This window comes from Streptomyces sp. NPDC023527 (assembly GCF_055560115.1).
The window spans coordinates 1-57,671 of sequence record NZ_JBVHJJ010000004.1; the positions used below are offsets into that span (position 1 = coordinate 1).

46 protein-coding genes and 1 rRNA gene (1 of these 47 running past the window's edge) are annotated in these 57,671 nt (G+C 70.9%); 14 read left to right on the plus strand and 33 right to left on the minus strand.

All coding sequences use genetic code 11. The annotated features are described in order from the left end of the window. The 4 genes from ACZ303_RS09175 to thyX all read right to left on the minus strand — a co-directional run. Positions 1–190 (minus strand): 16S ribosomal RNA (locus ACZ303_RS09175); the annotation flags it as partial. Between the two features lie 551 nt (positions 191–741). Beyond that, the gene (locus ACZ303_RS09180) at positions 742–2,427 is read right to left on the minus strand and encodes a ribonuclease J (RefSeq protein WP_467336719.1); all 1,686 of its coding nucleotides are present in this window, start codon (positions 2,425–2,427) and stop codon (positions 742–744) included. Between the two features lie 166 nt (positions 2,428–2,593). Then, positions 2,594–3,493, minus strand: a complete 900-nt coding sequence (dapA, locus tag ACZ303_RS09185; protein WP_467336721.1) for a 4-hydroxy-tetrahydrodipicolinate synthase — start codon at positions 3,491–3,493, stop codon at positions 2,594–2,596. 200 nt (positions 3,494–3,693) lie between these two features. Further along, positions 3,694–4,434, minus strand: a complete 741-nt coding sequence (gene thyX / locus ACZ303_RS09190; RefSeq protein WP_467336723.1) for an FAD-dependent thymidylate synthase — start codon at positions 4,432–4,434, stop codon at positions 3,694–3,696. A gap of 208 nt (positions 4,435–4,642) precedes the next feature. Here thyX and ACZ303_RS09195 point away from each other — a divergent pair, with 208 nt between their 5' ends. Next, positions 4,643–4,885: a hypothetical protein gene (locus ACZ303_RS09195; RefSeq protein WP_467336725.1), complete on the plus strand. Its 243-nt coding sequence runs from the start codon at positions 4,643–4,645 to the stop codon at positions 4,883–4,885. 94 nt (positions 4,886–4,979) lie between these two features. Next, positions 4,980–5,552, plus strand: coding sequence for a hypothetical protein (locus ACZ303_RS09200; protein ID WP_467336727.1), 573 nt, complete (start codon positions 4,980–4,982; stop codon positions 5,550–5,552). Between the two features lie 71 nt (positions 5,553–5,623). Here ACZ303_RS09200 and ACZ303_RS09205 read toward each other — a convergent pair whose 3' ends face one another. The 6 genes from ACZ303_RS09205 to eccD all read right to left on the minus strand — a co-directional run bounded on the left by ACZ303_RS09205 (position 5,624) and on the right by eccD (position 12,677). Further along, the gene (locus tag ACZ303_RS09205; protein WP_467336729.1) at positions 5,624–6,085 is read right to left on the minus strand and encodes a hypothetical protein; all 462 of its coding nucleotides are present in this window, start codon (positions 6,083–6,085) and stop codon (positions 5,624–5,626) included. Positions 6,086–6,087: 2 nt separating this feature from the next. Beyond that, on the minus strand, positions 6,088–6,840 hold the full coding sequence (gene dapB, locus ACZ303_RS09210; RefSeq protein ID WP_467336731.1) for a 4-hydroxy-tetrahydrodipicolinate reductase: 753 nt from the start codon (positions 6,838–6,840) through the stop codon (positions 6,088–6,090). Positions 6,841–6,887: 47 nt separating this feature from the next. Further along, positions 6,888–8,267 (minus strand): M16 family metallopeptidase, encoded by a 1,380-nt coding sequence (locus ACZ303_RS09215; protein WP_467336733.1) that lies wholly within the window; start codon positions 8,265–8,267, stop codon positions 6,888–6,890. Continuing rightward, a complete protein-coding gene (locus ACZ303_RS09220; RefSeq protein WP_467337433.1) occupies positions 8,264–10,489 on the minus strand; it encodes a polyribonucleotide nucleotidyltransferase in 2,226 nt (741 codons plus the stop codon). Before ACZ303_RS09220 ends, ACZ303_RS09215 begins: the two co-directional genes overlap by 4 nt. A gap of 256 nt (positions 10,490–10,745) precedes the next feature. Beyond that, positions 10,746–11,033, minus strand: a complete 288-nt coding sequence (gene rpsO / locus ACZ303_RS09225) for a 30S ribosomal protein S15 (protein ID WP_045934183.1) — start codon at positions 11,031–11,033, stop codon at positions 10,746–10,748. A 195-nt stretch (positions 11,034–11,228) separates the two neighbouring features. Beyond that, positions 11,229–12,677, minus strand: coding sequence for a type VII secretion integral membrane protein EccD (eccD, locus tag ACZ303_RS09230; protein ID WP_467336735.1), 1,449 nt, complete (start codon positions 12,675–12,677; stop codon positions 11,229–11,231). A 184-nt stretch (positions 12,678–12,861) separates the two neighbouring features. Between eccD and eccCa the strand changes: the two genes are divergently transcribed. The 4 genes from eccCa to ACZ303_RS09250 all read left to right on the plus strand — a co-directional run bounded on the left by eccCa (position 12,862) and on the right by ACZ303_RS09250 (position 20,854). Further along, positions 12,862–16,809, plus strand: a complete 3,948-nt coding sequence (eccCa, locus tag ACZ303_RS09235; protein WP_467336737.1) for a type VII secretion protein EccCa — start codon at positions 12,862–12,864, stop codon at positions 16,807–16,809. A gap of 122 nt (positions 16,810–16,931) precedes the next feature. Beyond that, the gene (locus ACZ303_RS09240) at positions 16,932–17,447 is read left to right on the plus strand and encodes a hypothetical protein (protein WP_467336739.1); all 516 of its coding nucleotides are present in this window, start codon (positions 16,932–16,934) and stop codon (positions 17,445–17,447) included. A gap of 53 nt (positions 17,448–17,500) precedes the next feature. After that, on the plus strand, positions 17,501–19,678 hold the full coding sequence (locus ACZ303_RS09245; RefSeq protein ID WP_467336741.1) for a hypothetical protein: 2,178 nt from the start codon (positions 17,501–17,503) through the stop codon (positions 19,676–19,678). Positions 19,679–19,732: 54 nt separating this feature from the next. Continuing rightward, complete coding sequence (locus ACZ303_RS09250; RefSeq protein WP_467336743.1) at positions 19,733–20,854, plus strand: hypothetical protein; 1,122 nt, start codon at positions 19,733–19,735, stop codon at positions 20,852–20,854. Positions 20,855–20,871: 17 nt separating this feature from the next. Here the strand turns inward: ACZ303_RS09250 and ACZ303_RS09255 are convergent, their stop codons facing one another. Together ACZ303_RS09255 and ACZ303_RS09260 are read right to left on the minus strand one after the other, a co-directional pair. Further along, complete coding sequence (locus ACZ303_RS09255) at positions 20,872–21,069, minus strand: DUF397 domain-containing protein (protein ID WP_467336745.1); 198 nt, start codon at positions 21,067–21,069, stop codon at positions 20,872–20,874. Between the two features lie 10 nt (positions 21,070–21,079). Beyond that, the gene (locus ACZ303_RS09260) at positions 21,080–21,934 is read right to left on the minus strand and encodes a helix-turn-helix domain-containing protein (RefSeq protein WP_467336747.1); all 855 of its coding nucleotides are present in this window, start codon (positions 21,932–21,934) and stop codon (positions 21,080–21,082) included. 269 nt (positions 21,935–22,203) lie between these two features. On the opposite strand from ACZ303_RS09260, the gene ACZ303_RS09265 reads away from it, so the two are divergent. Together ACZ303_RS09265 and ACZ303_RS09270 are read left to right on the plus strand one after the other, a co-directional pair. Next, a complete protein-coding gene (locus ACZ303_RS09265) occupies positions 22,204–22,692 on the plus strand; it encodes an ATP-binding protein (RefSeq protein WP_467336748.1) in 489 nt (162 codons plus the stop codon). Between the two features lie 146 nt (positions 22,693–22,838). Further along, positions 22,839–23,066, plus strand: a complete 228-nt coding sequence (locus ACZ303_RS09270) for a DUF397 domain-containing protein (RefSeq protein ID WP_467336750.1) — start codon at positions 22,839–22,841, stop codon at positions 23,064–23,066. A gap of 74 nt (positions 23,067–23,140) precedes the next feature. Here the strand turns inward: ACZ303_RS09270 and ACZ303_RS09275 are convergent, their stop codons facing one another. The 6 genes from ACZ303_RS09275 to eccB all read right to left on the minus strand — a co-directional run bounded on the left by ACZ303_RS09275 (position 23,141) and on the right by eccB (position 30,545). Then, the gene (locus ACZ303_RS09275; RefSeq protein WP_467336752.1) at positions 23,141–23,449 is read right to left on the minus strand and encodes a WXG100 family type VII secretion target; all 309 of its coding nucleotides are present in this window, start codon (positions 23,447–23,449) and stop codon (positions 23,141–23,143) included. Positions 23,450–23,530: 81 nt separating this feature from the next. Next, a complete protein-coding gene (locus ACZ303_RS09280; protein ID WP_467336754.1) occupies positions 23,531–23,908 on the minus strand; it encodes a WXG100 family type VII secretion target in 378 nt (125 codons plus the stop codon). A gap of 104 nt (positions 23,909–24,012) precedes the next feature. Further along, positions 24,013–25,275, minus strand: a complete 1,263-nt coding sequence (mycP, locus tag ACZ303_RS09285; protein ID WP_467336756.1) for a type VII secretion-associated serine protease mycosin — start codon at positions 25,273–25,275, stop codon at positions 24,013–24,015. A 1,540-nt stretch (positions 25,276–26,815) separates the two neighbouring features. Continuing rightward, positions 26,816–27,292 (minus strand): hypothetical protein, encoded by a 477-nt coding sequence (locus tag ACZ303_RS09290; protein WP_467336758.1) that lies wholly within the window; start codon positions 27,290–27,292, stop codon positions 26,816–26,818. A 107-nt stretch (positions 27,293–27,399) separates the two neighbouring features. Beyond that, entirely contained in the window at positions 27,400–28,950 is a 1,551-nt protein-coding gene (gene mycP / locus ACZ303_RS09295) for a type VII secretion-associated serine protease mycosin (RefSeq protein ID WP_467336760.1), read from the minus strand. An 8-nt stretch (positions 28,951–28,958) separates the two neighbouring features. Beyond that, positions 28,959–30,545: a type VII secretion protein EccB gene (gene eccB, locus ACZ303_RS09300; RefSeq protein WP_467336762.1), complete on the minus strand. Its 1,587-nt coding sequence runs from the start codon at positions 30,543–30,545 to the stop codon at positions 28,959–28,961. A 182-nt stretch (positions 30,546–30,727) separates the two neighbouring features. On the opposite strand from eccB, the gene eccE reads away from it, so the two are divergent. The 3 genes from eccE to ACZ303_RS09315 all read left to right on the plus strand — a co-directional run bounded on the left by eccE (position 30,728) and on the right by ACZ303_RS09315 (position 36,888). After that, a complete protein-coding gene (gene eccE / locus ACZ303_RS09305; RefSeq protein ID WP_467336764.1) occupies positions 30,728–32,008 on the plus strand; it encodes a type VII secretion protein EccE in 1,281 nt (426 codons plus the stop codon). Further along, on the plus strand, positions 32,008–32,742 hold the full coding sequence (locus ACZ303_RS09310; RefSeq protein WP_467336766.1) for a hypothetical protein: 735 nt from the start codon (positions 32,008–32,010) through the stop codon (positions 32,740–32,742). Before eccE ends, ACZ303_RS09310 begins: the two co-directional genes overlap by 1 nt. A gap of 633 nt (positions 32,743–33,375) precedes the next feature. Beyond that, positions 33,376–36,888 (plus strand): SCO5717 family growth-regulating ATPase, encoded by a 3,513-nt coding sequence (locus ACZ303_RS09315; protein ID WP_467336768.1) that lies wholly within the window; start codon positions 33,376–33,378, stop codon positions 36,886–36,888. Between the two features lie 63 nt (positions 36,889–36,951). Here ACZ303_RS09315 and ACZ303_RS09320 read toward each other — a convergent pair whose 3' ends face one another. The 9 genes from ACZ303_RS09320 to rimP form a co-directional block, all read right to left on the minus strand. Further along, positions 36,952–37,917, minus strand: coding sequence for a bifunctional riboflavin kinase/FAD synthetase (locus ACZ303_RS09320; protein ID WP_467336770.1), 966 nt, complete (start codon positions 37,915–37,917; stop codon positions 36,952–36,954). Between the two features lie 51 nt (positions 37,918–37,968). Continuing rightward, the gene (locus ACZ303_RS09325; protein ID WP_467336772.1) at positions 37,969–41,907 is read right to left on the minus strand and encodes a serine protease; all 3,939 of its coding nucleotides are present in this window, start codon (positions 41,905–41,907) and stop codon (positions 37,969–37,971) included. A gap of 295 nt (positions 41,908–42,202) precedes the next feature. Beyond that, complete coding sequence (gene truB, locus ACZ303_RS09330; RefSeq protein ID WP_467336774.1) at positions 42,203–43,108, minus strand: tRNA pseudouridine(55) synthase TruB; 906 nt, start codon at positions 43,106–43,108, stop codon at positions 42,203–42,205. Continuing rightward, positions 43,105–43,554 (minus strand): 30S ribosome-binding factor RbfA, encoded by a 450-nt coding sequence (gene rbfA / locus ACZ303_RS09335; RefSeq protein ID WP_467336776.1) that lies wholly within the window; start codon positions 43,552–43,554, stop codon positions 43,105–43,107. The genes truB and rbfA overlap by 4 nt, the downstream gene beginning before the upstream one ends. Before the next feature lie 31 nt (positions 43,555–43,585). Next, positions 43,586–43,879: a DUF503 domain-containing protein gene (locus ACZ303_RS09340; protein WP_467336778.1), complete on the minus strand. Its 294-nt coding sequence runs from the start codon at positions 43,877–43,879 to the stop codon at positions 43,586–43,588. Positions 43,880–44,011: 132 nt separating this feature from the next. Beyond that, positions 44,012–47,095 (minus strand): translation initiation factor IF-2, encoded by a 3,084-nt coding sequence (gene infB, locus ACZ303_RS09345; protein WP_467336780.1) that lies wholly within the window; start codon positions 47,093–47,095, stop codon positions 44,012–44,014. A gap of 173 nt (positions 47,096–47,268) precedes the next feature. Continuing rightward, the gene (locus ACZ303_RS09350; RefSeq protein ID WP_467336781.1) at positions 47,269–47,547 is read right to left on the minus strand and encodes a YlxR family protein; all 279 of its coding nucleotides are present in this window, start codon (positions 47,545–47,547) and stop codon (positions 47,269–47,271) included. Between the two features lie 153 nt (positions 47,548–47,700). Further along, positions 47,701–48,687: a transcription termination factor NusA gene (gene nusA / locus ACZ303_RS09355; RefSeq protein ID WP_467336783.1), complete on the minus strand. Its 987-nt coding sequence runs from the start codon at positions 48,685–48,687 to the stop codon at positions 47,701–47,703. Between the two features lie 2 nt (positions 48,688–48,689). Next, entirely contained in the window at positions 48,690–49,223 is a 534-nt protein-coding gene (gene rimP / locus ACZ303_RS09360; RefSeq protein ID WP_467336785.1) for a ribosome maturation factor RimP, read from the minus strand. 170 nt (positions 49,224–49,393) lie between these two features. Between rimP and ACZ303_RS09365 the strand changes: the two genes are divergently transcribed. From ACZ303_RS09365 to ACZ303_RS09375, 3 genes are read left to right on the plus strand one after another with little or no spacing between them, the layout of a single operon-like run. Beyond that, positions 49,394–49,909: a hypothetical protein gene (locus tag ACZ303_RS09365; protein WP_467336787.1), complete on the plus strand. Its 516-nt coding sequence runs from the start codon at positions 49,394–49,396 to the stop codon at positions 49,907–49,909. Continuing rightward, the gene (locus tag ACZ303_RS09370; RefSeq protein WP_467336789.1) at positions 49,906–50,397 is read left to right on the plus strand and encodes a ferritin-like domain-containing protein; all 492 of its coding nucleotides are present in this window, start codon (positions 49,906–49,908) and stop codon (positions 50,395–50,397) included. The genes ACZ303_RS09365 and ACZ303_RS09370 overlap by 4 nt, the downstream gene beginning before the upstream one ends. 29 nt (positions 50,398–50,426) lie before the next feature. Then, entirely contained in the window at positions 50,427–51,365 is a 939-nt protein-coding gene (locus tag ACZ303_RS09375) for an aminoglycoside phosphotransferase family protein (protein WP_467336791.1), read from the plus strand. 88 nt (positions 51,366–51,453) lie between these two features. Here the strand turns inward: ACZ303_RS09375 and ACZ303_RS09380 are convergent, their stop codons facing one another. The 6 genes from ACZ303_RS09380 to dxr all read right to left on the minus strand — a co-directional run. After that, a complete protein-coding gene (locus tag ACZ303_RS09380) occupies positions 51,454–53,151 on the minus strand; it encodes a proline--tRNA ligase (RefSeq protein WP_467336793.1) in 1,698 nt (565 codons plus the stop codon). Between the two features lie 102 nt (positions 53,152–53,253). Beyond that, complete coding sequence (locus ACZ303_RS09385; RefSeq protein WP_467336795.1) at positions 53,254–53,787, minus strand: GNAT family N-acetyltransferase; 534 nt, start codon at positions 53,785–53,787, stop codon at positions 53,254–53,256. A 40-nt stretch (positions 53,788–53,827) separates the two neighbouring features. Further along, positions 53,828–54,673 carry a GNAT family N-acetyltransferase gene (locus ACZ303_RS09390; RefSeq protein WP_467336797.1) on the minus strand — a complete coding sequence of 282 codons (846 nt, stop codon included), beginning with the start codon at positions 54,671–54,673 and terminating at the stop codon, positions 53,828–53,830. Between the two features lie 162 nt (positions 54,674–54,835). Continuing rightward, positions 54,836–55,993 carry a flavodoxin-dependent (E)-4-hydroxy-3-methylbut-2-enyl-diphosphate synthase gene (ispG, locus tag ACZ303_RS09395; protein ID WP_467336799.1) on the minus strand — a complete coding sequence of 386 codons (1,158 nt, stop codon included), beginning with the start codon at positions 55,991–55,993 and terminating at the stop codon, positions 54,836–54,838. Positions 55,994–56,134: 141 nt separating this feature from the next. Next, on the minus strand, positions 56,135–57,436 hold the full coding sequence (locus ACZ303_RS09400) for a M50 family metallopeptidase (RefSeq protein ID WP_467336801.1): 1,302 nt from the start codon (positions 57,434–57,436) through the stop codon (positions 56,135–56,137). Beyond that, positions 57,433–57,671, minus strand: the final stretch of a protein-coding gene (gene dxr / locus ACZ303_RS09405; protein ID WP_467336803.1) for a 1-deoxy-D-xylulose-5-phosphate reductoisomerase. It continues 1,033 nt past the right edge of the window; only the last 239 of its 1,272 coding nucleotides appear in the window; the start codon falls outside the window, past its right edge; the stop codon is at positions 57,433–57,435. The genes ACZ303_RS09400 and dxr overlap by 4 nt, the downstream gene beginning before the upstream one ends.

Sequence of the window (57,671 nt, forward strand, 5' to 3'; positions counted from 1 at the left end):
CCATGCGGAGGAAGGTATTATCCGGTATTAGACCCCGTTTCCAGGGCTTGTCCCAGAGTGCAGGGCAGATTGCCCACGTGTTACTCACCCGTTCGCCACTAATCCACCCCGAAGGGCTTCATCGTTCGACTTGCATGTGTTAAGCACGCCGCCAGCGTTCGTCCTGAGCCAGGATCAAACTCTCCGTGAATGTTTACCCGTAATCGGGTGTGACACTCGCGTTGAGCGGCACAACCAGGCGGAATAAGCCCGGTCGTGCACAGCGTCCTCGCTGTGTAATTGCCTGCCCACCCCGCAAAGAGGTGACCAGGACTTTCAAAGGAACCGCGTCCCGACCAGAAGGCCGGAGACGGGGTATTTTATAGTCTGGCGTTGACTTTTGGCACGCTGTTGAGTTCTCAAGGAACGGACGCTTCCTTTGGTCCCGTTTCCGGGCCCTCCGGGCGCTTCCCTTCGGTATTTCGTGTTTCCAACCTTACCAGATCCGTTTTCCGTTCCGTTCCCGGTTCGGATTTCATCTCCGGCCCCCTGTTGGAGCGGGGTTTGCCTTCTTGCTTTCGCTTTCCGGCTTCACCGACTTTATCAGATCTCTCCGAGTCGATTTCCCCACCGCCTTCGGAACGACCCTTCACGCTCTAGGCGTTCCGGGGTTCCCCTCGCGGTGGAGCCGTAAACCTACTGGACGGCCGCGCCCGGATGCAAATCGGCACCGGGACGGCCGTCCGTTCGGCTGATGTGGCGTCAGACCTCGACGACCACAGGCAGGATCATCGGGCGCCGGCGGTAGGTGTCGGACACCCACTTGCCCATGATCCGGCGGACGAGCTGCTGGATCTGGTGGGGCTCCAGCACGCCGTCGGAGGCGGACTTGGTGAGGGCGTCCTCGATCTTCGGAACGACCGCGGTGAACGTGGAGTCCTCGATACCCGAGCCGCGCGCGTGGATCTGCGGGCCGCCCATGATCTTGCCGGTCGCGCTGTCGACGACGAGGAAGACCGAGATGATGCCCTCGTCACCGAGGATGCGACGGTCCTTGAGCGAGGTCTCGGTGACGTCGCCGACCGAGAGGCCGTCCACGTACACATACCCGGCCTGGACCTTGCCGACGATCTTCGCGGCGCCGTCCACCAGGTCCACCACGACGCCGTCCTCGGCGATCACGATGTGGTTCTTGGGGACGCCCGTCAGCGCGCCGAGCTCCGCGTTCGCCCGCAGGTGGCGCCACTCGCCGTGGACCGGCATGAGGTTGCGGGGCTTGCAGATGTTGTAGAAGTACAGCAGCTCGCCCGCCGAGGCGTGGCCCGAGACGTGGACCTTGGCGTTGCCCTTGTGGACGACATTGGCGCCCCACCGGGTGAGGCCGTTGATCACGCGGTAGACCGCGTTCTCGTTGCCCGGGATGAGGGACGAGGCCAGGATGACCGTGTCGCCCTGGACGATCCGGATCTGGTGATCGCGGTTGGCCATGCGGGACAGCGCGGCCATCGGCTCGCCCTGCGAGCCCGTGCACACCAGCACGACCTCGTCCGGCGGCAGGTCGTCGAGGGTCTTGACGTCGACGACGAGGCCGGCCGGGACCCGCAGGTAGCCAAGGTCACGGGCGATGCCCATGTTGCGGACCATCGAGCGGCCGACGAAGGCGACCCGCCGGCCGTACTCGTGCGCGGCGTCCAGGATCTGCTGGATGCGGTGCACGTGGCTGGCGAAGCTGGCCACGATGATGCGGTTCTGGGCGTTCGCGAAGACCGTGCGCAGGACGTTCGAGATGTCGCGCTCGGGCGGTACGAAGCCGGGGACCTCGGCGTTCGTGGAGTCCGAGAGCAGCAGGTCGATGCCCTCCTCGCCGAGCCGCGCGAAGGCGGGCAGGTCGGTGAGGCGGCGGTCCAGCGGGAGCTGGTCCATCTTGAAGTCGCCGGTGTGCACGGCCATGCCGGCCGGGGTGCGGATGGCGACCGCGAGGGCGTCCGGGATGGAGTGGTTGACCGCGACGAACTCGCAGTCGAAGGGGCCGATGCGCTCGCGGTGACCCTCGACGACCTCGAGGGTGTACGGGCGGATGCGGTGCTCCTGGAGCTTGGCCTCGATGAGCGCGAGGGTCAGCTTGGAGCCGATCAGCGGGATGTCCGGCTTCTCGCGGAGCAGGTAGGGCACGCCACCGATGTGGTCCTCGTGGCCGTGCGTGAGCACGATGCCCTCGATGTCGTCGAGGCGGTCCCGGATGGACGTGAAGTCCGGCAGGATCAGGTCGACTCCGGGCTGCTCCTCCTCGGGGAAGAGCACTCCGCAGTCGACGATCAGCAGGCGGCCGCCGTACTCGAAGACGGTCATGTTGCGGCCGATCTCGCCGAGACCACCGAGGGGCGTGACGCGCAGGCCGCCCTCGGGGAGCTTCGGCGGGGGACCGAGTTCAGGGTGCGGGTGACTCAAAAGACTCTCCTCACCACGCACGCCACATGTCCTCCTGGGACACATGGCGCGCGTGACATTCGTGCACTTGCAGTTGTTTTCGGCTGTTCAGTTGTGAAGCCTTGTTCAGTTGTGAAGTCTGTGGCGGGCTGCCGTGGCGTTGCTGTGCGCCGGGTGTGCCCTCTGGTTAAAGCTCTACCCCACCGGCGGAAAGATCGCGCTTGAGCTGCTCGGTCTCCTCCGGGGAGAGCTCGACGAGCGGCAGGCGCAGCGGACCGGCGGGCAGACCCTTGAGGGCCAGGGCGGCCTTGGTGGTGATGACGCCCTGGGTGCGGAACATACCGGTGAAGACCGGGAGCAGCTGCTGGTGGATCTCGGTGGCCTTGGCGACGTCACCGGCGAGGTGAGCGCCCAGCAGGGCACGCAGCTCGGGGGCGACGAGGTGGCCGACGACGGAGACGAAGCCGATGGCGCCGACGGACAGCAGCGGCAGGTTGAGCATGTCGTCGCCGGAGTACCAGGCGAGGCGCGAGCGGGCGATGGCCCAGCTGGCGCGGCCCAGGTCGCCCTTGGCGTCCTTGTTGGCGACGATCCGGGGGTGTTCGGCCAGCCGGACGATCGTCTCGGTGTTGATCGGGACGCCGCTGCGGCCGGGGATGTCGTAGAGCATCACCGGCAGGCCCGTGGCGTCGGCGATCGCGGTGAAGTGCCGGAGGAGACCCTCCTGCGGCGGCTTGTTGTAGTACGGGGTCACGGCGAGGAGGCCGTGGGCGCCCGCCTTCTCGGCGGCGCGGGCGAGCTCGACGCTGTGCCGCGTGTCGTTGGTGCCGGCTCCGGCGACGACGTGGGCGCGGTCTCCGACCGCCTCGACCACGGCCCGTACGAGCTGGGCTTTCTCCGCATCGCTGGTGGTGGGCGACTCGCCGGTGGTGCCGTTGACGACAAGGCCGTCGTTGCCGGAGTCCACCAGGTGGGTGGCGAGCCGCTGTGCGCCGTCGAGGTCAAGGGCGCCTTCGGCGGTGAAGGGCGTGACCATGGCGGTCAGGACCCGCCCGAAGGGCGTCTGCGGTGTGGAGGTCGGAGCCATAAGGGCCACGCTACTCGTTGCTCACCGTGAGGTGCTCCCTCGGGGAGTGCCAAAGGGATCCCGGCACTGCCTGCTCGGGGGTTCAAGCAGTGCCGGGTCCGTTTGTTCAGACTAGATGAAAGTCGGGAAAAGCCGCAATACGGACACCTTGCCTACCGGTGCGTACGCCGCACATCCGCACTTCCCCGACCATCCGGGCGTCAGGGGGCGACGCGGCCGTTCTTGTTGAAGGCCGCGTAGGTGAGCGGCATGAGCTTGGCCCACTCCGCCTCCATCTTCTCGCCGACCATCTCGATCTCGCGCTGCGGGAAGGAGGGGACGGTCGCCTGCTCGTGCTGGGTGCGCAGGCCGAGGAAGTGCATCAGCGAGCGGGCGTTGCACGTGGCGTACATGGAGGAGAACAGACCGACCGGCAGCACCGAGCGGGCGACCTCACGGGCGACGCCGGCGGCCAGCATCTCCTGATACGCCTCGTACGCCTGGCGGTAGGAGTCCTCCATGGCGCGGGTGGTCAGCTCGTGCTGCGCCTCGGTGCCCTCGACGAAGACGTACTTGCCGGGGCGGCCCTCCTGGACCAGCTTGCGGTCCTGCCCGGGGACGTAGAAGACCGGCTGGAGCTCGCGGTAGCGGCCGGACTCCTCGTTGTACGACCAGCCCACGCGGTGGCGCATGAACTCGCGGAAGACGAGGATCGGGGCGCTGATGAAGAAGGTCATCGAGTTGTGCTCGAAGGGGCTGCCGTGGCGGTCGCGCATCAGGTAATTGATGAGCCCCTTGGACCGCTCGGGGTCCTTGGTGATCTCTTCCAGGGACTGCTCGCCGGCGGTGGAGACGCGGGCCGCCCACAGCACGTCGGAGTCGGCCGCGCTGTGCTTGACCAGCTCGACGGTCACATCGCCACGGAACGTGGGCTTGGCGGTCTCGGTGGGGCTGTCGGTCACCGGCGGGGTCCTTCCATTCGCATTGCTCGGGCGGCGCCCAGCCTACGGGCCACCACTGACAGCGGACGCGTGACGGAGCGGGGCTCGCGGGGGAGCCGGGGCGCCGGTTGAGATTTTTCACAGAAGTCACCGAAAACGGGCACCTAAGTCGCCGTTCGCACGTCCTTATGTGTGACACCACACTTCGAGGTTCCTAGGAGAGCCCTTCATGTTCCGCCGGCGAGAGCCCGTGCCGTTCGCCTTCGTCGCCGAAGCCGAGCGTTACCGCAGCAACGTCACGCCGCCGCCCCGAGATCGCGCCACCCGCTCGCAGATGGCTTCGCGCGCGCTCGTGGGGCTGACGGTCACAGCGGGGCTGGTCGGGGCGCTGCTGTTCGGCATGCCGTCGATGCAGAGCGGTGCGCAGAACACCCACCACGCCCAGCAGTCGGAAGCCAAGGACGGCCGCTGACCGGCCGCCCGACGCGCCGCTGACCAGCGGCGGCGACCCCGGCCCGGCCACCCTGACGTGGCCGGGCCTTTTGCCTATCGTTTAGCCTCGCCCAATGCCCCTGCCCTTTCTGACAGCCGACCGTGGCGCCGCCGCTCCCGCGCCCGCGAAAGCCCCGGTCGCGAACCCGGTCGAGCCCCTGCCCTACGACGACCAGGCACGCTGGCGGCGTCCGTACCGGCCCGGCCCCTGGCGGGTCGCCGGCGCGTCCCTGGTGCTGCTGCTCGCCTCGTACGTGCTCTTCTCCGCGCTGATCATCGCCCTGGCCGGCTCGCTGCCGGGTGCCGGGACCTGTGCGGTCCTGGCCGGCCTGATGATCACGGCCGCGGTGCGCCTGGTGCGCGTGGGCGTGTGGCTGAGCCCGCAGGGGCTGCGGCAGATCCGGCTGCTGTCGAGCACCGTCGTGCCGTGGCAGGACGTCGCGGGCGTACGGACGGTCCAGCAGCCCGTGCGATGGCTCGGGCTGCCGCGCACGGTGCAGGGGCAGGCGCTGGTCGTCGGCCGGGTGCGGGGCGACGCGCTGCCCGCGGTGGTCACCGACCACAACGCCGACTTCCTGGCCCGTCCCGAGGGCTTCGGCGCCGCGGTCGACGCGGTCGAGGCCCGGATCGCCGAGTACCGGGGCTGAGCGCACGGCGAAGGCCCCCGCGCCCTTGAGGGGGTGCGGGGGCCTTCGCGTGAGCCGGGACCGTACGACCGCTAGACGGCGTCGGCCCGTACCGGCTTGTCGTCGTGCAGGGCGATGGCCCGCTGCATGGCCTTGCGGGCCCGCGGGGTGTCACGGGCGTCGTGGTAGGCGACGGCGAGCCGGAACCATGTGCGCCAGTCGCCCGGTGCGTCCTCCGTCTCGGCCTGACGGCGGGCGAAGACCTCGTCCGCGGAGTCGCGGTCGATGCGGCCACCGGGCGTCCGGACGAGCTCGTCGACGGGCAGGCCGCCCTCGGTGTCCAGTTCCCGCGCGAGGCGGTCGGCGTCCCGGGCGAACTTCGTCGTCTGGTAGAGGAACCAGGCGCCGATGAACGGCAGGACGAGGACCGCCACGCCGAAGGCGACGGTGAGGGCCGTGCCCTGCTCGATGAGCATGATGCCGCGGCTGCCGACCAGGACGAAGTAGACGACCAGGACGGCGGCCAGGGCGAAATAGACGATCTTCGCGCGCATGGTCAGCCCAGATCCAGGAAGTGTTCCAGGCCGAACGTCAGCCCCGGCGTGTCCACCACGCGCCGCGCGCCCAGCAGGATGCCGGGCATGAAGCAGCTGTGGTGCAGCGAGTCGTGCCGGATGGTGAGCGTCTCACCGGTGTCGCCGAAGAGGACCTCCTGGTGGGCCAGGAGGCCGCGCAGCCGCACCGCGTGCACCGGCACCCCGTCGACGTCCGCGCCCCGCGCGCCCTCCAGGCCGTGCGTGGTCGGGTCCTCCTGGCGGGGCAGCCCCGCCGCCTCCCGCGCCGACGCGATGAGCTGCGCGGTGCGGGTGGCGGTGCCGGAGGGGGCGTCGGCCTTGCCGCGGTGGTGCAGCTCGACGACCTCGACGGACTCGAAGAACCGGGCCGCCTGCTGGGCGAAGGCCATGGTCAGGACCGCGCCGATGGAGAAGTTCGGGGCGATGAGCACACCCGTCGAGGGCGACGCGTCGAGCCAGGAGTTCAGCTTCGCGAGGCGGTCCTCGGTCCAGCCGGTGGTGCCGACCACGCCGTGGATGCCGTTGGCGACGCAGAACTCGAGGTTGTCCATCACCGAGTCCGGGTGCGTCAGCTCGACCGCGACCTGGGCTCCCGCCCCGGTCAGCGCGTCCAGTTTGTCGCCCCGGCCCAGCGCGGCCACCAGTTCCATGTCGTCGGCGGCCTCCACGGCTCGTACGGCCTCGGAGCCGATCCGGCCGTGGGCGCCGATGACCGCCACGCGCAGCTTGCTCATCCTTGGTGCTTCCTTCTCTCGGGCCCGGCCTGTGATCGGCCGGGCTCTCAGGCCACGACGTCGTGGAGCTTGGCCGCCTGCTTGTCCTTCAGCGGGCCGATGACGGACAGCGAAGGACGCTGTCCCAGTACATCGCGGGCCACCTCGCGGACCTCGTCCGGGGTGACGGCCGAGATGCGCGCCAGCATGTCGTCGACCGACATCTGATCGCCCCAGCACAGCTCGCTCTTGCCGATGCGGTTCATCAGCGCGCCCGTGTCCTCCAGGCCCAGGACCGTGGAGCCGGAGAGCTGCCCGACGGCGCGGGTGATCTCCTCGTCCGTCAGCCCGTCCGACGCGACCTTGTGCAGCTCGTCGCGGCAGATCTTGAGCACGTCCTGGACCTGGCTCGGGCGGCAGCCGGCGTAGACGCCGAAGAGGCCGCAGTCGGCGAAGCCCGAGGTGTAGGAGTAGACCGAATAGGCCAGTCCGCGCTTCTCCCGCACCTCCTGGAAGAGCCGGGAGCTCATGCCGCCGCCGAGGGCGGTGTTGAGCACGCCGAGCGCCCAGCGGCGCTCGTCGGTGCGGGCCAGGCCCGGCATGCCGAGGACGACGTGCGCCTGCTCGGTCTTGCGGCCCAGCAGCTCCACGCGGCCGGCCGTACGGATCGTCCGGGAGCCCGCGCGCGGGTCGACGGGCAAGGCGTCCGTACGGGACAGCGCGCCGGCTCTGTCGAAGGCGGCCCGCACCTGGCGGACGACCTTGGCGTGGTCGACGTTGCCCGCGGCGGCCACGACCAGGTGGGTCGGGTCGTAGTGCTTCTTGTAGAAGCGGGCGATCTGGTCGCGGGTGAGGGCGTTGATCGTGTCGACCGTGCCGAGCACCGGGCGGCCGAGGGGGGTGTCGCCCAGCATGGTGTGCGCGAACAGGTCGTGCACGCAGTCGCCGGGGTCGTCCTCGGTCATCGCGATCTCTTCGAGGATCACACCGCGCTCGGCGTCGACGTCCGACGCCTCGATGAGGGAGCCGGTGAGCATGTCACAGACGACATCGATGGCGAGCGGCAGGTCGGTGTCGAGGACACGCGCGTAGTAGCACGTGTACTCCTTCGCCGTGAAGGCGTTCATCTCGCCGCCGACCGCGTCTATCGCGGAGGAGATGTCCAGCGCGGTGCGCTTGGACGTGCCCTTGAAGAGCAGGTGCTCCAGATAGTGCGTGGCGCCGTTGAGGGTCGGGGTCTCGTCGCGGGAGCCGACGTTGGCCCAGATGCCGAAGGTCGCGGAGCGTACGGACGGCAGGGTCTCGGTGACCACGCGCAGGCCACCGGGGAGGGTGGTCCGGCGGACCGTGCCGATGCCGTTCTCGCCCTTGAGAAGCGTTTGGGTACGGGCGACGGCCCGCCCCTCCGAGGAGGTGCGGGCCGTCTTCCGTGTACTACGGGACGTCACTTGTCGGTCTCGTCCTTGGTCTCGTCGGCCTTCTCGCCGTCCTCACCCTCGATGACGGGGATCAGGGAGAGCTTGCCGCGCTGGTCGATCTCGGCGATCTCGACCTGCACCTTGGCGCCGACGCCGAGCACGTCCTCGACGTTCTCCACGCGCTTGCCACCGGCGAGCTTGCGGATCTGCGAGATGTGCAGCAGGCCGTCCTTGCCCGGCATGAGGGAGACGAAGGCACCGAAGGTGGTGGTCTTGACGACCGTACCCAGGTAGCGCTCGCCGACCTCCGGCATGGTCGGGTTGGCGATGCTGTTGATCGTGGCGCGGGCGGCCTCGGCCTGCGAGCCGACCTGGGCACCGATGTAGATGGTGCCGTCGTCCTCGATCGTGATCTCGGCGCCGGTGTCCTCCTGGATCTGGTTGATCATCTTGCCCTTGGGGCCGATGACCTCACCGATCTTGTCCACGGGGATCTTGACGGTGATGATCCGCGGGGCGTTGGGGGACATCTCGTCCGGCGTGTCGATCGCTTCCATCATCACGTCGAGGATGTGGAGGCGGGCGTCGCGGGCCTGCTTGAGGGCCGCGGCCAGGACGGAGGCCGGGATGCCGTCCAGCTTGGTGTCCAGCTGGAGGGCGGTGACGAACTCCTTCGTACCGGCGACCTTGAAGTCCATGTCGCCGAACGCGTCCTCCGCACCGAGGATGTCGGTGAGGGCGACGTAGTGCGTCTTGCCGTCGATCTCCTGGGAGATCAGGCCCATGGCGATACCGGCGACGGGGGCCTTGAGGGGCACACCGGCGTTCAGCAGCGACATGGTGGAGGCGCAGACCGAGCCCATGGAGGTGGAACCGTTGGAACCGAGGGCCTCGGAGACCTGACGGATCGCGTACGGGAACTCCTCGCGCGACGGGAGCACCGGCACGATGGCGCGCTCGGCCAGGGCGCCGTGGCCGATCTCGCGGCGCTTCGGCGAACCGACGCGGCCGGTCTCGCCGACGGAGTACGGCGGGAAGTTGTAGTTGTGCATGTAGCGCTTGCGCGTCACCGGCGAAAGGGTGTCGAGCTGCTGCTCCATACGGAGCATGTTCAGCGTGGTGACACCCAGGATCTGGGTCTCGCCGCGCTCGAACAGCGCCGAGCCGTGCACGCGCGGGATGGCCTCGACCTCGGCGGCGAGGGTACGGATGTCCGTCACCCCGCGGCCGTCGATGCGCTTCTTCTCCTTGATGACGCGCTCACGGACCAGGGCCTTGGTCAGCGAGCGGTACGCGGCGGAGATCTCCTTCTCGCGGCCCTCGAACTGCGGGAGCAGCTTGTCGGCGGCCACGTCCTTGACGCGGTCCAGCTCGGCCTCGCGCTCCTGCTTGCCGGCGATCGTGAGCGCCTGGGCGAGCTCGCTCTTGACGGCGGCGGTCAGCGCCTCCAGGACGTCGTCCTGGTAGTCGAGGAAGACCGGGAACTCACCCTCGGGCTTGGCGGCCTTGGAGGCGAGCTCGGCCTGCGCGCGGCACAGGACCTTGATGAAGGGCTTCGCGGCCTCGAGACCGGCGGCGACGACCTCCTCGGTCGGGGCCTCGGCACCGTCCTGGACCAGCTGGACGGTCTTGTCGGTGGCCTCGGCCTCGACCATCATGATCGCGACGTCGCCGTCCTCCAGGACGCGACCGGCCACGACCATGTCGAAGACGGCGTCCTCGAGCTCGGTGTGGGTCGGGAACGCGACCCACTGGCCCTTGATCAGGGCGACGCGGGTGGCGCCGATCGGGCCGGAGAAGGGCAGGCCCGCGAGCTGCGTGGAGCAGGAGGCGGCGTTGATCGCGACCACGTCGTACAGGTGGTCGGGGTTGAGCGCCATGATCGTCTCGACGATCTGGATCTCGTTGCGCAGGCCCTTCTTGAAGGAGGGGCGCAGCGGGCGGTCGATCAGGCGGCAGGTGAGGATCGCGTCCTCGGAGGGCCGGCCCTCACGGCGGAAGAACGAGCCGGGGATCTTGCCGGCCGCGTACTGCCGCTCCTCGACGTCCACCGTGAGGGGGAAGAAGTCGAGCTGGTCCTTGGGCTTCTTGGACGCGGTGGTGGCCGACAGCACCATGGTGTCGTCGTCCAGGTAGGCCACGGCGGAGCCGGCGGCCTGACGGGCCAGACGGCCCGTCTCGAAGCGGATGGTGCGGGTGCCGAAGGTGCCGTTGTCGATGACGGCTTCGGCGTAGTGGGTCTCGTTCTCCACCAAGGGAAATCTCCTCGTCTGCGTCCGCCGCCCGTGTGGCGGGGACGTGGGCGGAGGTGCGCCGTGTGCTGGCCGGTCTTCGATCGAAGCACCCGGATCTTCCTGTCCGGGGGCCACTACCGAGGACCGGCGGCGAGCGGAGCGCTCCTCCTCATACGGTGTTGCGTCGTGGCACCAGACTACAAAGGTTCCGGTCTCCACGAGATACGCAAAGGGAGCGGCCCCCAGAGGTGGGAACCGCTCCCGTCACGGTGTCTTACTTGGCGCCCGCGGCACCGCGGCGGATGCCGAGGCGCTCGACCAGGGCGCGGAAGCGCGTGATGTCCTTCTTGGCCAGGTACTGCAGCAGGCGGCGACGCTGACCGACCAGGAGCAGCAGGCCACGACGCGAGTGGTGGTCGTGCTTGTGCTGCTTGAGGTGCTCGGTCAGGTCCGAGATGCGGCGGGTGAGCATCGCGACCTGGACCTCGGGGGAGCCGGTGTCGCCCTCCTTGGTGGCGAACTCGGCCATGATCTGCTTCTTCGTTGCGGCGTCGAGCGACACGCGTACTCCTCGTAAATCTCAGTTTCAGCCGCCGAGTGCCCCTGGTCTTGATCTCAGGGGAGCTTCCGTTACTCGGGAGGCGAGGTCCGCTGGGCGCTGTCCCCAGAGGCCCGTCAGGGCGTTCCGGAGGCGCGTACACAAACGGCCGTTACACACAGTACCAGCCCGGCCCAGCGGCCCGGCCCACCCCCGGGATCAGCCCGCGGAGAGGCCGCGGGCGGTGGAGTACAGGTCGAGGACGGCGAGGCACAGCGGGACGAGGGCGAGGAGGAGGGTGCTCTCGGCTATGTCGGAGACGCGCCCCCAAAAGGGTGACAGGCCCTTGTCGGGGACGATCAGCGCGACCGCGGTCAGCAGGCCGCCACCGACGGTGACGGCGGCGGCGAGCCAGAGCGTACGGACGTCGAGGGAGCCGGTGGCGTCGACGGGCGGCTGGAGCGCGAGGCCGAGGACGAGCAGCGTGAGGGCGGCCAGGCCGGCGCCCAGGACGGCGGCGACCTGCGCGGTGTAGCGGAAGAGCCGGGCGCGCAGCAGCATCGCCAGCCCGGCGGCCAGGGCCAGCAGGCGGGTCCAGGGGCCGCCGGAGGAGGTGAAGGCGAGGATCGCGGTGGAGCCGACGACGACGGCCGCGCAGCCGCCGACCAGGCCGAGCAGCAGTTCGTGGCCGCGCCGGACCTGGGCGGCGACGCGCTCGGCGTCTATGGGGTCGGGCACCTGGCCGCCGCGGGGCGCGTCGAGGTCGTCGGAGGCCGCCGCGCGGGGGGCGGCGTAGCCGATGGGCAGCCGGGCGACGCGTGCGGAGAGGCCCGGCAGGAAGGCGATGGCGCCGATGGCGACGACGGCGCAGACGGCGGCGGCGTCGGCCGGGCGGGCGTCGGTGAGGATCACGCAGAAGGCGGCGAAGGTGCCGGTGGCCGCCGCGGTGAGGGCGGCGACGAAGGGGGCGTCGCCGGTGGGCATGGTGGCGACGAGCGCGGCGGTGGCGACGAGCACGGCGGCGCAGCCGAGCAGGAACTGCAGCCGGCCGGCGCCCTCCCCCGGGCTGGGTCCGAGGATGCCGGTGCCGGCGATCATCAGGTGCGGCAGAGCGGCGAGTCCCAGGGCGACGGCCGAGCCGCGGTCGGCGTAGACCCGGGCCCGTACGCCCGCGAGGGCGGTGAGCAGCACGCCGATGGCGGCCGCGACGGCGCCCGGCAGGCCGTGCGTGTCGTGCCGGGCGGGGTCGGCGAACCACAGGACGAAGCCGATGAGGGCGAGCAGCAGGGAGCCGCCGAAGAGGCCGCCGGTCCGCAGGAGCCGGTCGTTCCACAGGGTGCGGTCACGGGTGACGGCGGCGGCGACGGCGTCGGTGACGTCGTCGTGGACGGCCGGCGGGAGGGACTCGGCGAAGGGGCGCAGGGACAGCAGGTCGCCGTCCAGGACGCGCTGTGCCGCGAGGGAGCGGGCGCTGTCGAGGACGGTGCCGTCGCGGCGTACGAGGTGGTAGCCGCTGGGGGCGCCGACGGGCTGGGTCTGGCCGGTCAGCCGCAGGATCTCGGGATAGACGTCGGCGACGGCGATGTCGTCCGGGAGGGCGACGTCGATCCTGCTGTCTGGCGCGACGACGGTCACCCTGCGGAAGCCGGTCGCAGCGGACGTACTCACCTATGAGGCCCCTTGTTTCGCTCTGACGATCGCTCATGCTTGCGCGCGGCGGCCACCCTATCGGGCGGCTCGGACACCGACGTCGATAGGATCACCGTTCCGCGCAGGGGGAGGCCGTCACCATCAGGGTGACAGGGATACCGCGCGGGACTTTTCTTGCCGTGCGGAGGGGTTGAGGCACCCGGTGAGCCAAATCGTCGTCAGTCGTCCGCCGAGGGCCCTGCCGCCGGAGGTGCCCGGCGCGGAGATCCGCCTGGAGGCGCCTCCGGAGCTGCCGCGCGGTCGTCAGGACAGTGTGCTGATGCAGCTGTTGCCGACGCTGGGCATGGCCTCGTCGATGGTCTATTTCTTCATGCCGGGCGCCGCTCCGATGATGAAGATCATGGGCGTCCTGATGATGTGCTCGACGCTCGGCATGACCATCGCCATGGTCGTCCGGCACCGTCAGGGGTCCCAGGGGCAGACCGCGGACATGCGCCGCGACTACCTCAAGTACCTGGCGCAGACGCGCAGGACCGTGCGGAAGACGGCCAGGGCGCAGCGTGACGCGCAGTTCTACCTGCACCCCTCCCCCGACCAGCTGTGGTCGGTGGTGGCCGAGGGGACCCGGCTCTGGGAGCGGCGGGCGGGCGACGACGACTTCGCGCAGGTGCGGATCGGGCTCGGCGCGCAGCAGTTGGCGACGCCGCTGGTGGCGCCGGAGACCGCGCCGATAGACGATCTGGAGCCGTTGACGACGGGGGCGATGCAGCAGTTCCTGGCCACGCACGGTTCGCTGGACGGCATGCCGATGGCGCTGTCGCTGCGCGCCTTCTACCACGTGACGCTCTCGGGTGATCCGGAGACGGTGTACGGGACGGCGCGGGCGCTGGTGGGCCAGTTGACGACGCTGCACTCGCCGGAGGACCTCGTCGTCGCGGTGGTCGCGGCGCGCGGCGCGGCGTCGTACTGGGAGTGGACGAAGTGGCTGCCGCACGTGCAGGTGCCGGGCGCGGTCGACGGGGCGGGCGCGCGGCGGCTGATCGGCGGTGACCTCACCGAGCTGGAGGATCTGCTGCGGCCGCGGCTGGAGGGGCGTTCGCGCTTCAGCCGCGACGGGCAGCCGGTGCTGGACCAGCCGCATGTGGTGGTCGTGCTGGACGGTGGGACGGTGCCGCCGGAGTCGGCGTTCGCGGCGCCGGAGGGCCTTCAGGGCGTGACCATCGTCGAGGTGGTGCCGGGCGATCTGGGCGAGCCGCGCGGTGGGCTGTCGGTGGTCGTGGAACCGGGTTCGCTGCGGCTGCTGTCGCAGGTCGCGGAGTACTCGGGGGCGCCGGACACGCTGTCGATGGAGGCCGCGGAGGCGCTCGCGCGGCAGCTGGCGCCGCTGCGCACGGGCGGCGACGACGGTGACGAGCCGCTGCTGGCGAATCTGGACTTCACCGATCTGCTGGGCCTGGGCGACGCGGGCGCGGTGGACGTGGCGCGCACCTGGCGGCCGCGGTCGTCGGCGGAGCGGCTGCGGGTGCCGATCGGTGTCAGCGAGGACGGCACGCCCGTGATGCTGGATCTGAAGGAGGCGGCGCAGGACGGCATGGGCCCGCACGGGCTGTGCGTCGGCGCGACCGGTTCCGGCAAGTCCGAGCTGCTGCGCACGCTGGTGCTGGGCCTGGCGGTCACGCACTCGTCGGAGACGCTGAACTTCGTCCTCGCCGACTTCAAGGGCGGTGCGACGTTCTCGGGCATGGCCGAGCTGCCGCACGTCGCGGCGGTCATCACCAACCTCGCGGACGACCTGACGCTGGTCGACCGCATGCGGGACTCGATCACCGGTGAGCTCCAGCGGCGCCAGGAGCTGCTGCGCTCGGCGGGCAACTACGCCAACATGCACGACTACGAGAAGGCGCGGGCCGCCGGTGCGCCGCTGGAGCCGCTCGCATCACTCGTTCTGGTGATCGACGAGTTCAGCGAGCTGTTGACGGCCAAGCCCGACTTCATCGACATGTTCATCCAGATCGGCCGCATCGGCCGGTCGCTGGGCGTGCACCTGCTGCTGGCCTCGCAGCGGCTGGAGGAGGGCCGGCTGCGCGGTCTGGAGACGTATCTGTCGTACCGGATCGGCCTGCGCACCTTCTCGGCCGCCGAGTCGCGTACGGCGCTGGGCGTGCCGGACGCGTACCACCTGCCGTCCGTGCCCGGCTCGGGCTATCTGAAGTTCGGCACGGAGGAGATGACGCGCTTCAAGGCCGCGTACGTCTCGGGCACGTACCGTACGGGCACGAGCGCGGGCCCCGGCAGCGGGCCGCTGCCGATCGAGCGCCGGCCCGTGCTGTTCACCGCCGATCCGGTGCCGGTCACCTACACCGCGCCGGTCCCCGTTCCGGCCGCGCCCCAGCCGGGCGACGACGCGCTGGCCGACACGGTCCTCGACGTCATCGTGCGCCGGATCGAGGGCCAGGGCCCGCCGGCCCACCAGGTCTGGCTGCCCCCGCTGGACAGCGCGGCGGCGCTCGACGAGCTCCTTCCGCCGCTGTCGGTGGTGGAGGGCCGCGGGCTGACGGCCCCCGACCAGCCGCGCCTGGGACGTCTCGCCGTCCCCATCGGTCTGGTCGACAAGCCCTTCGAGCAGCGGCGCGAAGTGCTTTTCCGCGACTTCTCCGGCGCCGCGGGCAACATGCTCGTCGTCGGCGGTCCGCAGTCCGGCAAGTCGACGCTCATGCGGACCATCGTCTCCGCCTTCGCGCTCACCCACACCCCGGCCGAGGTGCAGTTCTACGGGCTCGACTTCGGCGGCGGCGGCATGAGCGCCATCTCGGGGCTGCCGCACGTCGGCGGCGTGGCCTCCCGGCTCGACCCCGAGCGCGTCCGCCGTACGGTCGCCGAGGTGGCGGGCATCCTGGCCCGGCGCGAGGAGTACTTCCGCGCGCACAACATCGACTCGGTCACCACCTACCGGCGGCAGCGCGCGACGGGCGAGCTCACCGACCAGCCGTGGGGCGACGTCTTCCTCATCGTCGACGGGTGGGGCAACTTCCGGCAGGAATACGACATGCTGGAGGGCGTCGTCACCGATATCGCGGGGCGCGGCCTGGGCTACGGCGTCCACGTCATCGTGACCGCCTCCCGCAACATGGAGGTCCGCGCCTCCATGAAGGACCAGCTCCTCAACCGGCTGGAGCTCCGCCTCGGCGACACCATGGACTCGGAGTTCGACCGCAAGGTCGCCGCGAACGTCCCCGCCGGTGTCCCCGGCCGCGGCCAGCTCCCCGAGAAGCTGCACTTCATGGCCGCACTGCCGCGCATCGACGCCGACTTCGACCCCGAGACCCTCACGGACGCGACCGCCGCCATGGTGCGCGCCGTCGGCGACGCCTGGACCGGTCCCCGCGCGCCGGGTGTCCGGCTGCTGCCGCGCAAGCTGCGCGCCGACGAGCTGCCCAAGGGCTTCGAGTACCCGCAGCACGGAGTGGCCTTCGGCATCGACGAGACCAATCTGGAGCCGGTCTTCGTCGACTTCGAGACCGATCCGTTCTTCCTGGTCTTCGGTGAGAGCGAAGCCGGCAAGACGGCTCTGCTGCGCATGCTCGCGAAGCAGATCACCGAGCGGTACGGCCCGGACGAGGCGAAGATCGTGGTCGGCGACTACCGCCGCACGCTCCTCGACGTCGTCCCCGAGACGCACCTGCTGGAGTACGCGCCGATCGCCTCGGCCCTGACCGTCCACGCCAACGCCCTCAACGGCCTCATGGAGCGGCGCGCCCCGCAGCCCGACATCACACCGCAGCAGCTGCGCGACCGCAGCTGGTGGTCGGGGCCGCGCTTCTTCGTCATCGTCGACGACTACGAGCTCGTCTCCACCAGCAGCGGCAACCCGCTGTCCGTCCTCACCGACAACCTGCCCTTCGCCCGCGACGTCGGCATCCGCTTCATCATCGCGCGCAGCTCGGCGGGCGCCTCCCGCTCGATGTTCGAGTCCTTCATGCAGCGCGTGAAGGAGCTGGGCGCCCAGGGCGTCATCCTCTCCGGCGACCACGGCGAGGGCGACCTGCTGGGCGGCGTACGGCCGCGCGCGATGCCGCCAGGGCGCGGCTACTTCGTGTCCCGCAAGCGGGGGACGCCGCTGGTACAGGTGGGGTGGGTGCCGGACCAGTAGGAATCCGGCGGGAGATCGGCCAAAGGGGGGTGCGCCATGCGCACCCCCCTTGTTAAGTTCGATCACCTGTACGCACTGTCGACCGTGAGGCTGTGGAGCCGGCGGCACTTCCGGGGGGAATCGTGGCGTTCGAGAACGAGTGGGGCGAGCTGCGGGCCGAGTCGGCGGCGCGGCTGGAAGAGGGCCGTTCAGGGGCGGAGGAGTCCCACACACGGCTCAACGGCACCGGGCCGGTCGGCGGTAACGACAGTGGCGGACCTCCAGGGCTCGCCTCCTCGGCCGCGAAGAAAAAGGCGGCGATCGCGGCCCTGGAACAGCACATACAGCCCGACACACAGAAGGCCGGCAAAACCATGGACGAGACCATGGAGGCCGCGGGCAAGGGCTTCAAGGACTGGGCCACGGGCGCCGGCATCAATGAGGCGCTCAAGGGCTGGCGTGCGTCGGTGAAGGCGCTGGAGAACCGCCTCGCAGGGGAGAAGACCGCGCTGAGCGGCACCAACACGCTCTTCCAGGGCGCCGACAAGGGCCTCGGCGGCCGATTCGGTCTCTATGCCCCGCCGCTCCTGCCACCCAAGCCCGGCGTCGGTCCCACGGGGAGCGACTCCCCCTTCACGTCCCGCATATCGGGCTTCTAGGGCCACGAGCACTTCAGCGCCAAGAGGACTTTCCAGAAGGAGCCGGCCGGAGCATGCTCACGTACCACCAGGTCATGACCACGGACCTCGCACTGCTGACCACTGCCGCCGCCCAGTGGGACGCGGCGGCGAAGGACTTCGAGACCGTACAGAAGACCTACAACAGCCAGGTGCGGAACGTAGGGATCGACGGCCAGTGGACCGGGGTCGCCCGCTCGATCGCGGAAGTGGCCAACACCCGCACCTACGAGCAGTACTCGGCGGCGGCGAAGGAAGCACGCGCCATCGCGTCACTGCTGCGCGACGCGCACGCGCAGTTCGTGGAGCTGCGGGGCAAGGTGAAGTCGGCGGTCGCCGACGCCGAGAAGGCCGGCATGAAGGTCAGCGCCGAAGGCACCGCGACCTTCGACTACGACAAGGCCGACAAAGCCCTCGCGAACGCGGCCCGGCACGACCCCGACCTGCACACCACGGAATCCAACTGGACCAGCCACATCGCCAACGCGGTCCAGGCCGTCGACGACGCCGATCAGGGCGTCAGACTCGCCCTCAAGGCCGCCATCGAGGACAGCAACCCGAACGACGACATCAAGAACGGCTTCAATGCCAAGGCCGAGGGCGACATCGAGGTCGTCGAGGGACGGAGGTCCACCGAGCTCGCGACCAAGCTGGACTCCACCGGCCACCTCGACGCCAAGGAACTCGCGGAGATGCAGCGGCTGCTGCGCGACAACGGCCACAACAAGGAATTCAGCCAGACCTTCCTCGCTGGTCTCGGCCCGGACCGGACCATCAGCTACGCGAACAAGCTGCGCGGCCTGGCGGGCGGCGACGAGAAGAAGGACTACGAGGCACTGCGGGACGGGCTCGCCACCACCCTCTCCACGGCGACGCGGGACACGACGTCGCCGTTCTACGACAAGTGGCGCAAGGACCTGCGCGAGGCCGGCTCGAAGAACTACGGCAGCAATACCAGCCCGCTGTACGGATATCAGTCGTTCGTCGAGATGATGAAACACGGCAACGGGTACGGAAAGCAGTTCCTCTCGGACATCGGCAACGACATCATCAGCACCGAGAAGAAGCACGAGGGGATCTTCAACAGGATCGCGGGCGGTCATAAGGGTGTCCCCAATGACCCGCTCGACGGTCTGCTGGGCATCATGGGCAAGCAGCCCGATGCCGCGACCGCCTTCCTCGACCCCGGGGCCGACGGCAAGAACGATCACCTGAAGTACCTGCTCAAGGACCGTGACTGGCCCAAGTGGACGGCTATCGGCCCCGCTGGGATCCACAACCTCGACGACCCCACGTCGCGACTGGGCCTGGGGGCCGCGTTGGAGGCGGCGGCGACCGGAGAGGTGCCGGGGGCGAAGCACGTGCTGGGCGGGCACTCGGAGGCGGAGGCCCGGGTCATGCAGAACACCGTCCAGACGCTCAACGAGGGCGGCAAGATCGGTAACGTCCACGCCAATCTGCGGTCCCCGCTGGGTCACATGCTCATGGACTACACGAGCGATACGCACGAAATTCTCTCGCTGACGAACCCCGGTTACACCGACGGAGCCCAGAAGGAAGGCATGGGCAAAGTATGGACAGACCACGGAACCACCCGCATGGCCGTCCACCCGGCCGACCTGGCCCGGGTCATGAGGGAAGTGGCCGAAGATCCGGCGGCCTTCGCCGGTATGTACAACGCCGAGCGTCAGTACACCGCCGACACCCTGGCCCAGACGCCGTTCAACAATGAAGAACAACGGAAGTTGTCCATCAAGAACGCCTCTTCGGCCTTCGGCTTCTACGACGGTGTGAGCGCCGACCTCATATACGACAAGCGTGACCATGCCGTCCAATGGGCACGGGACGTCAGCCACGCCGTGACCGCCACCTCCGGCGCAGCGCTCAACTTCGTCCCGGCGAAGATCGGAGGCGTGGATACCCCGAAGGGACTCAAGATCGGGGCGGATGGCCTCAATCGCATAGTCGACTTCGCCATGTACGACTGGACCAAGGAACAGATCGCGCACGCCAACGAAGCAGCCGGAAGGGACAATCGGCGGGATTACTACGCCGGGCAGCTGCAAGTTGACCATCTAGTGAGGGAGTGGGCGACGAGAAATGGTCACGCCGATCCGGGTGAGCCGTTTGTCAGAAATATCGTCGGCATCTCCAAGAATGATCATTTCATGGCTCGCGAACAGACCCTTCAAGCACTGGGTCGCAATCATTAGCCGAGAGACATTCCGACGGGACCCACCCACTCCACAGAGACCAGGACCAGGACTATGCACAAACGCCGCCGTTGGCTGATCGTGGGATCCGCGGTTATTGCGTTCCTTCTTACTTCGGCCGGTACCGCTTTCTACTTCACGGGCGGCTACGAGAGATGGCGGGACGAACGATCCCTGAGCGACGCCTGTGAAGGCGTGCTGCCGAAGGACGATGCGCGGGCCGCACTGGGGAGTGAACGGATCTACGCGAGATCCAAGAAGGAGCTCGACTTCGTCTTCTCCGACTTGACGCAAGGGCGCATCACCAAGTGCGTCCTGGAGAGCCGGGACAGTGGCGAGGATGTCGTCATCAACGCCGGCTGGGCGTCAAAGAACACCGACGTCGGACGGCACTACGCCCATCAGTCCCTGGAGGACGCCGGGTACGGCACCGTGCCGATAGGCGGCGGCTGGCAAGGTTCGCTGGTGTTTCACAACAACTCCCTCCACGGAGCCGTCGAACTCACCTGCAGGAGCCAGAAGGACAAAAGCCTCCTGGTGAACTTCAAAACCGTCTACCCTCCCCGGAACGGGCCGGAACTCGACTCGCAGCAGCGCGCGGACGACCGCGCCGGCTTCGCCCGCCTCGTCACGAACACGGCGAGGGCCACGGCTGACAAGTACGGCTGCGACGCCCAGGTGGGCAAGACCATCGACCACGTCGCACCCGATCCGGTCCGGAACCAGGTGCCGCTCGACAAGTCGAAGGGCATCTGCGCGCCGATCGCCCGACTCGGGGACGGCGGAGCCGGGCGAACCGGCGTGGTCTCCGTCTCGGACGCCCCCACCGACCCGACCACACCGGCGGAGGACTGCTACCTCAACGACGCCAAGGGCCGCGCGCTCTATCGACTGACAGCGCTGTACGGAAACCTGGGAGAACAGGCGCGCAGCAAGTCCACCCAGTACGAGCCGGACGATGCACCTCAGTTCCAGGAGAAGTATCACCGCGGATTCGGCAGCGCCCGGTGTGACGACGGGAAGCAGTCCTACTACACGCTGACAACCATGACGATCAGCCTTCAGGAAGGACACGCCGTCAAGAACCCCGACCCGAAGTTCGAGCGCGCGGCGCTCAAGGCTTTCGCCGAGCAGTCGGCCAAGACACACGGCTGCCGTGACCTCAAGGTGCCCTGACCGGCTGCTTCGGCGCGCTATACGAGGTGGTCGAGGTCGCCCCGCTTGGCCGCTTCGATGAGATTGCGGAGACCTTCGCGGGTCGTGGTGACCAGTTCCTGGGGGCGGGTTGTCTCTCTGAGTATGGGGGTGCCGTCGGGGGTGCGGCCGATTTGGATGCAGCTATTGCCTCCATTGCCGCCGCACAGGGGTTCCTGCCATCGGATCTCGGACATCGTGGTCCTCTCAGAGCTGCTTGGCGATGGAGTGGATGAGGTCGCGGGTCGCTTCAGGAGATAGGGACGCGTCCTCCATCCTGTCGAGCAGGCGCCGGTAGGAGCCCAGTTCCTCCTGTGAATCGAGGAAGATAGCGCCGTGGAACGTGTCCAGTTGCACGGTGTCGAGTTGGGCGACCGCCCCCTCGGCGTAGCAGATCGGCTGGCCCGGTCCGGCAAACCCTCCTGCCGAGAAGGGGAGCGCGCGAAGAATGATATTGCTGCGTTCGCTCGCGTCAAGGAGGTGTGCCAGCTGAGCGCGACCTACCTTCGGTCCGCCGAACTGCATCCGGAGAGCCGCTTCGTGGATGATCGCCGTGAAGGGCGGCGGGGTCTTCCGAAGGGTGAAGACTTCCTGACGGCGCATGCGATGGGTGGCGCGTAGCTCGATCTCCTTCGCCGGCAGCGTCATGAGCGAAGCCTCGAAGACCGCCCGTGCGTGCTCCGCGATCTGGAGCAGTCCGGGGATGTGCACCATGACGAACATGCGCATGGCCACCGCATGGTGTTCGAACTCCGCGACGTCCTGGAAGGACGACGGGAGCACATCGCGGTACGAGTCCCACCAGCGTGGGCCGCGTTCGACCGCCATGTCCGCCAACGCCTCGATCAGGGCGGCGTCCTGGCAGCCGTAGTTGAAGGCGAGCGCTCGCACACGATCGGCACTGATGCCGAAGCGTCCGGACTCGATGTTGGGGATACGGGTGCGGTTCACACCCAGCTGGGTCGCGGCCTCTTGCGTCGTTACGCCTACCGCTTCGCGCAATCTGCGCAGCTCGGTTCCGAGCCGTCGCTGACGAACCGTGGGGGTGCTCCTTGGGGGCATGTCACCTCTCTCGCGATACCGCTCATAGTCTGCCTGCGACGGGAAGTCAGATCCATCAAGTAGCACTTCCTCGCAGAGCGGTAGAACGGTGCTCCCTGCGTGCGCTACCGTCGGTGTTGCCTAGCTCACACGCCGTGGAGCCGGAAGCGCACCGCGCGAGCATGCCCGCCTGCCCTGAGCGGGTGTGCCCGCGCTCAGGGAGGCAGGCCACCGGTACCGCTTCGCGTGCGAGGACTCCTTTCACCCGCTGAGCGCCTGGAGTGACGCACATGATCAGCAGCTCCCCCTGCCCGCCCGACCTGACCCGGCCACCCGCACCGGCGAAACCCGCCCCCGGAAACCTGAGCTACTCCCTCGGCCTGCCTTCCAACGCCTACTGCCTCGGCATGGCCCGTACCGTCGTACGGCGGGTGCTGTGTGAGCACGGGCTTCCCGACATGGCCGAGCTCGGCGTGCTGGCCACGTCCGAACTCCTGGCCAACGCCTGCCTGTTCACCCCCGGCCGAGAAGCCGGCCTGTCCATCCGCTGGCGGTTCGGCGTGCTCCGCCTCACCGTGTTCGACGAGCACCCCCGACACCCGGACGGGCTGCGGGAAGAGTGCAGGGCGCGACGCAGAGCGGCCTTGTCCACGCTGGACGCCGTCGCCGTCGCCTGCGGCGGCATCTGCGGGCTGGACGAAGCCGGCGCACCGTTGGGCGGCGGCAAGATGTGGGCCGTGTTCTCGCGGCAGGCCGGAGAGAACTACGCCCATCTCTGAGACCTCTGACCGCGTGGTTCGAACCGGGTTTGTGACCGGCCGGTCCGGAGTACGCTGCTCACGGATTGCCCGCGACGCACGTCAACTCGCTTGGCGTTGTTGCATTTCGGCGAAGTTCGCGCACTGTGAAAGGCGGCCCCTGACCGATGGACGAACACGAGAAGGCCGAGCTGTACGCCATGGACATCTCGGGCGTCGAATGGCTGAGCGCGCCCGACGCCACGACGGAGGAGCGCGTCGAGATCGCGTATCTGCCGGGTGGCGCGGTGGCGATGCGGTCGTCGGCGGACCCGGACACGGTGCTGCGCTACACCGAGGGTGAGTGGCGGGCGTTCGTGCTGGGTGCGCGGGACGGCGAGTTCGACCTGAAGTGAGCGGAGTTCGTCGTGCGCGAATGGGGGTGGTGGCCGGTGTCCGGCCGCCACCCCCATTCAGGTTCACCGCTTCATCAGTAACTGATGTCGAACAGCTGCGACGCCTTGCGGTCGGTCGCGTAGTAGTGCTCGCTGCCCGTCAGGACGAGGTCCGCGACCTGCTTGAGCGTTTCCTGGATGTGCGCGCTCCGACGCCGGAACTCCGCGTCCACCTGCAGCATCTTCTGATGGGCCTCGCCCTGCCAGCCGGCCGCGACCTTGTTGACGGCAGCGCGCATGGCTTCCATCTCACGCTCGATCACACCGGCGGCCTTCTTGATGTCCCTGGCGGTGTCCTGAAGGGAGCCGTAATGAACGACGAGCTCGCCGCTTTGATCTGCCATGTTCCCCACCCTCTGTGGTGTCTTTTATGCGTCGAAATATCGGCGGGCCCACTGCCCACCGGACCCGGAATCCGGATCGAATCAGTAGCCCGCGATGCGGCTGGTGGCCTCGCCGCTGCCGTGGCCGGCCGCGGGGGCCGGGCCGCCTGCGGAGTCGATGCCCTTCATCTTGGCGGCGATTTCCCCGTCGGTGGCGCCCGAGGAGCGGTGCGTGAGGACGACGGCCTCGCGGACCTCATCGATCATGCGGCGTACGCGGTCGTGGTCGTCGTTCAGGTCGCTCTGCGCCTTACGGAAGGCGCTGTGGGCGTCACCCTTCCAGCTTCCGCCGTCCAGCGTGGCGATGACGTTCGCCAGCTGGCGCAGGTTGGCCGAGAAGTGCGAACTGGTCTGGTCGATGGCGTCCGTGAATGCCTTGAACGCCTGATCGCTGACCTTCTGCTTGCCGTTCTCCGACATGTTCCGCCTTTCCCCCTGAGGGTCTTCTTGTGTGCGTGGGTGATGCTGACCTCGCGTCCGGCGGCGAGCGGCCGTTGCGATGGCGGGGTCAGGCGTGTGGTGGGTTACTGTCCGCGCCCCGGGCCATAGGGAGGCGGGGGCGAAGGAGTGTGCGGGTACGGCGGCGGGGCCGCGGCTCGTTTGCGCCGTCGCACGATCACGATGGCGATGGCTGCCGCGATGACGGCTGCGGCGCCTGCGCCGATGCCGGTCCATAGGGCGGTGTTGTCACTGTCCGGCTCGGGCTCGGCCTCTGCCGCGCGCTTCGCATCCTGCGGGGTCGAGGGTGCGGGCTTCGGCGACGCGGTGGCCTTGCCGGCCGCGAGGAGCGGGTTGACGTCGGGCGGGCCGGGGTCGCCTTCGCCGTCGAGGAGGACCTTGCGGGGGCGGACGCTGCCATAGCCGAGGTACTTGCTGGGCATCTTGGCATTGGGCGGCTTGCCGGCCGTCTCCATCATGACTCGGAGGACCTGGTTGTTCGTCCAGTCCGGGTGCTTGGCCCAGATGAGGGCTGCGGAGGCAGAGGCGATGGCTGTGGCGTGGCTGGTACCGCCGGCGATGCAGTACCCCGCAGACTTCTGACAGTGCTGGACGAGTTCGTCACCAAAGGCAACAAGTCCCACCTGATTGCCGTAGGTGGACCATTTGGTCACTTTCCCTTGTCGGTCGATCGCCCCCACGCCGACTACACCTGGCAATGCAGCCGGAAACGCAGTCGGGTTCCCCTTGTCGCCATCATTCCCTGTGCCCGCAAAGATCAGGCTTCCCTTTTCCAAAGCGTAGTTGACAGCCCCCTGGGTCTGAGGGAACTGTTCACTGCCCCCTGGACCCGCCAGCGAGATATTGATGACCTTGGCCCCGTGATCAGCAGCGTATCTAATACCTCTGCCCATCAGCGCGTCATTGTGATCAGCCTTCGCGTCCGGCACAGCCTTGATCGGAAGAATCTTGGAGTCAGGCGCCAATCCCTGGATTCCGCCGTCCGCCCCCGTCCCCGCGATCAAGCTGGCCATGTTCGTGCCGTGGCCGTCATCGTCGACGTTCGCGCCTGTGGGCGCGTTGGATACGTCGGTCCCCTCGGATACCTGTCCGCGCAGTTCAGGCAGCGACACGTCGACACCCGTGTCGATGACGGCTACGGTCACTGCCTCCCCTCTGCTTACCTTCCAGATGCGTTCCGCTTGCATGTCGTCCAGGTACCACTGCTTTGAGTGCTCATCCAGCGCTACCGCCGGAGCTGCATAGCCGACGAAGGACACAAGTACTGCGCCGAGCAATGCCAGCGTCGGCAGGGCGCGCTGCCGCGCCCCATCGTCCGGAATCGACATGCGACGGATTCTCCTTGTCCTCGCGCAAGTGGTCCGCGAGCTATTGGATAACGGGCGGCACCGTGGGACCGCGACCACTAGCCCAAGTCTCTTCGTCTTCTGTGAGGTAATGAGGTCTGGGCTCAGCACGGTGACGACTACTGCCGCTTGGCCTGGTGCCGACTTGCGGCCCCATGGCAACCGGCTGGTTTCCTCGCACGAGCCCCGAACCACCTGGTGTGAACTCACCGGGAGCGCCACGACTTGCACGGAGGCCGCCAACAGCCCCACCCGGTTCCGTAGCCAGTCGCCGACCGGCCTGGCTCCTCCCTACACCGGATGCGCTACCTCCGGCGGGGTGGCCGCCCACGCCCATCGAGCCTCCAACTCGAGTCCCGGATTCAGTAACGACGCCAGCCCCCCGCGGTCCGTTTCCTCCGTTTCCCGGCGGACTTGCCGGACCAACCGCACCAGACGCACCACGCCCCGTAGGGGTGCGTTCTTCCCCGATAACGGTGCCTCGAGGCAGCCGCGTCACGCTGGGCTGACTGCCGGAACGGATCGGGGTACCTCCGAAGACCCCGTCGTTCCGACCGATCTGAGGCGGTACTCCGGGCCGTGGCACTCCGAGTCCGGGGCGGCCGTCGGCAGATCCCCACGGCATCGCCTTCCCGCCTTGCCGACCGGACGGCAAACCGGGGGCAATGGATCGGCCCCCGCCATTGCCCCATGGGCCTGCGACGTCAATCGGTTGCGGCCCGGTGGCATCTGCTCTGGGGCTCGGCATGCGAGATTTGTCGGCAGCGTCTGGAGACGGTGCGAGGATCGCTGAGTCGATCGCTGTATGCGTAGGTCGGTGATCGAGTGGGGCAACGCTGGCACGGCCGCGCCGATCTCCGTCTGCACGGGGATGCGAGGCGTCATGAGACATATCTCCGGATCCCGCGAGGGTCGACAGCGACGTACTCGCGGTTTCATTCCCGCTTCCCGCAGATCCTCCAGCCACCGAAGAGTTCCCGTCGGGCCGCTCATATCCGACGACTGGTGGAAAGAGTCCTCCAGGCAGCGCCGGAAACTTCGGCTCCACGTCCTTCATGGCCGCCAGGCTCTGCTTCACGGTCGTGTAGTACGAGTCCAGCCGGACCATCTGGTTGATGGCCTCCTGGCGGTTTGCTTCCGCGTTCTTCAGCCGGGCCTTTTCTTTTTCCGGGTCCACGAAGCACTGCTCGGGCGCCGGCATTGCTGCCTTGACTTCAGCCAGCCCTTGGCCGGCAAGGCCCATATAGACGCCGACGACCGCGGTGTAGTTGGCGAGCCTGCACGTCTGGTTGCTCAGCTCCTCGGCCCATTTCCGGAAGGCGTCGCCTCCTTCGCCCTCCCATTTCACACGGGCCGCGTGCGCCTTGATCTCCTCGCCGAGGTCACCGAGGTCACCGAATGCCTTCGTCAGTGCCGCGCCCGCGTCGATCATCTGCTTCGGCTTGCCGCCCGCCACCATGGCGTACAGCTCGTAGTGGCTCGCGTGCTCGAACTTGTCCTTACCCACCCCGCTCGTCCTCCCCTACGCGGTCTCGGATCCGATGTCGGCGGCGCCGCTTCGCTGCGGCTTCGGCTCGCCCTTCGACGCGGGATGCTGTCCAGCGGCCGGATCGTGAAGACCCTTCCGCGCGCGTTCGGCGATCGCTCGCAGCCGTTCGGCGTACTCGGCGTCCACTCCGCCGTATCCGCGCTCGGCCACCAGAGCGGCGATCCCCATCGCCTCGATCTGGTCGCCCAAGGACTGGGAAAGCGCTTTCAGCCGGTCATGAACTTTGTCATAGGCGCCGGCCAGATCCTCGGCGGATGCGAAACCGGTTCCGTAGGCGTCCTTGGAGACCGTCTGGTGACCAATAGCCGTTTTCGACGCGGGCGAATTCTCCAGATCGGACAGGACCTTGTCGATTCGCCCCTTGAACTTGCCCAGCGTCTCGGCTTCCTTCGCCAGATTGCCGCTGCCGAACGGCCTCTGGGTCGGATCGCTCGAATCTCTTTGCTGCACCCTGCCCTCCCCCTATGGCGTCAGCGATGCACTGCACCACTCTAGTCACTCGCGGCTCACAGCCCAACTGCATAGTCCATCAAGGACGCTTGATGCCCCCCACACGCTCAGGATCGCGCGCGGAGCGACATGCGACGGCTTCGTTCCCGGCCCACCAAAGCCACCCCCGCGATCGCCGCCACCAGGACCGCCGCGCCGCCCAGTACGTAGGTGGCGAGGCGCTCCTTGCGTTGTTGGGGGGTTTCGCCTGCTGCCAGAGGGGCGGGGGCGGGGGCTCGGACGTTACGGGTGCGGGACTTGTCGATGGTGACGCGGTCGATGGGGTGGGTGTCCTCCGTGAGGGCGCGGACCGGGTCGACCACGCCCCAGCCGATGTAGCGGTCGTGGTCGTTGGTGGCGCGTTCGGCGGTCTGCTCGATCTGGGCGACGACCTGGTGCTGTTTCCAGTCGGGGTGCTTGGCGCGGATGAGGGCGGCGACTCCGGCGACGTACGGGGCGGAGAAGCTGGTGCCGTTGTCGACGCACTGGCCCCCGAAGGGGACGGTGGAGACCATTTCCACGCCGGGCGCGGCGACGCCGATGAATTCGCCGGGCTGGGAGAAGACGGCGCGTTCGTTGTTGCGGTCGGAGGCGCCTACGGCGAGGACGCCCTTGTACGCGGCGGGGTAGGTCTCCTTGACGTTTCCGTCGAGGCCGTCGTTGCCCGCCGAGGCGACCACGACGACGTCCTGGGACAGGGCGTCCTTGACGGCGAGTTCCAGGTCCGAGTCGGGGAGGAGGGCTTTTGAGGTGTCCTGGGAGATGTTGATGACGCGTGCGCCGGCTGCGACGGCCAGGTTGATGCCCTGGGCCAGGGTCCGGGACGTACCGGTGCCCTTCTCGTCGTTCTGTTTGATCGGGATGATGACCGACTCCGGGGCGATGCCCACGAATCCACTGCCCGGCGACGGGCGGGCGGCGATGATTCCGGCGACCTTCGTGCCGTGACCGACCTCGTCCTTGGTCGGATCGGCCTTCTCGCGCCTTTCCTTCTCCGCCTTCTCCTTCTCGGCCCGCTCCTTCTCCTCCTTTTCAGCCTTCTCCTTCTCTTCTCTTTCCTTCTTCTCCCGTTCCTTCTTCTCCGCCTCGGCCTTTTCCGCTGCCTTGTCCGGCTTCGAGGCGGACGGACTGGGCGTCGATCCGGTCTTGGACCCGTCCTTGGGCTTGTCCGTCGTCTTGCCGCCCTTGTCCGGGGTCTTCGTCCCCGCCGACGGACCGGCCGTCGGGCCGGGCTGGGGGGCGTCCTTGGCGGCGGCTCGCAGCCCTGAGCCGTCCTTGGCGGTGTCCGCCATCCCGGTCAGCAGGTCTGCCCCGCTCTTCGTGTCGACGGCGTCCCTGAGCTGCGGGTTCCTGATGTCGACGCCGGTGTCGATGACGGCGACCCGGACCGGGCGGCCCTCGCTGTCGCGACCCTTGGTGTCCTGCCAGAGCCGGTCGAGGAGTACGCGCTGGAGGGACCACGGCGTGCCCTTGATGGCCTTGGCCGGGTACGTGCACTCACCGCTGCCGTTCAGGGCCATGGGTGCCGGGTCCGGTGAGGCCGCGGCGGGACCCGCCGAAACGGCTGCCAGCAGGGTCGTGGCCAAGGTCAGCGTGACGAGTTTCGTGATTCGGGGCATCGGGCGCCTCACGATCCCTGCGGCTGCCGGGCGCTGTTGGCGTCCAGTCGCGGGCCGGTCGGCAGGAACTGCGACCAGTTGGCCGGTACGGGGACGGGATCCACGTTCCGGTAGCCGAGCCTGGTGCGGGCCATGTCGGCCTCGGGCGGCGCGGGCGGCGCGGTCGCGGGCGTGTCGGCCGTACCCGCCGACGGGGCGGGGCTCTCGCCGATCTTCGACTTGCCCTTGGCGCTGTCGTTGTTGGACTGGACCGCGTAGCGCAGCCCGGTGTCGGTGACGAGGAAGACCGCGCCACTGTTGGTCTGACGGCCGGTGACCTGGCGGTAGAGGAGGCCGGAGCCGGGGGTGACGTACGCGCTGGTGGCGCCGTCGGGAATGGTGGCCGGGTAGTCGGTGCCGGTCCAGGTGGCCAGTTCGGGGGTGCCGCCCGCGGACAGGCCGGTGAAGACGCTGCACACGGTGTCGTTGGCGGGGGCGGTCGTCGTCGCCTTGAGGGAGTTGGCCTGCCGGGGCACCCGCGAGGGCCAGCGGTACTGCCCGTAGAACTCCTCGTCGGCGGGGGTGAAGGCGGCGGCGCTGACGCGCTGGGGGGCGCCCGCCTGGCCGAGCGAGGCCAGTTTTCTGCTGTTGAGGAGCAGTTTGGCGACGAACTCGGAGACGCGCCGGACCTGGCCGGGGAGCACGACGTAGTTCTGGGTGCCGGTGCCGGTCGGGGCTTCGAGGACCGTGCCGACCTTGTTGGCCTTGGCCGGCAGCGTGCCCACGCCCGCGTCCGCGCCGATGTCCCCGCGGAGCTCAGGGAAGACGATGGGGGCGCCCTCGTTGAAGGTGTCCAGCCAGTCCTTGGTGACGCGCTGCGGCTGGGCGCCGTCGTCGAAGAGGGAGCGGAGCAGCAGATTGTGGTCGGAGGGGTCCGCCGACTTCCAGTCGGAGCCGCCGAGCAGGTACTTGGTGCCCTGGGGGTCGATGAGGTAGCGGGCGTCGTCCGGGCCCTGTACGTACAAGGCCTGGTTGCCGCGCAGGCGCTGCGGTCCGGTCAGCTTCTTGAGCTTCGGGTCGCGGCCCGCGAAGAGGAAGACCGCCTTCTGGGTGGTCTTGCCGTTGGGGCCGGGCTGTTCGCACACGGCCCACTGCTTCTGCTTGCCGGCCTCGTCGGCGCCGGGCATGCGGTCGGGCGCGTACGGGATGCCGACGGTCGGGCCACGCGGGATGTGGCCGTTGTCGAGCTCGGACTCCTTCACCTTGATGACCGTGGACTTGTCGGTGAGGAGCAGCTTGGCGGAGGCGAAGTTGAGCACCGGGTGCAGCTGCTTCTTGCCGTCCGTCACCAGGACGACATAGCGGGTGGTGGAGTCGCTGCCGACGATGACGTGTGCGGCGACGTCGTCCCAGCCCTTGGGCGCGGTCGGTTTGAACATGCCCCAGGCGCCGAATCCGGCGACCAGCACCGCTCCGACGACGATGCCGGGCAGGACCGTGCGCAGGGGGCGCGGGGCGCCTTCCTCCGTGCCGCTGGGCGAGGGTTGGAGGAAGGCGGCGATCGTGCGCTTCCTCGCGAAGGTGTAAGCATTGAGCTCATCCCGCCGTGATGCCATGTGTAGCCGCTTCTCCCCAGTCGTCGGCGTCGGTTGACAGGCGCTGCCCTCGGTCCGGTTGTCGTACCGGCCCCCTACTATGCCGGTAGGGATCAGTGCCCTCGTCAGGGGAGGCGCCGATCCGGGACTTTGGCACGAGAGACGCCGACGGGTTCGGCGACGGCGAGGGGACTGTGACGGGCATGGGTGCCGCAACGCGCGTACGGGCTCCGGGGGCCACTGCCCCCGGGACGGGCGCGGTCGCGCCACGGGCCGCCGCACGGCCCGGGAGCGTCGGGCCGGTGCGGTTGCAGCAGATGGTGCTGATCGAGGTGGCGGCCGCCGTCGTGCTGGTGGCGTGGGTCGTCCATCCGTTGCTGCTGGCTCCTGCCGCGGTGGTGGCCGCGGTGCTGGTGCTGCTCGCGGTGGTCCACCGGGGGCAGCGGCCGATCGCGGAGTGGCTGGTGGCGGCAGTGGGGCTGCGGCGGCGTGTGCGACGCGCGGCGCCGGCGGCTGTCGGGACGGATCCGGGTGTCGCTCCGGTCGTGGAGTGCGAGCCGGCGCTGCGGACGAGTTCCTTCACCGATCGGGAGCGGCGTGAGATCGGTCTGGTCGGGGACGGGACGTTCGTGACGGCCGTGCTGCGCGTCGACATCGTGGACGCGCCGCTGCGGCCGCTGCGGGTCGAGAAGGCCCTGCCGCTCGCGCTGCTGCGGGACGCGATGGACGTCGACGGCATCCGGCTGGAGTCCGTGCAGGTCGTGCAGAGCACGCTGCCCGCGCCCGCGCCGCATCTGCCCGCCGACGCGTTGGCCGCCCGGAACTACGGGCCGTTGCAGGCCGAGGCAGGGTCGCCGGCCGTGCGGATGACGTGGGTGGCGCTCAAGCTCGACCCCGAGCTGTGCCCGGAGGCCGTCGAGGCGCGGGGCGGTGGCGCGGAAGGCGCGCGGCGCTGTGTGCTGCGGGCGGCGGACCAGCTGGTGAGCCGGTTGCAGGGGGCCGGGTTCCGGGCGGAGCCGTTGTCCGAGGAGGGCCTCGCGGCCGCGATATCGACGGCCGCGAACGTCAATCCGGTGGCCTCGGCCCAGGCGGGCCGGGCGAACGCGCCCGTACGGCGGACGGTGGAGAGCGCCCGGGCCTGGCGGTGCGACGACCGGTGGCACGCCACGTACTGGGTGGCGCGCTGGCCCCAGCTGGGCCCGGGGGCCACTCCCCTGCCGCAGCTGGCCGCACTGCTGACCTCGCTGCCCGCGCTGTCGACGACGCTGAGCCTGACGCTCGGGCGCGGCGGTACGCGCGACGGGCGGCACGCTCCGACGATGACGGCGCACGTCCGGGTGACCGGCCGCAGCTCCGACGAACTGGGCGCCACGGGCCGCGAGCTGGAGCGCGCGGCCCGTGCCGTGCGGGCCGGGCTGGTGCGCCTCGACCACGAACAGGTGCCCGGCGTCCTGGCGACGCTGCCGCTGGGAGGGACCCGCTGATGACCGCCGCCCCGCCGACGAACGCCTCCGTACGGCCACGCTTCGGCCTCGGCCTGCTCGGGCCCCGCCGGGTGCGGCACGAGCTGTCGCACGAGCAGTTCGAGGCGCTGGCCCTGCCGGTCGGTGACGACGGGGTCGTCATCGGCACCGACCCGCGGGAGGCCCCCGCCGTCCTCGGCCTCGCCCGCCCCACGCCCTTCGACGCCGTCCTCGTCGGCGGCGCGTGGACGGCGCAGGTCATCGCCTTGCGCACGGTCGGCACGGGCGCCCGTGTCGCCGTCGAGACGGGTCGCCGGCAGCTGTGGACGCCGCTGTCCCAGGCCGCCAACAGCGGGCAGCAGTGCGTGACGCTGCACGACGTCGGACGGGTGCCGCCGCAGGGGCCGTCGGTGCACAGCCCCGTGCTCGTCGTCCGCGACTGCGGCTCGCGTCCCCCGCGCGGGCGGGTCGTCGCGGCGCCCTGGCAGCCCGTGCTGACCCTGCTCCCCTATCTGAGCCCCGACGCACCACGGCTGATGCGCGGTGCGGACCTGGTGGGCATCCAGCGCGTCTCCCCCGACGAGGCGGGGCAGCTCGGCCGGCTCCTGGGCCTGCCGGAGGCCGATGTCGAGGCGCTGCCCACGCTGCGGGACGGCCTCACGCTCTGGTGTGCCGGCCGGTCGCGGATGTATGTCGACACGCGGCCGACCGAGCCCGAGACGGGACTGCTGGGCGCCGCGCGCCGGATGGACTGACCCACGGCCGGCCACAACACCGCTTGCCCCGGCCCCGGCCCCGGCCCCGCCCGACCTCGACCCCGGCCCCGGCCCCGGCGTACCTCGACCCACGACCGGCCCGCGACCGGTCCACAGGGGCGCGCACCTGTGCCGGTGCGACGGCGCCGTCTTCGGGCGGCGCTGCCGGGCCATCAGCGCGTACCTGTTGGATGCCGGGAGGGTGCGGGGGGTGCGGGACCACCGCCCCATCCCTCCCCTGATCCGACGGTCCAGCTCAGTGAATTCCACCGGAATGGAGTGAATCAGGCGCAAATCTCGCGTTGTTACAGCACTCACGCGGGAACCCTCGCCCGTCCCCTCCGACATCGCTCCAGGGCGGATGCGCGGCCGATCACCGGGCATTTCCCGGCCGTCTCCGGGCGGTTGCGGGAGCGGATGACCGCAGGTGGCGGTGGGCACGGCCGGTGGGGCAGGGGCGGGCCTGCCGCGGCGATGCGTATGACGATTAGTCTTGGTGGGTGTACGTACTGGAGAACCCATGCCGGGCCTCTCCCGTCGCACACATGGGGGAACCCCGGGCGGTCGGACGACGGGAACGGTCGGGCCCGACAGGCACATCATGGGCGCTAGACCACACCAGCAGGAGGCAATGTGAGCAGCGATCGGGACGAGATCCGCGCGGGCGGGACCACAGCCGGCGAGGACCGGTCCGACGCGGGCCACGAGAGCGAGCCCGAGCAGACGGGCGAGTTCACGATCGACTACACCCCGCCTGCCTGGTACACGCAGAACGCGGCGGCGCCCGCGGCGGGCTCGGGGGGTGGCGGCGCGCAGGGTGCGGTGGATCCGGTGTTCCCTCCCCCGCCTTCGGGTGAACCCTTGCCGGTTCCCGCCCCGCCGGTCGCTTCGCGCGGCGAGGAGCGGGGTGCCTTCGCGGCGTCGGTGCGGGGTGAGGATTCGGCTGAGGCGGGTTCCTCCACCGGCGGTGCCGCTCGCGGCGACGACCGGCCCGAGGCCGCGAGCTGGAATCCCCCGGCGCCGCCCGTCGGGCTGCCGCCGCTTCCGCCGGACTTCCAGCCGGCGGCCACGCCTGCGGCGGGCTCGGCCGACACCGCACCGGCACCGCAGGGCGGTTACGGCTACCCCGGCCCCGACCTGCAGGGTGCGCCCGCGCCGGGCCCTGAGCGGGAGGGTCCCGCACGCCAGGACGCGGCCGCGAAGGCTCCGAGCGACGGGCACGACCAGCCGCGCCTCGACACGCTCGGCTTCGCCGCCCGGGAGGACGCGGCGACCCCGAACACGCCCGTGCCGACACCGCGTGACGGCTACGACCGTCCCGGCTTCGACGCACAGGACACAGCAGCACCGCAGGACACCGCGGCCCCGGACGCATCCGTACCGGCCCCCCGCGACGGGTACGACCTCGCCCGCCCCGAAGCGTCGGCGCCCGGCGAGTCCGGGTTCTCCGGACCGGAGTTGCGGGGAGCCCCCTCCTCGCAGGATGCCCAGGTGCCCGAGGTTCCCTCGACGCCCCCGCACAGCGCGGCGGAGCAGCCCCGGCCCGAGTCGCGGGACGCTGCCGCGCCGCAGGGCACCGGCGAAGCCGACCGGTCCGCACCGGTGGCCGAGGGAACGCCCGCGCCGCGGGACGTACCGCCGTCGGACACCACTTCGGCGGACGGCTACGGCTACCCGCGCCCGGAGCCGCAGGAGCCCCACACCCCGGAGGCCCCGGCGCACGCGCCTGGCGACGCCTACGGTCAGCCGGACTCCGAAGCGCAGGAATCCTCCACTCCGCCGAACGCCGACGCCTCACAGGCTCCGGTGGACGTGGCCCACGACGCCTACGCCCAGCCGCAGCCCGAAGCGCACGGCACTCCTGCACGCCAGGACACCGCAACCTCGGAGCCCCCGGCACACGCACCGCACGACACCCACGCCCAGCCGCACGGCGAAGCACACGCAACTCCGGCCCCGCAGGCCCCAGCAGACGCACCGCACAACGCCTACGCCCAGCCCCACGGCGAAGCACACACAACCCCCGCCCCACAGGACGCCACAACCCCGCAGGCCCCGGTGAGCGCGCCCCGCGACGCTCACGGTCGGCCGCACGCCGACGCCCAGGGCAGCGCCCCCGCACCACAGGGCACCTCGGCTACGGCTGCGGCCCCCCGCGACGGCTACGGCTACCCGCGCCCCGAAGCGTCGAGCACCTCGGAGGGCGGTTACGGCTACCCCCGTCCCGACCTGCAAGGAGCCCCCGCACCGGAGGCGCCCCCGGCCGCGCCCCACCACAGCGGTGAACCCGCCCACCCGGTCCCCGACTTGCACGGCGCCCCGACCCCCCAGAACGCACCGGCACCCCACGAGAGCTACGGCCAGCCGCACGCCGACCCCAACTCCCAAGCTCCCCACGCCGCCCAGCCCGCGGCTCCAGCCCCGTACGCGCCCGTAGCCGCAGCCGATTACGGCCGGCCGCACCCGGAGGCCCAACCCTCCGGCGACGCACAGCCGACCGCCGCCGCCCAGCCCACTCCGGCACCGCAGAACGCCCCCGCCCCGCACAACAACCCGGCCCCCAGCGGCTACGGCTACCCCCGCCCGGACGGGCACACGGCACCGCCGCCCCTGCCCCCCGCCCTCAACGGCTTCGCGCCACAGGGGGATTACGGGCAGCAGCCGCGGCCCGAGACGCAGGGCACCCCCGCCCCGCCGCCCGGCTACGGCAACCCCGACGCACACGCGGCACCGCACGGAGCACCCGCGCCCGCCCCGCAGGCCCTCCCCCCGCTCGCCGAAACTCCGCGTGCCGAAACACCACACGCCGAAGCACCGCGAGCCGAAGCCCAGCCGCAGGCGGCCCCGCAGGCAACCCCGCAAGCGGCCCCGCAAGCGGCCCCGCAAGCGCCCTCGTACCCGGACCCCTACGCCGAAGCCGCGCCCCCCGTCGACCCGCGGAGCGGCGGCTGGCCCACCGTGTCGCCCGAGCAGCGGCAGCGCTCCGTGCACGGCGCGCCGCTCGGCTTCACGGCGTCCATGGAGCTGTCGTCGGAGCGGCTGCTGCGGAACAAGCCGAAGCCGAAGAAGCAGCCCGTCGGCCCCCGGTTCAAGTTCGGCGGCAAGAAGGAGGAGGCCGAGCGCCGGCGCAAGCTGGAGCTGATCCGCACGCCCGTCCTCTCCTGCTACCGCATCGCCGTCATCAGCCTCAAGGGCGGCGTCGGCAAGACGACCACGACCACGGCTCTGGGCGCGACGCTCGCCAGCGAGCGCCAGGACAAGATCCTGGCCATCGACGCCAACCCGGACGCGGGCACGCTCGGCCGCCGGGTCCGCCGCGAGACGGGCGCGACGATCCGCGACCTGGTCTCGGCGATCCCGAGCCTGCACAGCTACATGGACATCCGCCGCTACACCTCGCAGGCGCCCTCCGGTCTGGAGATCATCGCCAACGACGTGGACCCGGCCGTCTCGACGACCTTCAACGACGAGGACTACCGCCGCGCGATAGACCTGCTGGGCAAGCAGTACCCGATCATCCTCACGGACTCGGGCACCGGCCTCCTCTACAGCGCGATGCGCGGCGTCCTCGACCTCGCCGACCAGTTGATCATCGTCTCGACGCCGTCCGTGGACGGCGCGAGCAGCGCCAGCACCACCCTGGACTGGCTGCACGCGCACGGCTACGCCGACCTCGTCGCGCGCAGCGTCACCGTCATCTCGGGTGTCCGCGAGACCGGCAAGATGATCAAGGTGGAGGACATCGTCTCGCACTTCGAGACCCGCTGCCGGGGTGTCGTCGTCGTGCCGTTCGACGAGCACCTGGCGACGGGTGCGGAGGTCGACCTGGAGATGATGCGGCCGAAGACCCGCGAGGCGTACTTCCATCTGTCCGCCCTGGTCGCGGAGGACTTCACCCGCGCCCAGCAGCAGCGCGGACTGTGGACCGGTGACAACCCGCCCGCGCACCAGGCCCCGCCGGTACCGGGCGCGTACGCTCCCGGCCAGCAGCCCCCGCAGGCGGCCGCCCCGGGCCCGTACCAGCCGCAGCCGTACGACCCGTACGCCGGTGGTCAGCCCCAGCCGGGCCCCTACCCGCCGCAGAATGGCTGGCAGCAGCAGCCCCAGCCGCCCCACGGCGGCGGTTACGGCTACCCCCAGCAGTAGGCGACAACAGGAAGGGCCCCGGGCGGCAGTCGCGCCCGGGGCCCTTCCTGTACCGAAAACGTGCTATCGCGCGACCGCGTCCCCCGCGTGCGCCGCCACCAGGTCGCGCGCCCGCTTCACATCGCCCGCCATGCACAGCAGCAGCGCCTCGATGGAGTCGAACTTCTCCATGCCGCGCAGATAGGCGAGGAAGTCCACGGCCACGTGGAGCCCGTACAGATCGAGGTCGGTGCGGTCGATCGCGTACGCCTCGACGGTCCGCTCGGTCGCGTCGAACTGGACGTTCGTGCCGACCGAGATCGCCGCCGGCATCGTCTCCTCGCCGACGACCAGCCAGCCCGCGTAGACCCCGTCCGCCGGGATCGCGGTGTGCGGCAGGGTCTCGACGTTGGCGGTCGGATAGCCCAGCTCGCGGCCGCGCTGCGCGCCGTGGACGACGACGCCCTCGACGCGGTGCGGGCGGCCGAGGATCTCCATGGCGCCCGCGACGTCGCCCTCGGCGACCAGGCGCCGGGTCAGGGTCGAGGAGAACGGCAGTCCACCGCCCGCCTCACCGGTCACATACAGGTCGATGACCTCGACGTCGTAGTCGTAGGTGGCGCCGAGCTCCTCCAGGAAGGCGACGTCGCCGGCCGCGCGGTGGCCGAAGCGGAAGTTCGGGCCCTCCACGACGAGCTTGGCGTGCAGCTTGTCGACGAGCACCTTCACCACGAAGTCGGCGGGCGAGAGCTTCGAGAACTCCGCCGTGAACGGCAGGATCAGCACCGCGTCCACGCCCAGCTCCGCCATCAGCTCCGCACGCCGGTGGTGCGGCGCGAGCAGCGGCGGGTGGCTGCCCGGCCGGACGACCTCGCTGGGGTGCGGGTCGAAGGTCACGACGACCGCGGGCACGCCGAGCTCCCGCGCCCGCTCCACCGCGCGGCCGATGATCAGCTGGTGCCCCCGGTGCACCCCGTCGTACGAGCCGATGGTGACGACGCTGCGCCCCCAGTCCTGGGGGATGTCCTCCAAGCCACGCCAGCGCTGCACTGTGCCCGCTCCTCGCCCGAACTCGAACTTTTGTCTGTTGATTACGCAGGTCTAAGAGTGCCATGCCGGTTCGCGGCGGTCGGCATCGGCCGGTCCACTGACTGTCAGGTCTTCGTCATCTCTTTCCGAGGTCAGCCTGATCCGCGCCCGGGGGCCGACCACGACCGCCCACTGCGCGGGCGCGGACCGCAGCCAGCCGCGCACCTGGGCGCCGAACACCGGGACCTCGCGGGCCAGCTGGGTCAGCCGCCGGTCGAAACACGCCGCGCCCTCGGCGGTACGGGCCATCAGCAGGCCGATGCGGTGCACGAGGTCGCGCGTACGGGCCTCGGCGCGCACCCCGGAGCCCGCGGCCACCGCGCGCAGCAGGGCGTCGAGGACGGTGATGTCCCGCTCGAACGGCCCGTACTGCTCGCGCTCCAGGAGCACCTCCAGCAGCTCCTGCCGCAGGGGCCGCGACACCTGTGTGCCGGGGTCGGCCAGCACCGGCGCGAGGGCGCGGCGGACGTGGGCGGAGCGGTTGCCCAGCAGCTGCACGACGAGCGGGAAGAGGACCGACCGGGCGGCGGGGCCCGCTTCGAGGCGCCGGTCCACGAAGGCCGCCGCGTGGGCGGCGCCCTCGGGGCGGTGCTCGACGTGTTCCTGTACGAGCGCGGCGGCGCGGCGGGCGAGGGCCGGGGTGCCGACCCCGGCGAGGGCGCCCAGCACCTCGCCGGGCCCGTCCCCCGGCTCGTACAGCCGGGCCCGGAAGACCGCGAGCACGGGCTCGGGGTGGGTGGTCAGGGCGGCGGCGAGGGCCTCGGCCGGCAGGTGCGGGTCGCCGGCGGCGAAGCGGACGAGAGCCTGCGGGAGGTATTTGCCGCGGGTCTCGGTGTCGCGTACGAGGAGGGAGAGCGCGGTGCCGTGCAGGGTGCCCTCGGCGGGGCGGGCGAGGAGGGCCAGCGCGGAATAGCGCAGCAGCTCGCGGTCGGCGTCGGTGGTGACGTGGGGTGCGGCCTTGAGGGCGTACGCGGCGGCGGCGACGTGGCGCTCGATGCGGTCGTCGTGCGCCCAGCGGTCCACGGCCCGGCAGACGGCCGAGGGCTCGTCCTCGGCGAGGGCGACCAGCAGTTCGTCGGCGCGCGGATGGCCCGCGTCCACGAGGGCCTCGGCGAGGTCGTCGACGGCGTGGTGGCGGTGGGTGTGGAGGAGGACCTGGGCGGCGGTCGAGACGGTCGGGCGCACGCGGTCGCCGTAGGGCGGGCCCTGGAGGGGGCGCTCGTCGGTGAACCAGCGGCACAGCAGGGCCTGCGCGGCGCAGGGGTCCTCCGCGAGCACGGTCGCCACCGTGGGCAGGAAGCGGTCGCTCTGCGGCGGGATCGCCGGGGTGTACGGCTCGGGCTGCTGGGTCTGGGCCGCTCCGGGCGGCGGGCCGTCCGCGGGGACGAGCGTCCGCAGCAGGTCGAGGCGGTCGGCGAGGCCGAGGGGCAGCCGGAGCCAGAACCAGGGCCCGAATTCGGCGAGGCCGCCCAGGGGCCCGCCGGGGTCGCTGTGGAAGCCGCCGATGTCGAGGGAGCGGGTGGTCAGGCGCTCGGCGAGCAGCCGCAGCGGGCCGAGGTAGGGGGTGGCGTCCGGGACGCGCAGGAGGGTCTCGCCGAGCAGGTGCGCGGCCCACCAGGCGGGATCGGGGAGGACAGGGCCCGGCTCGTCGGCGTTCTCGGCGGGCTGCCGGGGGGCCAGGGAGAGGGCCTCGGCGGCGTGGACGAGGCCGTCGAGCCGGGCGCACAGCGCGGCGGGACCGGAGCGGCGGCCGAGGAGGAGCAGCGCCTGGAGGACCGGGCCGATGCGGTGGCGGGGCACGGGCACCGGCTTGGGCCGTGCCTTGCCGCGCGCGGCGCCGCGGTTGCGGCGGCGGGCGGCGGCCGTCTTCGGGGGCCTGCTGGAGCCGGGCGGCGGGGGGACGTGTCCTTCGGGCGCGGGCCCGGCGCCCGGCCGGGACGGCAGGCGGGGCTCCGTGTCGGTGGGCGGGCTCTGCGGTTCGTACCAGCGGTGGACCAGGGCGTGCAGCGCGGCGTCGAGGTCGAGGTGCGCGCCCTGCAGCCAGTCGGCGAACTCCTCGTGCGCGAAGCGGTAGCCGGTGCCGGCTGGGACGAGGAGGCCCTCCGTGAGGATCGCGGAGGCCCAGCCGTTGCGCCAGGGGAACAGCTCCTCGAACGCCTCGCGGTCCAGCTCCCCCTGGCCCGGGCCCAGGCAGCGCCGGGCGGCCTCGTGCACCTGGCCGGCCACGCGGGCGGCGAGCCGGCGCACGGCGGTGCCGCGCAGGGGCGGCCTGCGGTCGGCGGAGAGCCGGACGGCGATGCGCAGGCAGATCAGGTCGAGGTAGGCGGAGAAGACGTCCCAGCGGTCCGGGGGCCGGGCGCCGTCGTCCCGGCCGGCCCCGGCCTGCTCCATGCCGCAGGGCAGGGCGGCGCGGACCTCGGCGAGCAGGCGCAGGGCGAGCGGGTGGGCGGCGTCCGCCTCCTGGATCGCCTCCACGGGGACGGCGTAGGAGGAGCGGGCCGCGGCGGCCTGGCAGGGGGTGAGGTCGGTGAGGCGCACACAGGGCGGCAGGCCGCGCTGGGTGGTGGTGTCGGACGGCAGATGGAGGACGGACGGCGGGAAGAGGGCGCCGGCGGTCTCCCAGTGCTCCGGCCGGCAGGCGATGACGAGCCGGGTCGCCGTCTCCTCCAGCCACTCGGCGGTCGCGGCCGTCCAGGCGGGCATCGCGTGGGCGAGGACGGGGGGCACTTCCTCGGGGCCGTCGAGGATGACGAGCAGGGGGCGGCCCACCCGGTGGGACAGGGCCGCGAGGGACTCGGGGGTGGCCTCGGCCGGATCGCCGACCGTGCCCGTCGCGCCGGCCGAGGCGGTCACGATGCGGCCGGCCGTCTCCAGGGACCGTTCGACGGCGTCGCGTACGCTGCCGTCGCCGTCCTGGAGGTCGGCGCCCCGCAGCCAGATCGTGGGCGCGGGCTCCATTCCCCGGGTGCGCCGGGAGGCGAGCGCGCCGAGCTCGGTCGTCCGGCCCGTGCCGGGGCCGCCGACGAGCCCGAGCACCCGGGGCCGGGCGGCATCGGGGTCCTCGGGGACGGGCGGCTCGCCGTCGAGGTCCGCCGCGGCGGGGCCCGGCCATCCGTCGCCGGGGTCCGCCGGGCGGCCGGCGGACAGGCCGGCCGGTCCGGTGTGTTCCTCCTCGGGTCGGCCGTGGCCGGTGTCCAGGAAGCGGGCGAGCTCCCTGGCGATCTCGGGCCGGTCCACGGGGTCGCGCCAGAGCCGCGAGGTGGTGACCGGGCCGAGCGACGTCGCCGTGAGCTGGAGGGCGCCGGCGAGGTTGAGGTCGGGGCCGTAGGCGGGGACGGTGGCGCCGTTGCGCTCCAGCAGGACGGCGAGGGGGCCGTCGGGGGACGCCTCGGCGGCGGCGCGCAGCGGGATCGCGAAGCCGCCGGAGCGGCGTTCGGCGTGCAGCGCGGTACCGAGGACGGCGACGACGGTGCCGGTGCGGGCGTCGAGCACGGGCCCGCCCGTGGCCTCCTCGCCGAGCCGCAGACCGTCGCGCTCGCCGACGGAGAGCTCCACGGCCGCGTCGAGCAGATGGAAGCGGTCGGTGGCGGTGTAGGTCACCAGGGCCTCGCCGACGATCCGGGCGTCCTGCCAGCGGCCGGCCCGCAGCCGGACGTCCGCGCCCTCCTCGACGCATTCGATGGCCGCGACGGGCAGCGGCTGCACGCCGAGCCCCTCGGTGCGCACCAGCGCGAGATCGCAGCCGGGCAGGGGGGTGACCGCTTCGGCGCCGACGAGGCAGGTGCGGTCGCCGGGCGCGAGCAGGACGAGCCGGGCGAGGCCGTCGACCGCCTCATGACTGGTGATCATGGTGCCGCGGTCGTCCGCGAGGAATCCCGTCCCGCGCGGCCGCCCGGCGAGGTCTCTGATGCGCACCAAATTCTCGTCCACATCGGTCCGTCGACCGCTCATCCGCCGAACCTCCCCGCCGTGCACTTACTGCGACGGTAGGCAGAGGATGATCGGCAGGACAGATCGCACCAGGAACGCGCCCCCTTCCACCCCCTCTTTTCACTCCGAGCGCCTGCCCAATGGGGTGAATCCTCAGTGCGGGATGGATAGAGAGCTAAAGGGAGGGGGATCGTGGGGCGGGAGCGTGTCTTGCGACGCACTCCCGCCCCACGGTGTTCTCGGGTGCTCCCGGGCCGCGCCCGTCCTACGGGTTCATGACCCGAGGCTGGGCCCACGGGCCCCTCGGGGCCGGGGCTCAGCCGAAGACGGCCAGGCTCTTCGCCTTGCCGCCCTGGTTCTCCACGAGCACCAGGAAGCGCCCGTCCGGCCCGAAGACCGCGATCGGACCCGTGGTCTCGAAGAGCGGGACCTTTATCCGGACGCCGTTGCCGAGCAGGCGCGCCTGCTCCTCATTGACGTCCCAGCGCTGGAAGGCCGCCTCCGCCGCCTCGGCGACGGGCATGATGTCCAGCTTCTCCTGAAGCTGGTCCAGCGTGCGGGCGTCGCCCAGCCCGTACGGGCCGACGCGGGTGCGCCGCAGCGCCGTGAGGTGGCCGCCGACACCGGTGTCCGCGCCCAGGTCGCGGGCGAGGGCACGGACGTACGTACCGGACGAGCAGACGACGGAGACCAGCAGGTCCTGCACCGGCGTGCCGTCCGCCGCCTCCGCCGGGTGCACCGCGTGCACGGCGAAGGTGGAGACGGTCACCGGGCGGGCCGGGATCTCGAAGTCCTCGCCCTCCCGGGCGCGCTTGTACGACCGCTTGCCGTCGATCTTGATCGCGCTGACCTTCGACGGCACCTGCATGATCGCGCCGGTGAGCTTGGCGACCGCCGCGTCGATCGCCTCACGGGTGACCGCCGAGGCGTCGGCGGAGGACGTGATCTCGCCCTCCGCGTCGTCCGTGACGGTGTTCTGCCCGAGGCGGATCGTCGCGACGTACTCCTTCTCGGTCAGCGCGAGGTGACCGAGGAGCTTGGTCGCCCGCTCGATGCCGAGGACGAGCACACCCGTCGCCATCGGGTCGAGCGTCCCCGCGTGGCCGACCCGCCGGGTCCGCGCGATACCGCGCATCTTGGCGACGACGTCGTGCGAGGTGAAGCCGGCCGGCTTGTCGACGATGACCAGGCCGTCCGGGGGAGCTGGTGCCTTCTGCTTCATTCGGACGCTGCGCCCTCGTCCTCGCCCTCGCCCGGCTTGCGGTACGGGTCCGCTTCACCGGCGTACGTCTTGCCCGAGGAGACCTCACGGACCTCCTCGTCCTTGGCCTTGGCCTTGGCGAGCAGGTCGTCGATCGTCCGGGCGTTGTCGGGCAGCGCGTCCGGGACGAAGGTCAGGGTCGGGGTGAAGCGCACACCGGTCTCCCGGCCGACCGTGGAGCGCAGGATGCCCTTGGCGCTCTCCAGGGCGGCCGCGGACGCGGCGCGCTCCTCGTCGTCGCCGTAGACCGTGTAGAACACGGTGGCTTCCCGGAGGTCGCCGGTGACACGGGTGTCGGTGATGGTCACATAGCCGAGCCGCGGGTCCTTGATCCGGCGCTGGAGCGTCTCCGCGACAATCTCCCGGATGCGGTCGGCCAGCTTGCGCGCCCGCGCGTTGTCGGTCATGCGCCTACTTCTTTCTTCTTCGGTTCAGTCATCAGTCGTCGTCGCCGTGGATCCGCCGTCTCACGGACAGCAGCTCCACCTCCGGCCGCGCGGCGACGAGGCGCTCGCAGCGGTCCAGTACGTCGGTGAGGTGGCCCGTGTCGCCCGAGACCACCGCAAGCCCTACCCGGGCCCTGCGGTGAAGGTCCTGATCGCCGACCTCCGCCACACTGACCGCGTACTTGCGGGCCAGCTCGGCGACGATCGGGCGGACGACGGAGCGCTTCTCCTTCAGCGACCGTACGTCACCGAGGAGGAGGTCGAAGGACAGCGTCCCTACATACATGCGTTACGGGTGAAGCCCACCCGGGAGGCGTGAGGTGTACCTGATACCGGTTCTTCGAAACCGTACACGCAACGGCCGGGGCCGATCGACGGAAATACTCTCCGCCGACCGGCCCCGGTCGTTCTCCGCAGATCAGCCGCGCGGCTTCTCGCGCATCTCGTACGTCGCGATGACGTCGTCGACCTTGATGTCGTTGAAGTTTCCGAGGTTGATACCGCCCTCGTAGCCTTCGCGGATCTCGGTGACGTCGTCCTTGAAGCGACGCAGACCCTGGATCGTGAGGTCCTCGGCGACGACCTTGCCGTCGCGGATGAGGCGCGCCTTGGTGTTGCGCTTGACCTCGCCGGAGCGGATGAGAACACCCGCGATGTTGCCCAGCTTGGACGAGCGGTAGATCTCGCGGATCTCCGCCGTACCGAGCTCGACCTCTTCGTACTCCGGCTTCAGCATGCCCTTCAGGGCCGCCTCGATCTCCTCGATCGCCTGGTAGATGACCGAGTAGTAGCGGACGTCGACGCCCTCGCGCTCGGCCATCTGCGTGGCACGGCCCTCGGCGCGGACGTTGAAGCCGATGACGATGGCGTCGGAGCCGGTCGCCAGGTTGATGTCCGACTCGGTGACCGCACCCACACCGCGGTGCAGGATCCGGATCTCGACCTCTTCGCCGACGTCGAGCTGGAGCAGCGAGGACTCGAGAGCCTCCACCGAACCGGACGCGTCGCCCTTGATGATGATGTTGAGATCCTGGACCAGACCGGCCTTGAGCACCTTGTCGAGGTCCTCGAGGGACACCCGGCGGGTGCGCTTGGCGAAGGCGGCGTTGCGCTCACGCGCAGCGCGCTTCTCGGCGATCTGGCGGGCCGTACGGTCCTCGTCGACGACGAGGAAGTTGTCGCCGGCGCCCGGGACGTTGGTCAGACCGAGGACGAGGACCGGGGTCGACGGACCCGCCTCTTCCACGTTCTGGCCCTTGTCGTCGAGCATCGCGCGGACACGGCCGTAGGCGTCACCGGCGACCATCGTGTCACCGACGCGGAGGGTACCGCGCTGGACGAGCACGGTGGCCACGGCGCCGCGGCCACGGTCGAGGTGGGCCTCGATCGCAATACCCTGCGCGTCCTGCTCCGCGTTGGCGCGCAGGTCGAGCGAGGCGTCCGCGGTGAGGACCACGGCCTCCAGCAGGGAGTCGATGTTCAGACCCTGCTTGGCGGAGATGTCGACGAACATGGTGTCGCCGCCGTACTCCTCGGCCACCAGACCGAACTCGGTGAGCTGACCGCGCACCTTGGTCGGGTCGGCACCCTCGACGTCGATCTTGTTGACCGCGACCACGATCGGCACGTCGGCCGCCTTGGCGTGGTTCAGCGCCTCGATCGTCTGCGGCATGACACCGTCGTTGGCCGCCACCACGAGGATCGCGATGTCGGTCGACTTGGCACCACGGGCACGCATGGCGGTGAACGCCTCGTGACCCGGGGTGTCGATGAAGGTGATGGCGCGCTCTTCGCCGTTGACCTCGGTGGCGACCTGGTACGCACCGATGTGCTGCGTGATACCGCCGGCCTCGCCCGCGACGACGTTCGTCTTGCGGATCGCGTCCAGCAGTCGGGTCTTACCGTGGTCGACGTGACCCATGACGGTCACGACCGGCGGACGGGAGACGAGCATCTCCTCGCCGCCCTCGTTCTCACCGAACTCGATGGAGAACGACTCGAGCAGCTCGCGGTCCTCCTCCTCCGGGCTGACGATCTGAACGGTGTAGTTCATCTCGTCGCCGAGGAGCGTCAGCGTCTCGTCGGACACCGACTGGGTCGCGGTGACCATCTCGCCGAGGTTCATCATCACGGCGACGAGCGACGCCGGGTTGGCGCCGATCTTCTCCGCGAAGTCGGTGAGGGAGGCACCACGCGACAGGCGAATGGTCTCGCCGCCACCGCGCGGCAGCATCACGCCGCCGACGGACGGGGCCTGCATGGCCTCGTACTCCTGGCGCCTCTGCCGCTTCGACTTGCGACCACGACGCGCCGGACCGCCGGGACGGCCGAAGGCACCCTGCGTGCCACCACGGGCACCGGGACCGCCGGGACGACCACCGAAGCCGGGACGACCGCCGAAGCCGCCGCCACCGCCGCCGGGGCCACCGCCACCGGGACGACCGGCGAAGCCGCCGCCGCCACCGGGACGACCGCCGCCACCGGGACCGGCCGGACGGCCGGCGAAGCCGCCGCCACCGGGACGACCGGCACCGCCGGGACGACCCGCGCCACCGGCGCCGGGACCGCGACCGCCGCCACCGGGGCCCGGACGGGGACCGGCGGCCGGACGCTGCGGCATCATGCCCGGGTTCGGGCGGTTGCCCGCGGGAGCGCCACCGGGACGCGGAGCGCCACCGGGACCGCCCTGCGGACGAGGCATACCACCGGGGGACGGACGGGCGCCGCCCTGACCCTGGGGACGCGGAGCGCCACCGGGGCCGCCCTGCGGACGCGGAGCGCCCGGTCCACCCTGACCACCGGGGCGCGGAGCGCCACCGGGACGGGGGGCCTGCGGACGGGCCATGCCCGTGGAGCCGCCGGAGGTGAAGGGGTTGTTGCCCGGACGGGGACCGGCCGGACGTGCGCCGCCGGGGCGCGGGGCGCCCTGGCCACCCGGGCGCGGAGCGCGCTCGGGACGACCGCCCTCACGCTGACCGCCGTCACGGCCGGCGGGCGCCGGACGAGCCGGACGCGGGCCGGGGGTGGCGCCGGGGCGCGGAGAGGACGGGGCCTGCTGAGCGGGCTGAGCCTGCTGAGCCGGTTCCGGCGCGGAGAACTCCGCGGCGGGCACCGGGGTGACCGGCGCGGGCTTGGCCGGAGCCGGCTTGGGGCCGGGACGCGGGCCGGGGGCCGGCGCGCTGCCCGCGGGCTTGGGGGTGGACGGGGTGGAGGGGGTCTCCGCCGCCGGCTTGGGGGCCGGGGCAGCGGGACGGGGGGCGCCCGGCGTGGGGGCACCCGGCTTCGCGGGCGCGGCCTTGCGCGGCGCCGCGGGCTTCGCAGCGGACTTGCCGGCGTTGCCGCCGGGCCCCTGCAATGCGTCAGTCAACTTGCGGACGACCGGCGCCTCGATAGTCGAGGACGCCGAACGGACGAATTCACCAAGTTCTTGGAGCTTGGCCATGACGACCTTGCTCTCAACGCCGAACTCCTTGGCGAGTTCGTATACCCGGACCTTAGCCACTTCGCTCCTTCTAGGTCCGGGGTGTCCACCGGACCGTCGCTACTTCATGGGCGTACTCATCGCGTACTCATCGAGTGCTCATCGCAATCTCGACCTACTTCCAACTCGCGAGGTACCTGACCGCACGGTTTCCCGTGCCGTTCTTCTTACGGTGTTGCCTGTCTGTGCTGCCTCTACTCATCGATCTGTTCGATGTATTGGCGCAGTGCCGCTGTACCGAGCGGACCTGGGCTTTTGAAGGCCCGGGGGAACGCCCGGCGGCGGACCGCCAGGTCGAGACAGACCAGTGTGGGGTGCACGGAGGCACCCCGGCCGGGCAGCGTACCGCGAGGATCGGGGACACACTCGCCCTCGATCACCACGATCCGCAGCAGATCGCCCTTGGCCGCTCGCTCCCGGCATCCCACACAGGTTCGCTCAGGGCATGCGCGGGCATGCGTCCGGCCAGACACTGATTAAGTCTACCTCCCCGCGCCGACCGAGCCCCTGGGGGGCGGTGATCGGGCACGTATACGTTTCGGCCACGTTGTGCGGCCTGGGCGGGGGCCCGCCGTGGGCGGGTCCCCCGTATCGATCCGCGGCCCGGCCGGAGCCGGGCCCGCGGATCAGTTCTGGTCCGGCTCGGTGTCCGGGCGGATGTCGATGCGCCAGCCGGTGAGGCGGGCCGCGAGCCGGGCGTTCTGCCCTTCCTTGCCGATGGCGAGGGAGAGCTGGTAGTCCGGCACGGTCACCCGTGCGGAGCGGGCGGCGTAGTCCACGACCTCGACCTTGCTCACCCGGGCGGGGGACAGCGCGTGCGCCACGAGCTCGGCCGGGTCGTCCGACCAGTCGACGATGTCGATCTTCTCGCCGTGCAGCTCGGCCATGACCGCGCGGACCCGGCCGCCCATCGGGCCGATGCAGGCACCCTTGGCGTTCAGGCCGGAACGGGTCGAACGCACCGCGATCTTGGTGCGGTGACCGGCCTCGCGGGCGATGGCGGCGATCTCCACCGAACCGTCGGCGATCTCCGGCACCTCCATGGCGAAGAGCTTCTTCACCAGGCTGGGGTGGGTGCGCGAGAGGGTCACGGACGGACCGCGCACGCCCTTCGCCACCCGAACGACGTACGTGCGCAGACGCGTGCCGTGCTTGTACTCCTCGCCGGGGACCTGCTCCTGCACCGGCAGGATGGCCTCCAGCTTGCCGATGTCGACCAGGACGTTCTTGGGGTCCTTGCCCTGCTGGACGACGCCGGCGACGACGTCGCCCTCACGGCCGGCGAACTCACCGAAAGTGATCTCGTCCTCGGCGTCGCGCAGACGCTGGAGGATGACCTGCTTGGCGGTGGTCGCGGCGATCCGGCCGAAGCCGGACGGCGTGTCGTCGAACTCGCGGGCCTCCTCGCCCTCCTCCAGGTCCTGCGGGTCCTCCTTGGCCCAGACCGTCACATGGCCGGTGGCCCGGTCCAGCTCCACGCGGGCGCGGCGGCGGCTTCCCTCGGTGCGGTGGTACGCGATGAGGAGGGCCGACTCGATCGCCTCGACCAACAGGTCGAAGGAGATCTCCTTCTCTCGCACCAGACCCCGCAGGGCACTCATGTCGATGTCCACGGCTACGCCTCCTCTTGGCTCTCGTCGGTTTCGTCAGCGGCCTTCTCGGCCTTGTCAGCGGACTTGCGGTTGAACTCGATCTCCACGCGCGCCTTGGCGATCCCGCCGAAGGCCAGCCGTCGGGAGGTGGGCTTGCGGCCCTTCACACCCGGGACCTCGAGGTCGAGCCCCTCGTCGTCCACCGCGACGATACGGGCGACCAGCTCACCGCCCTCGGCCAGCTGGATCTTGATCAGACGACCGGTGGCGCGCACGTAGTGGCGGTGCTCGGTCAGGGGGCGGTCGGCGCCGGGAGAGGTGACTTCCAGGACGTACGGGGCGCCGCCCATGGCGTCGCTCTCGTCGAGCTTCTCGGAGACCGCGCGGCTGACTTCGGCGCACTCGTCCAGCTCGACACCCGCGTCGGAATCGACCACGACGCGCAGCACACGCCGCTTGCCGGCGGTGGTCACCTCGACCTCTTCCAGATCCAGCTCTCGCGCGCTGACGAGAGGGGCGAGCAATTCGCGCAGCCTCTCGCTCTGGGTGGTGCTCATCCGGGTGACTCCTCGGCCGCGTGTGCTGTTGTGGGAAAGTCGCGTGTCAGGTCAAAGCCTATCTGTTCCGGCAGCCGACTGACGATTCGGTCCCTGGTCCATGGCCTCGTGGCCGCGCGCCGGTACGCTCGCGTGCGGTGATCATGACGGGACCTGGCGGAAAGAGGATCGTGGCGCTCACGACGACGACGCGGGACCCTGTCGGCCCGCGCAGACGCAGGGTACTGGCAGGGGGCGCGGCCGCTGTACTGACCGGCGGCGCGGCGGCGCTGCTGACCGGCTGCTCGGGCGACTCCGGCCCGGCCGACCCCGAGCGCGGCGCCGCCGCGGAGCGGCTGCGCGCCGCCGCCGGGCGGGACAGCACCGCGCTGGTGGAGCGGTACGACGCGACGATCGCCGCGCACGGCGGTCTCGCCGCGCGGCTGCGGCCGCTGCGGGACGAGGCCGCCCGGCACGCCAACGCCTTCGGGGCGCCGGCCCCGACCGCGGCCCCCGCCGAGGACGTGGCCAAGGACGTGCCCAAGGAGGAGAAGGCCGCCCTGGCCGCCCTCGCCGAGGCCGAGCGGCACGCCGCGGGCGCCCGTACCGCCGCCCTGACCGGCGCCCCGCCCGAGCTGGCCCGCCTCCTCGCCTCCGTCGCGGCGGCCGGGGCGGCGCACGTCTATCTGCTCGGGGGCGGCGCGTGAGGAACGCCAGTCCGCCCGCACGGCACCGGACGCTGGAGGCGGCGCAGGCCGCGCTGGGGGCGGAGCACGCGGCGGTGTACGGGTACGGGGTCGTCGGCGCCCGCGTCGGCGAGGACCGGGCCGCCGAGGCCCGCGAGGGCCACGACGCGCACCGGGCGCGACGGGACGCGATGAGCCGGGCGGTGAGGGACCTGGGCGGCACGCCCGAGGCGGCGGCCGCCGGGTACGCGCTGCCGTTCCCGGTGCCGGACGCGGACGCCGCGGTGCGGCTGGCGGCGGAGCTGGAGAGCCGCGTCGCCGCCGTGCACGCCGATCTCGTACGGGCCGCGACGGGGGCCCTGCGCCGCGAGGCGGCGACGGCGGTGCGGGACGCGGCGGTGCGGGCGACGCGCTGGCGCGGCGGCAGCGTAGCCTTCCCTGGGCTCACCGAGCGGCCCGCTCCCACGATGCCCAGCGGCTCGCCGAGTGGTTCGCCGGACCGCGCCTGACCAGCGAAGACGAAAAGGACAGCGCAGGGATGACCAACGCGAACAACCGCCTCGAACCGCCGGAGCGGCTGGTGCGGACCCTGAGCTCCGAGCCCGCGGACGAGGTGGCGCGCCGCTGGCTGGCGGCGCTGCCGGACATTGTCCAGGGGTACGTGAAGCGCTGGGAGTTGACGCCCGAGCGGGTCCAGACGCCCGGCGGGCGGACCAGCATGGTCGTGCTCGTACGGCAGGCCGACGACACGCCCGCCGCGCTCAAGCTCTGCCCGCCCGGCGGTACGGCCGCGCTCGAACACGCGGCGCTCACCGAGTGGGACGGCCGCCACGCGGTGCGCCCGCTGCGGGTGGCCGAGGAGGAGGGTGCGGGCGGGGCCCTGCTGCTGGAGCGGCTGCACGGTGACATCAGCCTGCGTTCGCTGGCGGAGGCGAAGGCCCAACTGGAGGCGGCCGCGGTGCTTCAGCGGCTGTGGGTGGTGCCGGGCGAGGGCCACCCGTACCCGAGCGTGACCGACCACACCGCCTCCATGGCGGACGCCCTGCGCGGGTGGCGGGAGGAGCCGTGGGCGGCGGACGCACGGGCGCTGATCGACGAGGCGCTCGCGCTCCGGGAGGACTTGGTGGCCGACCCGGCGGAATCCGGCGTTCTGCTGCACGGCGAGTACGACCAGGGCACGGTGCTGGCCGCCGACCGCGCGCCGTGGCTGGCCGTCGGCCCCCGGCCGTTGGTGGGCGAGCGCGCGTACGACCTGGCGTGGCTGGTCCGCGACCGGGTCGACACGCTGCTGGCCGCGCCGGGCTCGGCGGCGGCGGCCCGCCGCCGGGTGGCGAAGCTCGCGGACTCCTTGGACGTCGCGCCGGACCGTCTGCGCGGCTGGACGGTGTTCCGCGCGACGGAGGCGGGGACGGGGGCGCTGGCCGCTGGGCGTGGGGCGCAGGGTGAACTGCTGCTGGAGTTCGCGGGGTTGCTGTAGTTCCGGGGGCCCACATGCCGGCCGGGCGTGAAATCAAGCCCGGCCGGCGATTGAGGCCACCCGAGGACTCGCCCCCGGTTACGGGCCGTCAGACCAGCGCTGTCAGCCGACGCACGGCCTCGCTCGTCGTCATCTCCTCCCGCTCCCCCGTCCGCCGATCCTTCAGCTCGACCACGCCATCCGCCGCGCCACGCCCCACGACCAGAATCGTCGGCACCCCGATCAACTCCGCGTCCGTGAACTTGACGCCGGGAGAGACGCCCGCCCGATCGTCCAGCAGCACCCGCACCCCCGCCTCCGCCAACTGCGCGGCGAGCGCGGACGCCAGCTCCGTCTGCACCGCCTTGCCCGCCGCGACGATGTGGACGTCCGCCGGGGCGATCTCGCGGGGCCAGCACAGGCCCGACGCGTCGTGGGTCTGCTCGGCGAGCGCGGCCACCGCGCGCGAGACGCCGATGCCGTACGAGCCCATCGTCACCCGGACCGGCTTGCCCTGCTGCCCCAGGACATCGAGGCCGAACGCGTCGGCGTACTTCCGGCCGAGCTGGAAGATGTGGCCGATTTCGATCGCCCGGCCGATCTCCAGGCCGGCGCCGCACCGGGGGCAGGGGTCGCCCTGTTCGACCACGACGACGTCGAGGTACTGGTCGACCTCGAAGTCCCGGCCGCACACCACGTTGCGGGCGTGGGTGTCGGGCTTGTTGGCGCCGGTGACCCAGGCGGTGCCGGGTGCCACGCGCGGGTCGGCGATGTAGCGCAGCTTCGTGCCCTGCGGGCCGACGTAGCCCCGTACGAGGTCGGGGCGGCCGGCGAAGTCCTCGGCCGTCACCAACTCCACGACGGCGGGCGCCAGGTGCTCGCCCAGCTTGCCGAGGTCGACCTCGCGGTCGCCCGGCACGCCGACGGCCGTGATCTCGCCGTCGATCTTGACGAGGAGGTTCTTCAGGGTCGCCGAGGCGGGCACGCCCAGGTGCTCGGCGAGCGTCTCGATGGTGGGGGTGTCGGGGGTGTCGAGCTCCTCGACGGGGCCGTGCTCCGTGGCGGCGGCCGGTGCGACGACGGTGGTCACGGCCTCGGTGTTGGCGGCGTAGTCGCACTTCGGGCAGTCCACGAAGGTGTCCTCGCCGGCCGCGGCCGGGGCGAGGAACTCCTCCGACGCCGAGCCGCCCATCGCGCCGGAGACGGCGGAGACGATCCGGTAGTCGAGGCCGAGGCGCTCGAAGATACGGGTGTACGCCGCGCGGTGCAGGCGGTAGGACTCGGCCAGGCCCTCGTCCGTGGTGTCGAAGGAGTAGGAGTCCTTCATCTGGAACTCGCGGCCGCGCAGCACGCCCGAGCGGGGGCGCGCCTCGTCGCGGTACTTCGTCTGGATCTGGTAGAGGATCACGGGCAGGTCCTTGTAGGACGTGCACTGGTCCTTGACGGTGAGGGTGAAGATCTCCTCGTGCGTGGGGCCGAGCAGATATTCCGCGCCCTTGCGGTCCTTGAGGCGGAAGAGGAGGTCGCCGTACTCCTCCCAGCGGCCGCTCGTCTCGTAGGGCTCCTTGGGCAGGAGGGCGGGGAGGAGGACCTCCTGGCCGCCGATGGCGTCCATCTCCTCGCGGACGACGCGGGAGATGTTGTCCAGCACCTTCTTGCCCAGCGGCAGCCACGTCCAGATCCCGGCGGAGGTGCGGCGGACGTAACCGGCACGGACCAGCAGCTTGTGGCTGGCGGTCTCGGCGTCGGCCGGGTCGTCGCGCAGTGTTTTGAGCATCGTCGTGGACATGCGCTGGACGTGGGCCATCGTGATCTCCTGCGGGCGTAGTGGGATGCCAGGAGATTAGCGGCAGGCCGTGACCGCGCGGAAACGGGTTCTCACCACCGGTCCCGCCGGGCGGAGGCGGGCTCAGCCCAGCAGCGGCAACGGCGCCCCCATCACCACATACGGGCTCGGCGCGCTGGGGAAGACCACCGGCCGGGCCAGGTCGCGGTAGCCCAGGCTGCGGTAGAGGGCGCGGGCCGGGCTCTCGGTGTCGATGGCGGAGAGGATGCTGCGGGGTTCGGCGACGCCCAGGGTGATGGCCGTGATGAGGGAACGGCCGATGCCGCGCTTCTGGTGGTCGGGGTGGACGTGCAGCTCGGTGATGACGAAGGCGTTGTCGAGCCAGCCGTCGGAGCCGGTGGCGCGCAGATACGGTTCGACGATGCTGGACCACCAGTGGGAGCGGTCGTTGGGCATGCCGTAGACGAAGCCGACCAGCCGGCCGTCCGGCGTCGTGGCGCCGAGGGCCCGCGCGCCCGGGCTCGCCAGGTGCCGGAGCACGATGTGGCGTCGTACGCCGATCTCTTCCTCGGTGAGGCCGAAGGCCAGGGCCTGTACGGCCAGCGCGTCGTCCACCCGCGCGCCCAGGTCCAGCGGCCCGACCACGATGTCATCCATGCGGGGAGGCTACCCGGGCGGACGCCGCCCGGCGCTCCGGTCAGAAGAGGACGCTCATGAACGCGCCGACTTCCTGGAAGCCGACGCGCCGGTAGGCGGCCCTGGCAGCGGTGTTGTAGTCGTTGACGTAGAGGCTGACGACCGGGGAGATCTCGCCGAGGGCGTACCGCAGCACGGCGGCCATGCCGGTCTCGGAGAGGCCGCGGCCGCGGTGTTCGGGGGCGACCCAGACGCCCTGGACCTGGCAGGCGCCGGGGGTGGCGGCGCCGATCTCGGCCTTGAAGACGACGCGGCCGTCCTCGATGCGGGCGAAGGACCGGCCGGAGCCGACGAGCTCGGCGACGCGGGCCTGGTAGAGCAGTCCGCCGTCGCCGGCGAGCGGTGAGACGCCGACCTCCTCGGTGAACATCGCCACGCACGCCGGCATGATCACGTCCATCTCGTCCTTGCGGATGCGGCGTACGAGCGGGTCGGGCTCGACGTCCGCGGGCAGGGCGGAGGTGACCATCAGGGGCTGGTGGGCGCGGACCTCGCGGGCCGGGCCCCAGTGGGGTTCGAGGAGGGACCACAGCTCGGCGGTGGCCTCGGCGGGCCCGACGATGGACGAGCAGCGGCGGCCGGAGCGGCGGGCGCGGTCGGCGAAGGCCCGTACGGCCTCGGGGGTCGCGCAGATGGGGACGAGGTTGGCGCCGGCGTAGCAGAGGGACTCCAGGCGGCCGCCCGCGTACCAGCCCCACATCTCGCCGCCGAGCCGCCAGGGGTCGAGTCCGGCGACCTGGACCCGGGCGGCGACGAAGGCGTTGGCGACGGGATCGCGGTCGAGGACGGCGAGGGCGGCGTCGAGTTCGCCGGGCTCCAGGACCTTGGTGGTGGTCGTCGTCAACACGTGTCGGTATGCCTCACCGTCGCGGGCCGGTGGCCATGGGAACAGGTCTTGGAACTGTACCTCTCCGGCTCTTCGCACACCTCCCCCGCCGGGTGGCGGATACGGCGGTGCCCCGCCGCGGGGGACGGGGCACCATCAGGTCCGGGAGGGAGCGGCGGGCGGTCAGCCGCTGACGCTGATCTCGGGCTCGCCGGAGGCGACGCCGTCCTTCTCCATCTGCTCGGCGATCTTCAGTGCTTCCTCGATGAGGGTCTCCACGATCTTCGACTCGGGGACGGTCTTGATGACCTCGCCCTTCACGAAGATCTGGCCCTTGCCGTTGCCGGAGGCGACACCGAGGTCGGCCTCGCGGGCCTCGCCGGGGCCGTTGACGACGCAGCCCATGACGGCGACGCGCAGCGGGACCTCCATGCCCTCCAGGCCGGCGGACACCTCGTCGGCGAGCTTGTAGACGTCGACCTGGGCGCGGCCGCAGGACGGGCAGGAGACGATCTCCAGGCGGCGCTGGCGCAGGCCCAGGGACTCCAGGATCTGCATGCCGACCTTGATCTCCTCGGCCGGCGGGGCCGACAGGGAGACGCGGATGGTGTCGCCGATGCCCTCGGAGAGCAGCGCGCCGAAGGCGACGGCGGACTTGATGGTGCCCTGGAAGGCGGGGCCGGCCTCGGTGACGCCGAGGTGCAGGGGGTAGTCGCACTGGGCGGCGAGCTGGCGGTAGGCGTTGACCATCACGACCGGGTCGTTGTGCTTGACCGAGATCTTGATGTCGCGGAAGCCGTGCTCCTCGAAGAGGGAGGCCTCCCACAGCGCGGACTCGACCAGCGCCTCGGGGGTGGCCTTGCCGTACTTCGCCAGGAGGCGGGCGTCCAGGGAGCCGGCGTTGACGCCGATCCGGATGGGGGTCCCGGCCTCGCCGGCGGCCTTGGCGATCTCCTTGACCTTGTCGTCGAACTGCTTGATGTTGCCCGGGTTCACCCGGACCGCGGCGCAGCCGGCGTCGATCGCGGCGAAGACGTACTTCGGCTGGAAATGGATGTCGGCGATCACCGGGATCTGCGACTTCTTGGCGATGATCGGCAGCGCGTCGGCGTCGTCCTGGGTCGGGCAGGCGACGCGCACGATCTGGCAGCCGGAGGCGGTGAGCTCGGCGATCTGCTGGAGCGTGGCGCCGATGTCCGAGGTCCGGGTCGTCGTCATCGACTGCACCGATACGGGCGCGTCGCCTCCGACGGCCACGGAGCCGACCTGGATCTTGCGGCTGACCCTGCGGTCGGCGAGCTTGATCGGAACGGACGGCATTCCAAGCGAAATCGCAGTCATCTGGCGAGCAACCCCAAGGTGTGAAATCCAGGTCCCGAGATCGGCGGGCTCCGGCCTTCGAGGTTACGGCAAGGGATCCCCTGGGAGCACATCCCACCCCTCGCCGGGCGGACCGGGGACCACCCCGGTCCGCCCGTGGGTCTACGTGAGGCGGACCGGGTTGACCAGGTCGGCGATCAGCACCAGCAGCGTGAAGCAGATGAAGATCCCGGCCACCACATACGCGACCGGCATGAGCTTCGCCACGTCGAACGGGCCCGGGTCGGGGCGGCGGAACACCCGGGCGAAGGCGCGCCGCACGGACTCCCAGAGGGCGCCCGCGATGTGCCCGCCGTCCAGCGGCAGCAGCGGCAGCATGTTGAACAGGAACAGCGAGAGGTTGAAGCCGGCGACCAGGAAGAGCATGGTCGCGACCTGCTGGGACGGCGGGATGTCGAGGTTGAAGACCTCGCCGCCGACGCGGGCCGCGCCCACCACGCCCATGGGTGAGTCGGCCTTGCGCTCGCCGCCGTCGAAGGCGGCGTTCCACAGGTCGGGGATCTTGCCCGGCAGGGCGATCAGCGACTCGACGCCGGACTGGACCATGTCGCCCATCCGGTCGACGGACTGGCCGAAGGACTGCGGTACGACGCCGGTGGCGGGGGTGAAGCCCAGGAAGCCCGCGGTGACGTACTGGCCCTTGATGGGCGTGCCCTTGCTGTCGTACTTCTGGACCTGGTTGGAGATCAGGTCGGCGCTCAGGGTCTTGCGCTCGCCGTCGCGGACGACGGTGAGGGTCGCCGGGCCGGTGGTCCTGCGGATCTCCTTCTGGAGGGTGGCCCAGTCGTCGACCCGGTGGCCGTCGAAGCCGACGATCTTGTCGCGCGGCTGGAGGCCGGCGGCCTTGGCCGGGGAGGGCTTGTCCGACGCGGAGCACTTGTCGGTCGGCGCGCTGGCGGAGACGACGCAGTCGGAGACGGTGGAGACCTGCGTGGTCTGGGTGCTTATGCCGAAGGACATCATCACGCCGAGGAAGATCACCACGGCCAGGACCAGGTTCATGAACGGTCCGGCGAACATCACGATGACGCGCTTCCACGGCTTGCGCGTGTAGAACAGCCGCGACTCGTCACCCGGCTGGAGCTCCTCGAAGGCCGCCGACCGGGCGTCCTCGATCATGCCGCGCCAGGGCGAGGTGGAGCGGGCGGTGATCTTCCCGTCCGCGCCGGGCGGGAACATGCCGATCATGCGGATGTAGCCGCCGAGCGGGACCGCCTTGATGCCGTACTCGGTGTCGCCCTTGCGCCGCGAGAACAGGGTCGGGCCGAAGCCGACCATGTACTGCGGCACCCGGATGCCGAAGAGCTTGGCGGTGGAGAGGTGCCCCAGCTCGTGCCAGGCGATCGAGAAGAGCAGGCCCACCACGAAGACGACTATCCCGAGGACGGTCATCAGTGTTGTCATGCGCGGGCCTCCGAGGTCGCTTTCACCGTACGGGCCGCCGCGCGGGCGGCCAGTTCACGGGCCCGGGCGCGGGCCCAGGTATCCGCTTGCAGGACGTCCGGGACCGTCAGCGGGGTTCCCGACGCGGGGGTGCCGTGTTCCGCCACCACTTCCGCGACGGTATCGACAATCCCATTGAACGGCAGCGCGCCGGCGAGGAACGCGTCCACGCACTCCTCGTTCGCCGCGTTGAAGA

Bases quoted from the DNA above. Each gene is read 5' to 3' on its own strand.
- eccB (WP_467336762.1), bottom strand. From the start codon at position 30,545: ATGGCATCACGGCGGGATGAGCTCAATGCTTACACCTTCGCGAGGAAG.
- ACZ303_RS09195 (WP_467336725.1), top strand. From the start codon at position 4,643: ATGTTCCGCCGGCGAGAGCCCGTGCCGTTCGCCTTCGTCGCCGAAGCC.
- mycP (WP_467336756.1), bottom strand. From the start codon at position 25,275: ATGTCGATTCCGGACGATGGGGCGCGGCAGCGCGCCCTGCCGACGCTG.
- ACZ303_RS09245 (WP_467336741.1), top strand. From the start codon at position 17,501: ATGCTCACGTACCACCAGGTCATGACCACGGACCTCGCACTGCTGACC.
- ACZ303_RS09385 (WP_467336795.1), bottom strand. From the start codon at position 53,787: ATGGATGACATCGTGGTCGGGCCGCTGGACCTGGGCGCGCGGGTGGAC.
- ACZ303_RS09260 (WP_467336747.1), bottom strand. From the start codon at position 21,934: ATGCCCCCAAGGAGCACCCCCACGGTTCGTCAGCGACGGCTCGGAACC.
- ACZ303_RS09280 (WP_467336754.1), bottom strand. From the start codon at position 23,908: ATGTCGGAGAACGGCAAGCAGAAGGTCAGCGATCAGGCGTTCAAGGCA.
- dapB (WP_467336731.1), bottom strand. From the start codon at position 6,840: ATGAGCAAGCTGCGCGTGGCGGTCATCGGCGCCCACGGCCGGATCGGC.
- mycP (WP_467336760.1), bottom strand. From the start codon at position 28,950: ATGCCCCGAATCACGAAACTCGTCACGCTGACCTTGGCCACGACCCTG.
- truB (WP_467336774.1), bottom strand. From the start codon at position 43,108: ATGAAGCAGAAGGCACCAGCTCCCCCGGACGGCCTGGTCATCGTCGAC.
- ACZ303_RS09325 (WP_467336772.1), bottom strand. From the start codon at position 41,907: ATGAGCGGTCGACGGACCGATGTGGACGAGAATTTGGTGCGCATCAGA.
- rbfA (WP_467336776.1), bottom strand. From the start codon at position 43,554: ATGACCGACAACGCGCGGGCGCGCAAGCTGGCCGACCGCATCCGGGAG.
- ACZ303_RS09400 (WP_467336801.1), bottom strand. From the start codon at position 57,436: ATGACAACACTGATGACCGTCCTCGGGATAGTCGTCTTCGTGGTGGGC.
- ACZ303_RS09375 (WP_467336791.1), top strand. From the start codon at position 50,427: ATGACCAACGCGAACAACCGCCTCGAACCGCCGGAGCGGCTGGTGCGG.
- ACZ303_RS09250 (WP_467336743.1), top strand. From the start codon at position 19,733: ATGCACAAACGCCGCCGTTGGCTGATCGTGGGATCCGCGGTTATTGCG.
- ACZ303_RS09380 (WP_467336793.1), bottom strand. From the start codon at position 53,151: ATGGCCCACGTCCAGCGCATGTCCACGACGATGCTCAAAACACTGCGC.
- ACZ303_RS09265 (WP_467336748.1), top strand. From the start codon at position 22,204: ATGATCAGCAGCTCCCCCTGCCCGCCCGACCTGACCCGGCCACCCGCA.
- ACZ303_RS09340 (WP_467336778.1), bottom strand. From the start codon at position 43,879: ATGTATGTAGGGACGCTGTCCTTCGACCTCCTCCTCGGTGACGTACGG.
- ACZ303_RS09255 (WP_467336745.1), bottom strand. From the start codon at position 21,069: ATGTCCGAGATCCGATGGCAGGAACCCCTGTGCGGCGGCAATGGAGGC.
- ACZ303_RS09270 (WP_467336750.1), top strand. From the start codon at position 22,839: ATGGACGAACACGAGAAGGCCGAGCTGTACGCCATGGACATCTCGGGC.
- eccE (WP_467336764.1), top strand. From the start codon at position 30,728: ATGGGTGCCGCAACGCGCGTACGGGCTCCGGGGGCCACTGCCCCCGGG.
- ACZ303_RS09310 (WP_467336766.1), top strand. From the start codon at position 32,008: ATGACCGCCGCCCCGCCGACGAACGCCTCCGTACGGCCACGCTTCGGC.
- dapA (WP_467336721.1), bottom strand. From the start codon at position 3,493: ATGGCTCCGACCTCCACACCGCAGACGCCCTTCGGGCGGGTCCTGACC.
- rimP (WP_467336785.1), bottom strand. From the start codon at position 49,223: ATGAGCACCACCCAGAGCGAGAGGCTGCGCGAATTGCTCGCCCCTCTC.
- ACZ303_RS09200 (WP_467336727.1), top strand. From the start codon at position 4,980: ATGCCCCTGCCCTTTCTGACAGCCGACCGTGGCGCCGCCGCTCCCGCG.
- ACZ303_RS09275 (WP_467336752.1), bottom strand. From the start codon at position 23,449: ATGGCAGATCAAAGCGGCGAGCTCGTCGTTCATTACGGCTCCCTTCAG.
- ispG (WP_467336799.1), bottom strand. From the start codon at position 55,993: ATGACTGCGATTTCGCTTGGAATGCCGTCCGTTCCGATCAAGCTCGCC.
- ACZ303_RS09205 (WP_467336729.1), bottom strand. From the start codon at position 6,085: ATGCGCGCGAAGATCGTCTATTTCGCCCTGGCCGCCGTCCTGGTCGTC.